The following is a 42,048-nucleotide window of genomic DNA, read 5'->3' on the forward strand; positions in this document are numbered from 1 at the left end:
AAGCCGGCATGAAGCTGCGCGTGTTCGACCTGTAAACGAGATAGGGGAATGGGATAGGGGACGGGCGTGTCAGGGGGACGGGTGATTTGACACGCCCTCCTGACGTAAAATGAGCCACTAGCCCCGTCCCCCTGTCTCATTCCTGTCCTTTTCCGCTTGGAGAATATACGGTTTCGCTTACCGTTCCCCCGCGCTTTATGCAGTTTTTTGGCCGGTTTATTCTTCCACTCACCCAAATTTTGTAAGTTTTTGTAACCCTGCCGTCAGCCGAACGTGAAGTTCCGTTATCATACGAGTCGGCTTGGTAGGATGCGTACTTGTGCGCTCGACGGTCAAGAAGAAAGTGGGACATGGCAGTAGCAATCGTTCTGGGGGCGCTCGCGGGCGCTGCGGGGTTCGCTCCGCTGTTCGCCGGCTTGCGTATGACGAGACGAGTGACCGACACCAGCAACCTGGGGCACGCCGGTGCCCTTCTTCTAGGTGTGCTGCTCTCGGTCGCTGTGCTCTTCGTAACCGCCATCGCCTGCGCGCTCCTCGCGCGCGAGTTCGTCCTGCCCTTCGTTCTTGCCGAGGTCGTGGCTCTTTCCGTCGCGGCTATCGGGTTCGGCGTCAGCAATCTAGTGCGGAAGTAAGATGGAAAGGTAAAGACACGTGAATCCTCTTGAATCCCTAGCGGAACAGGTACCTCACCTGCAGCATTCTTTCGATTCCGCCTTCGTGTTCGGGTCGGGATCGTTCGGCATGACGCAGTACGTGCTGTGGATGCTCATCTGCTTCCTCATCACGCTCGTCGTCGTGCTTGCGGCCAGCAAGCGCCTCACGATCATCCCCACGAACAAGTTCACCAACATGGTGGAGTACGGCTACGAGTTCGTGAAGAAGGACATGGGCGAAAGCGCCATCGGCCACGGCTACAAGAAGCACCTGCCGTTCTTGGCCACGCTGTTCTTCTTCATCCTGATCAGCAACTTCGTGGGCCTCATCCCCGGCTGCAAGACCCCCACGGGGTCCATCAGCATCACCTGGGCGCTCGCGGCCATCTCGTTCATCTACTTCATCTTCTGGGGCATCAAGGCCAAGGGCCTCGGCGGCTACCTCAAGTCGTTCGCGCCGTCGGGCCTGCCGCTGGTCATGGTTCCCATCGTGTGGTTCCTCGAGCTGTTCTCCACCGTGCTGCGCGTGCTCACGCTGGCCGTTCGACTCTACGGAAACATGTTCGCCGGCCATATGGTTCTCGGCATTTTCGCGCTGCTCACCAGCGTGTTCATCGGCTCCGCCATCCAGGGCGCGGGCGTCGGCGTGGGAAGCATCTCCATCGCGTGGATGCTGTTCCTGTTCGCCATGTACGCGCTCGAGGTGCTGGTTGCGTTCCTGCAGGCCTACGTGTTCACCATCCTCAGCGCGGTGTACATCGGCCTGGCCACGTCCGACCACTAGGTCGACCCCGCGCCCTTTCCGAAAGGGGAGGGCGCACGCGCCTGCGCGCGGCAACGTTTGGTGTTTGACCGGCTATTCCACGGCTGGTTGACATAGAAGGTGTCCATGGTTCTCGGGAGAAGCCCGAGAACGGTAAAAGGAGGAAACTGTGGAAATTACACTCGCTCTTGCGGCTCTGAAGCTCGTGGGCTACGGCCTGTCGACCATCGGCCCCGGCCTGGGCATCGGCATCGCCTGCTACGGCTGCTGCGTCGCCACCGCTCGCCAGCCCGAACTGCAGGGTCGTCTGTTCACGAACTTCATCATCGGTGCTGCTCTCGCCGAGGCTCTGGGCCTCATCGGCTTCGTGCTTACCTTCATCGTGTAACTAAGCCTCATTCGGATACCGTGCCGTATAAGGCTTACATAGGAGGTAACCGTATAAGGCTTACATAGGAGGTAACGTACGTGAAAGCTAAAGCGAAAGAAACATCGGCCCGCATCGGGCTTGCCGCGCTTGCCGGCGCCGGCATGACGTTTGCTTTCCCTGCGCTCGCGTTCGCGGCTGAAGGAGAGTCGTCGGGCGGCCTGAGCGCCATCTTGCCCGACATGGCGGAGTTCATCCCCATGCTCGTGATCTTCATCCTGCTCTGGATCGTTCTGGCCAAGTTCGGTTGGCCGAAGTTCGAGGCCATGCTGGAGAAGCGCGAGATGACCATCAAGGATTCCCTTGAGAAGTCCGAGCAGGCTCGCGTCGAAAGCGAGCGCGTGCTTGAGGAATACAAACGCCAGCTGGAGGATGCCAAAGCCCAGGCCGCCCAGATCGTCGCAGACGCGAAGAAGACGGGCGAGGCCGTGAAGGCCGACATCACCGATAAGGCGCAGTCCGAGGCCACCGCGATGATCGAGAAGGCGCACAACGCCATCGAAGCGGAGAAGAAGGCCGCCATCTCCGAGCTGCAGGGCTCGGTTGCCGACCTGTCCATCTCCGTTGCGTCTCGCCTGATCGGCGAGGATCTCAACGATGCCGAGCACCGCAAGATCATCGAGCGCTACGTGAACGAGGCGGGCAGTTTCAATGCCAACTAACCGCCAAATTCTCAAAGAGAAGGTCGCGACGTATGCGTCCGTGCTTCTGGACGGCGCATACGAAGCAGGCGGTCAAGACGCCGTGCTCGAGGTCCGCGACCAGGCCGAGCGCATCCTGCGCATCGCACGTTCGAACATGGATCTCTCCGACGCCTTGGAGGACAGCTCCTATACGCCCGAGCAGAGGGGTCAGCTGGTGCGCAACCTGTTCGCATCCAGCAATCCCGTCCTCGTCGACGTTCTGGCCGTCATGGCCGAGCGCGAGGACTTCGCGTTGCTGTCGCGCGTATGGGCCAGCTATGGAGAACAGCTCGAACGCAAGCTGAACGTCACTGTCGTCGACGTCACGACCGTCGTCGAACTGGACGATCATCTGCGCGAGGTCATTACGAAGAAAGCTGAGGCCGACCTGGGAACGAACGTCGTGTTGCGCGAGCATATCGACAAGTCCCTGCTCGGCGGCATATTGATGAGTGCCAACGGCAAGCGAATCGACGCCAGCGTCCTGTCGCAGTTGGAAAGCGCTCGCAACGTGCTCAAACTATCAACAGATGGAGGTGAATGCTAGTGACTGAAATCACCGCACAGTCTATTGACGAGGCACTGCGCAAGCAGCTCGATGCGCTCAATACGAGCGTCGAATCTCGCGAAGTCGGAACCGTCATCCAGATCGGCGACGGTATCGCGCGCGTCGACGGCCTCAAGGACGCCATGGCGGGCGAGCTCCTCGAGTTCGTGGGTTCCAACGGCCAGACCGTCTACGGTATGGCCCAGAACCTCGAAGAGGACGAAGTCGGCGCCGTGCTGCTTGGTGACGTCACCGCAATCAAGGAAAACGACCAGGTGAAGACCACCGGTCGTATCGTGGAGATCCCCTCGGGCAAAGAGATGCTCGGCCGCGTGGTGAACCCGCTCGGCATGCCGATCGACGGCAAGGGCCCCATCAAGGCCGAAGGCATGCGCCCGGTGGAGTTCAAGGCTCCCGGCGTCATCCAGCGCCAGCCCGTCGAGGAGCCGATGCAGACCGGCATCCTGGCCATCGACTCGATGATCCCCATCGGCCGCGGCCAGCGCGAGCTGATCATCGGCGACCGCCAGACCGGCAAGACGTCCATTGCGGTTGATGCCATCATCAACCAAAAGGGCAAGGACATGATCTGCATCTACGTCGCCATCGGCCAGAAGGCGTCCACGGTCGCCGGCCTGGTGGAGACGCTGGAGAAGCACGGCGCGATGGAGTACACGATCATCGTGAACGCCTCCGCGTCCGACTCCGCTCCGCTGCAGTACATCGCCCCCATGGCGGGCGCCGCCATCGGCGAGTACTTCATGTACAACGGCGAGAACGGCCAGCCGGCCACGGCCGACAACCCGGGCCGCCACGTGCTGTGCATCTACGACGACCTGTCCAAGCAGGCCGTGGCGTACCGCCAGATGTCGCTGACGCTGCGCCGCCCGCCGGGACGCGAAGCGTACCCGGGCGACATCTTCTACCTGCACTCCCGCTTGCTGGAGCGCGCGGTCAAGATGTCCGACGAGTACGGCGCGGGCTCGCTCACGGCGCTGCCCATGATCGAGACGCAGGCCGGCGACGTGTCCGCCTACATCCCGACCAACGTCATCTCCATCACGGACGGCCAGATCTTCCTGTCCACCGACCTGTTCTTCCAGGGCCAGCGCCCTGCGGTCAACGTCGGCATCTCGGTGTCGCGCGTCGGCGGCTCCGCGCAGGTCAAGGCCATGAAGCAGGTTGCCGGCACGCTGCGCCTCGATCTCGCGTCCTATCGCGAGCTGCAGGCGTTCACGCAGTTCGGCAGCGACTTGGACAAGTCGACCCAGGATCAGCTGAACCGCGGCGCCCACATGACCGAGCTGCTGAAGCAGGGTCGTTACGTGCCGATGCCCGTCATGGATCAGGCTATGTCCATCTACGCAGGTGCTCATGGCTACCTCGACGACATCCCGGTGTCCGACGTCGTCCGCTTCCGCGGCGAGTTCCTCGACTTCATCCACGCTTCCAAGCCGGAGATCGTCGAGGCCCTCGAGAAGGCGCAGAAGTTTACCGATGAAATCGAAACCGACCTGAACGCCGCTATTGAAGCTTTCAAGCTGCAGTTCTCGCCCTCGGCTTCCTAAGGCAGGTAGACTATGCCCAACCTTCACGACATAGAAAGGCGTATCGGCTCCGTCTCTTCGACGAAGCAGATCACGCGCACCATGGAGATGGTGGCGGCTGCGAAGATCCGTCGCGCTGGAGAGCGCGTGGCGGCTGCGACGCCGTACTCCGAATCCATGGTCGAAATGTTGGCCAACGTTGCCAAGCGTGTAGGTGGCTCCGATAACGCGCTGTTGCGCAAGCACGACGAAGTGAAGAACGTGCTGTTCGTCGTGGTTGTGTCGGACCGCGGCCTTGCCGGCGGTTTCAACAGCAACGTGCTGCGGCACGTCGAGCGTCTCATGAAGGAAAAGCAGGCCGCAGGCGCGTCCGTCCAGGTCGTCGCCTGCGGTAAGAAGGCCGTCGGGTACTTCACCTACCGCAAGGTGGAGCCGGTGCTCGGGTTCACGGACCTTTCTGCCGATCCGACGGTGGAGGAGGCCGCGTCCGTCGCGGCGTACGCCATCGACGGATACGAGAACGGCACGATCGACGAGGTGTTTGTCGTGTACAACCACTCGAAGAACGCTGCCGAGCAGGTGCTGCGCACGGAGCTCGTGCTGCCCGTGGACACGGCTGCGCTCGATGCCGAGCTGGCCGCCGAAGGCGTGCAGCAGGAAGCGGGCGAGGCGAAGCTCGAGGGCGATGTGATCTTCGAGCCCAGCGCCGAGGCCGTCCTCGACCGCTTGCTGCCGGCGTATGTGCGCACGACGCTGTACCATGCGCTCATCGACTCGGCTGCTGCCGAGCAGGGCGCGCGCCGCAACGCCATGATGTCGGCTACGGACAACGCTACCGAAGTGCTCGAAACGTTGACTAGATTGTATAACCGCGTACGCCAGGGCGCTATCACGACGGAGATTTCCGAGATCGTCGGTGGCGCAGCGGCTTTGGAGGATTAAATGGCTGAACAAATGCTTACGAAGGAGGAGCTCGAGGCCAGCAAGGGCGCTACCGGTCGCATCGTGCGTATCGTCGGCCCTGTCGTTGACGTCGAATTTCCCCCTGATCAGCTGCCGGCGATTTACAACGCGCTGACGGTTGATGCCAAGACCCTGGCGGGCGACTTGCACCTCGTGCTCGAGGTCGAGACGCACCTGCCGGGCAACCTTGTCCGCTCGGTGGCCATGAGCTCGACGGACGGTCTCGTCCGCGGCCTCGAGGTCGTCGACACGGGCAACCCGATCATGATGCCCGTGGGTCCCGAGACCCTGGGCCGCATCTGGAACGTCATGGGCGAGCCCGTCGACGAGAAGCCGATGCCCGAGGTGAAGGGCTACATGCCCATCCACCGTCCGGCTCCGGACTACGACGAGCTGTCCACCACCACCGAGATCTTCGAGACCGGCATCAAGGCCATCGACCTCGTCGAGCCCTTCGTCAAGGGCGGCAAGACGGGTCTGTTCGGCGGCGCCGGCGTGGGCAAGACGGTTATCATCCAGGAGCTCATCAACAACCTGGCCCAGGAGCACGGCGGCACGTCGGTGTTCACGGGCGTGGGCGAGCGTACCCGCGAGGGTACCGACCTCTACCTGGAGATGAGCGACTCGGGCGTCATCAACAAGACCTGCCTCGTGTACGGTCAGATGAACGAGCCTCCGGGAGCGCGTCTGCGCGTGGGTCTCGCGGGCCTCACCGAGGCGGAGTACTTCCGCGATCAGGGCCAGGACGTGCTTCTGTTCGTGGACAACATCTTCCGCTTCACGCAGGCCGGCTCCGAGGTGTCCGCTCTGCTGGGCCGCATGCCCTCTGCCGTGGGTTACCAGCCGACGCTGGCAACCGAGATGGGCGACTTGCAGGAGCGCATCACGTCGACGTCCACCGGCTCCATCACGTCCGTGCAGGCCGTGTACGTGCCCGCCGACGACCTGACCGACCCTGCGCCGGCCACGACGTTCACGCACCTCGACGCGAAGACGGTTCTGTCCCGTTCGATCTCCGAGCTGGGCATCTACCCGGCAGTCGACCCGCTGGAGTCCACCTCCCGCGCGCTCGACCCGCAGATCGTCGGCGAGGAGCACTATCGCGTGGCCGTGGGCATCCAGGAGCTTCTGCAGAACTACAAGGACCTGCAGGACATCATCGCCATCCTCGGCATGGACGAGCTGTCCGAGGATCAGAAGAAGATCGTGAACCGTGCCCGCAAGGCGCAGCAGTTCTTCGGCCAGTGCTTCCACGTGGCCGAGCAGTTCACGGGCTTGCCGGGCAAGTACGTGAAGCTTGAGGACACCATCCGTTCCTTCGCCGCCATCCTCGACGGCGAGTGCGACGAGATCCCCGAGCAGTGCTTCCGCATGAAGGGCTCCATCGAAGACGTGTACGCCGCGTACGAAGAGATGAAGAAGGCCTCGTAATGGCTGGGTTCATGTGCGACATCGTGACGCCGGTGGCGAAGCTGGTCTCTGATGAGGTCGAGCTCGTCGTCGTGCCCGGCGTCGAAGGCGAGATGGGCTTTCTGAAAGGCCATGCTCCGCTCGTGTCGGTGCTTGCTGACGGCGAGGCGCGCGTGAAGGCGGTCGGCGCCTCCGAGACCGTGCATTACGCTTTGCAGGGCGGTTACGTCGAGGTGACGGACGACAAGGTCATCATCTTGGCCGATCGTGCGCTGCCTGCGGCCGACATCGATGTCGAGCAGGTGCGCGAGCAGCTGGCCGGCATCGAGGAGCAGCTGTCCGGACTCTCCGAAGAGGAGGCTCGCAAGACGACGCTCGCAGCCGATAAGGCGTGGTGCGACGTTCAGCTGAGGGTCGCCAAAGCGGCTTAAGGCGGACGCGTTCGAAGACGCGCGGCTTCGGTCGCTTGGCAACGCAACGGCCGATGCGCTGCGGTTGACGAGCAAGATGTGGAAGAGCCCCCGCACGGGGCTCTTCCTTTTTTCCGGCTATGTTTTCGAGGCGTTGGCGTCCCGAAGAGGGATGGTCTCGGACAATGCGAGAGGTTCGGATTCGAGAGTGGTATGATAAGGGGGAAATCGTTGTGCGCCGACGGGCTGCGGCGCAAAGATGAAGGAGAACGCTCGTGAGTCGTCGGAAGTCCCTTGAATTCTCCGGATGCGTGCAGATCGAGGGCGAGGAAGACGGCTATGACGCGCTGACGGGGCTGCCGGATCGTACGACCTTGGAGCGACGCATCGAGCGGTGCCTTGCCCAGAAGGGTCGTCCGTTCAGCCTCATCGTCATCGATATCGACAATTTCAGGTCGTTCAACGACGCGTACGGCTATGCGGTGGGCGACGCGATCATAGCCCGGTTCGGACGCTATCTGCAGACGAGCCTCTCGACCGGCGTCGAGATGGTGGGACGCGTGGGCAGCGAGGAGTACCTCGCCATCGTCGACGGCGCCGACCGGGACGTCCTGGACGGCCTCACGAGCGATCTGCTCTCCGTGCGCCTGACCATCGACGGGGAAGGGCCTTCCGGGGAATCCACGTCCGTCAGCCTGACCGCCGGCGCGGGCGTCGTGTCGTGGGACGGGGAAGCTGCCTTGACGCCGGCGGCCCTCATCCATCAAGCCGAGGTGGCGCTGCGCAAGGCGAAGCAGCTCGGCCGGAGCCGCCGCTACGCGTTCGAGACCGACGATGCGGAATTCGCGCGTCTGCGGGAGGATATGCGGCTTTCGATGGAGCTGTCCGTCGAGATCGGCGATGCGCTCGAACGCGGGGAGTTCGAAGCCTTCTTCCAGCCCCTGTTCAGGCCCTCGAACGGCCGGATCGTGGGGGCCGAAGCGCTCGCGCGCTGGCGGCATCCGTCGCGCGGCCTGGTCAGCCCCGCCGTGTTCATCCCGCCGCTCGAGCGCAGCGGCGCCATCGTCGACCTCGATCTGGCCATATTCGAGCAGTGCTGCCGCTTCCTGCGCGACCGTCTCGACAAGGGCGCGGTCATCGTGCCGCTGAACTGCAACTTCTCGCGCTTGCATTTCTTGGACGACTCGTTCGCCGACGCGTTGAAAGGCATCGTCGACCGCTACGCCGTCCCTCCGTCGTATCTGTGCGCGGAAATCACGGAAAGCGCGTTCGTCGAGGATTTCGACACCGTGATCGGCCAAGTGAAGCGGCTGCACGAGCACGGTTTCAGCGTGGCCATGGATGATTTCGGCAGCGGGTACTCGTCGCTGGGCATGCTGCAGAACCTGCCCATCGACGAAGTGAAGATCGACCAGCTGTTCTTCCAGCGCGACCTTTCCGACTTCCGCAACGCGACCGTGGTGTACTCGATGGCGAACATCGCCAAGGTGCTGGGCCTGGTCGTGGTTTGCGAGGGCATCGAAACCGCCGAGCAGGTCGAGTTCGTGAAAGGCATCGGGTGCGACATTGCCCAAGGCTTCTTCTTCAGCCGCCCGGTCGACGAGGCTTCGTTCGGCGGCTTGCTGGAACGCGCCCTGGCGCACGAGCCCCAGAAGCGATCGCCGCTGCGCAAAGAGGACGCGCGGTCGTTCATCGTGCGCTTGTTCGATCATGCCTTCGTAAGGCAGGATCTCGATGCGTTCGCAGACTGTTGCTTCGACGACGTGCAGTGGCAGGATCGGTTCGAGGAGGGCTGCTTCTCGGGCATCGACGCGGTGCGCGCGCATCTCGAGCGCGCGATGAGCGGCCGGGAGCTCTCCATCGCGTACAAGGCCATCACGGTGAACGAGCTGTCCGGCGATCTCGTCGCGGTGAGCGGCGAAGCGGTATTCACCGGAGACGTGGACTACCAGGGCGTCTTCTACTTCGGTGCGTCGTGTTTGGCAACCGATGCCGGCGTCCTTCTGACCAAGATGAAGATCGACCGAGTCAACCGTTCGGGTCATTCGCATAGATCCTTGCAGATGGCGGCAATGGATATGGAGCGGTTGGACGAAGGCCCCGCGCTCGATCAATTCTACGGGGTCGTGCCCGTGGGCATCATTCGCTACGATTTGTCGGGCGACATGCTGATAACTTATATGAATCAAGCTATGTTCGACATCCTCGGCTACACGAAGGAGCAGTTTTACGGAGAGGTTGGAGCCAACCTTCGAATGATCGTGCATCCCGACGATCTCGACCATCTGTACAAGAAGAGCGTCGAGATGATAGAGACCGGCGAGTCGGAGCCGTTCTCCTATCGTTTCATCAGGCGCGACGGCTCCGTCGCACGCGTGCTGTATCGGCAATGCAATCTTCCGGGCATCGACGGGCGGCCCGTCACCCAGGGCATGTACATCGATCTGGACGAAGCCGAGCGCTATCTGACGGAGGGCGAAGGGGAATAGGGGAGTCCTGCGGAGCCGCGATGCGAGGGCGGCCGCGTCGATCTTCGCGCAATCGGGGATTTCTGTCGTCTGCTCGAGGCTAAGGGCTCGAACGACCCCAGCACCCGCCGACACCTGCTTGACGGCGAAATGCACGCGTCGAGGTAAAAATCGAACGGTTTGGTAATCCTGGCGGAGCCCGGCCGCGGCGCTTCGAGTCCGCCGAGTGCGATTGGGAACGTTTCCCCAGGTCGGATACTCCTCGAACCGTAAAACAAAGCGAATCAGTGTGATTACCAAACCGTTCGTTTTTTACCGCTCGACGCCGTTTCCGCCGTCAAGCCTCTACCGGCGCCCTGTGGGAGTCTGACGGGCTCCCGCAGTCTTTCGGTTTGGGCGCGAATCGATGCCTATGGCAATTCCTTTGAGTCCTACCGCCGCGAAGGCATGCAAAACCCCTGGTGGCTAAATCCCCCTGCGCCTTCCGGGGGTTCGATCCCGCCGGATATTGTCATGGGAGTCGATTTGCGCCCAAGGTGGGGAAGGATGCGCGAGCGCTCGGCGAGCCGTGCGAAATCGGGCAGGTTGTGCGCGATTTTGGCACGACTCGGTGCGCGCGAGCGAAGCGGTGCGTCCTACAATGGATCGAATCCTAAACGAAAGGGGTTCGTATGAACGCAAGAACGTGGAAGAAGCTGGGCGCGTGCCTGTGCGCCGGAGCGCTTGTCGCCGCGCTGTGCGCGGGTTGCGCTTCGAAGGTGTCCGACGATGCTGCGCAGCCGCTCGTCAACGGTGTGACCGATCGGCAGGAAGTGGTGTACTGCCTGTACTTCGGCCTCACCGACAAAGACACCGGCAAGCAGGAGCTCACCATGGAGGAGGCGAAGGATATCGCCATCCCGCTGTTCATCGAGGCGGGGTCGGGCTATACCGTGTACGAGGCCGAAGGAGGCTTCGCCAAAGAGGACGGGACCGTCGTGCAGAACGACACGCTCGTGTTCGACAGCACCCACGGCGACGAGCAGGCCATCCTCGACCTTATCGAGAAGGTCAGGCGGGCGCTCAACGTCGAAAGCGTGTACTGCGAGTCCAAGCTCGTCGGCTGCCAGATACGCGGCGGCGTCATATCGGGCGTCTCGTAAGCGGCGGATCGAGCGCTGCGAACGCCGCCTGCTGTTGCGGGCGGCGTTCGCGCAAAAACCATCGTTTGTTCGCTGTTTGAAGACGGCGCTTTACGACGAATGCTGTTAGAATGTCATCGATACCACGACGCGCATCCATGACTGACAAGAGGCACAAGATATGGCATTCGTCCACCTGCACAACCATACCGAATATTCCCTGCTCGACGGCCACACTCATATCTACGACATGGTGAAGAGAGCCGCCGACCTCGACATGCCCGCGGTGGCCATCTCCGATCACGGCGTGATGTCGGGCGTTCCGCAGCTGTGCGAGATGTGCGACAAGGTGGAAGCCGAGACGGGCAAGCGCGTGAAGCCCATCTACGGCTGCGAGGTGTACTTCACCACCGACGAAGAGCTGCGCAAGGACACGAAGCCGAAGCTGTACCACCTGCTGCTGCTGGCCAAGACGAACGAGGGCTACCACAACCTGGTGAAGCTGGTCAGCGAGTCGCACGTGGACAACTTCTACTACAAGCCGCGCACCACCTTCAGCATGCTGCAGAAGTACGGCAAGGGCATCATCGGCTCGTCGGCCTGCATCGCCGGCATCATTCCGAAGCTGCTCGACAACCGCCAGGTAGACGAGGCGGTCGAATGGGCCAAGAAGTTCGCCAGCTGCTTCGAACCGGGCGATTTCTACATCGAGCTGCAGAACCAGGGCATCCGCACCGATGCCGGGTTCACGCAGACCGAGCTCAACCACATGCTGACCGACGTGGCCAAGGCCGCCGGCCTCAAGACCATCGCCACGAACGACTTCCACTACCTCACGCGCGAGGACGCGCGCGCCCAGGACTACATGCTGTGCATCGGCACGGGCGCGGCGTTCAACGACGCCAACCGCATGCGCTTCGAGAACGACCAGTTCTACATGAAGACCGAGGAGGAGATGCGCGAGGCCCTCAAGGACTTCCCCGAGGCCTGCGACACCACGGTGGAAGTGGCCGAGAAGGTGAACGTGGTGCTGGAGCGCGACTCCATCCTTCCGCGTTTCCCGTTGCCCGAGGGCGAGACCGAGGAAAGCTACTTCCGCAAGCGCGTGCAGGAGGGCTTGGTCAAGCACTACGGCAATCCCGTTCCGCAGGAGGCGCAGGAGCGCGCCGACTACGAGATGGGCATCATCATCCAGCAGGGCTTCCCGGCGTACTTCCTCATCGTGCAGGAGTACATCGAATGGGCGCGCAGCCAGGGCATCGGCGTGGGTCCGGGCCGTGGTTCGGCCGCAGGCGCCATCGTGGCGTACGCCATGGACATCACTGCGCTCGACCCGCTGTCCAACGGCCTGCTGTTCGAGCGATTCCTGTCGCCCGAGCGCGTGGAGATGCCCGATATCGACGTCGACTTCGAGCAGGGCCGTCGCGAAGAAGTGATCAACCACATCAAGGACGTGTACGGCGAGGACCACGTGTCGCAGGTCATCACGTTCGGCACCCTGCAGGCCAAGAACGCCGTGCGCGACGCCGCGCGCGTGCTGGACTACCCGTATAGCACCGGCGACAAGATCACGAAGATGATCGGCGACGAGCTGGGCATCACCATCGACAAGGCGCTGGCCACGAACCCCGATCTCAAGAAGGCCTACGAGACCGAAGAGGACGTGAAGGCCGTCATCGACGCCGCGCTGTCCATCGAAGGCCACGTGCGCGGCGAGGGTGTGCACGCGTGCGCCACCATCATCTGCCGCGACCCCATGGCCGATCACGTGCCCATGAAGCGCGACACCAAGGGCGGCGGCATCATCACCCAGTACGACGGCCATTACACGCCCGAGCTGGGTCTGCTGAAAATGGACTTCCTCGGCCTGCGCACGCTCGACGTGCTCACCATCGCGTGCCGCAACATCGAGCAGCGCTTCGGCACGAAGGTGATTCCCGAGGACATCCCCATCGACGACGAGGGCGCCTTCAAGCTCATGCAGTCCGGCAACATGGACGGCCTGTTCCAGGTGGAGGGCGCGCTGTACGTCAGCTTGTTCGCGCGCCTGCCTCCCACGCGCTTCTCCGACATCGTCGCCTCGATCGCGCTCAACCGTCCGGGCCCGCTGGAATCCGGCATGGTCGAGGACTACATCAAGGTGGCCAGCGGCAAGACCTCCATCCACTACTACGACGAGCGCCTCCGCCCCATCCTGGAGGAGACGTACGGCACCATGGTCTACCAAGAGCAGATCATGCAGATATCCATGGCTATGAGCGGTTTCTCGGCGGGCAAGGCCGACAAGCTGCGCAAGGCTATGGGCAAGAAGAAGCTCGACGTTATGCGCGCGTTGCAGGAAGACTGGAACACCGGCGCGGTGGAGAACGGCTATCCGCTGGAAATTGCGAAGCAGATCTGGGAAGACGCGGAGAAATTCGCTAAGTACGCGTTCAACAAATCGCACTCGGCCGCCTACGCCATCCTGGTCATGCGCACGGCGTACCTGAAGGCGCACTACCCGAACGACTTCATGGCGGCCGTGCTGTCGTCCTACATGGGCAACACCGACCGTTTGATCCGCTACATCGCAAGCTGCAACCACTCGGGCATTCCCGTGTTGCCGCCGGACATCAATTCGTCCAACGCCGAGTTCACGCCCACCGACGAGGGCGTGCGCTTCGGCCTGGTGGGCGTGCGCGGCGTGGGCGCGAACGTGGCCGAGGCCATCATCGAGGAGCGCGAGGCGAACGGGCCGTTCACGTCGCTGCACGACTTCGTGAACCGCCTGGACGCGAAATGCTACAACCGCAAGACGCTGGAAGCGCTCATCAAGGGCGGGGCGTTCGACTCGACGGGCTACACGCGCAAGCAGCTCATGTACTTCGTTGACGAGACGCCGCTGCTGGAAAGCGCCTCGAAGCGCCAGAAGGATCGTGAGAGCGGCCAGGTGTCGATGTTCGACCTGTTCGGCGACGATCCCGATTCGGGCTTCGAGGAGGAGGTTCCGGAACCGGACGGCGTGGAGTGGCCGAAGCGCCAGCTGTTGACGTTCGAGAAGGAGATCATGAAGATCTACGTCTCGGACCACCCGCTGCGCCCGTACGAGGGCACCATCGCGCGTATGACCAAGTTCTCGCTGGGAGACCTGGCCGAGCGCACGAAGGAGATCAAGTCCGCGGTGTTCGTGGGCATGATCTCGAACGTGGTGACGAAGCTGACGAAGCGCGGCACGAAGATGGCCACGTTCACCTTGGAGGATACGACGGGCCACGTGGAGTGCATCTGCTTCAAGTACGACGACAACGCCGAGGCCATCCAGGAAGACGCCATCGTGAAGGTGAAGGGCAAGTTCGAGGCGAACGACCGCGGCAATCAGATCATGGCGTTCGAGGTGGAGGTCATCGAGCTGAACGAGGCCGATGCGCGTCCGTCGCACCTTGAGCTGAAAGTTGCGTCCTCGGACTTCGACCAGTCGAAGTCGCTGCGGCTCAACCGCATCTTGAAGTCGTATCCGGGTCGCGACGGCGTGGTTCTGCTCGTGCAGCAGAGCGATGGCCGCAAGTTCCGCGCCGAACTGCCCGTGTCGGTGGATTCCCGCAGCCCCGTCATGCGTTCCGAGATCCAGGATCTGTTCGGTTCGCAGGTGTGGAGGGCTTCTTGATGCTCCGTCGTTCTCGAACGACGGAGCTCCTCGACGCTGCGAAGCGCTGGGGCGCCCTATCTCGCGGCGATGCCGATGGCTCGCGTACGTAGCGTCGTATCGCGCATTGCCCAGTCGCTCAAACAGTCCTGCTCGCTCGAAGGCCCCGCTGGGGCCTTCGGCTCGTGCGGAACTCGCTTGGTGGGCAACGCGCGATACGACGTAGCTTCGCGGCGCTTTTAAACAATTTGGCAAGCGGATAGCGCCCCCTCTTCGCAGAGGGGGCGTGTTCGTTTATGATGTCGGCTATGAATACGCAAACCATCACCCCAAACACCGCGCGTAAGCGCGAAGCAGCGGCCGCTGCGGCAGCTGATAAACCCGTGCGCGACCATACTCTGGCGTTGACCTTGTCGTACAACGGCGCGCCGTTCAGCGGCTTCGCTCGTCAGCCGGGTCAGACCACCGTGCAGGGCGACCTCGAGGATGCCCTGCGCATGCTGTTCCGCCGCGACGTGGAAACCACGTGCGCGGGACGGACCGATGCGGGCGTGCATGCGCTCGGCCAGGTGGTCAGCTTCGACGTGGACGACCGCGACATCGCAGGACGCTCGCTGCCCAGCTTGCGCCGTTCTCTCAACGCGCTCACGCATGACGCCATCACCGTGCGCGAGGTCGAACCGAAGAAGCTGGGCTTCTCGGCGCGCTTCGACGCGCAGGCGCGCGAGTATCACTACCACCTGTGCGTGGACAGCACGTGCCCCATCTTCATGAAGGACTTCTCGTGGTTCGTCCCCGGCGGCCTCGATATCACGGCTATGGAAGCAGGTGCGCAGTATCTGCTGGGCGAGCACGATTTCAAGAGCTTCTGCATGGCCGCCTCGGCGGAAGGCAAGCCCACGCACCGCAACGTGCGCGAGATTTCCTTCCATCCCGAGACGGTGATGGGCGAGAACCTCATGTCCATCAAGGTGGTGGGCAACGCGTTTCTGCACTCCATGGTGCGCACCATCGTGGGCACGCTGGTGATGGTGGGGAAGGGCCAGCGTGACGCCGATTGGGTGGGCGAGGTGCTGGAGGCGTGCGATCGTCGGGTTGCGGGGGAGAACGCCCCAGCTCAAGGGCTTGTATTCTGGCGAGTCATCTACTGACGTGCTACAATAGGCCTCCGATAAACCGAAGGCGGCGTATCATGTTCAGCACATCAACGGCAAAGCGCGTGGCGCGCGAGGCGGAAAAGATCGTATCGCTCAAAGAGGATATGGACGCCGTCTCGTGGACGCGCGTGCTCGAAATAGGCAATCAGCTCCAAGAGGGCGTCGACGAGGCCGAGCGCGTCTCGCTGGCGTGCGAGCTCGTGTCCATCGCCCAATCCAACCGCTCGCTGTACACGCGCTTGGGCCTCGATCCGGAACCCTCGTCCTCGCGCGTGATGGCGTCGGGTATCGAAGTGATGGAGGGCGGGCTTGCCGAGGCCGCCATCGAAAAGCGGGGAGATCGAGGGGGACGGCGCCCTCCGATCGTCGAGGCTCCGTCGATCGAGCCGGAGGTTTTCGTGGAAGAGCCGAGCGAAGCCGATTTCCAGGTTGCCGGCGTGCAGGCGGAATGCGATCTCGTGGCGAAGAACGATCCCGACGAAAGCGACTTCATCGAGGCGGCCGAAGCCGTGGCGCGCGTCGATTCGCAGTCCGCTCCTTTGCCCGTCGATCCCGAGCCCGTCGATCCTGCGCCCGTTGCCGAGCCTGCCGCGCAGGTCGAGGCGACGAAGCCGGAAGAACCCTCCTCGACGCAGCCGCAGCAGGAGCCGCGACCAGAGCCGGAGCCGAAGCCGGAGTCCGTGGCTGCGCCCAAAGAGAAGCCGCCTCGGCAGCGCCGTTTCGCGCGTTTTCGCAACCTGTACGAAAGCCGCGACGGCGGTCTGTGCGTCTTCGAGGACGAGCACGGCCACCTCGTGGCCCTCGACTCGTCGAAGCTCGCCTAGCGAACGCGAAGGGCCCCGTAGGGCCCTTCGTTCGTTTACGCCGCCGGTTTCTTGGGGACGGTCTTGTCCACGAAGTAGATCTTGTACCACATGAGGAACATGTAGACGATCCAGATCTTGCGCGAGCGGTCGATCTTGTACCTGTGCTCGTCGAGCAGGCGCACCAGCTCGTCGGTGTTGAAGAACTGTTGCGCGATGTCGCCGGTGAACCATTCCTTGACCTGGTTGTAGTAGCGGTCCTGGCGCAGCCAGTCCACCATGGGCACGGGAAAGCCCAGCTTCTCCTTCTGCGCCCAGTCTTTCGGGATGGTGCGCTCGGCCGCCTCGCGCAGGGCGATCTTCGTCTGCTCGCCGTTCGCTTTGAACGGGGTGGGGATGGTGCGCGAGACGTTGAACACCTCCTTGTCGAGGAACGGCACGCGGCTTTCCAGCGAGTGGGCCATCGACATCTTGTCGGTTTTCAGCAAGATGTCGCCTACCAGCCAGAAGAAGAGGTCGACGTACTGCATGCGCGTCGTGTCGTCGAGGCCGGCCGCCTCGGCGTACGCGGGCGCGATCAGCTCTTGCGGCGAGCACGCCTGCACGGGGCGCTTCAGCAGGCGGGCGCGCTCCTCGGGGCTGAACGCCACGCCGTTGGCGTTGGTGTAGTACCAGTCCTCGGGGGTCTCGCTGGCGCGCTCCAGGTAGTTCGCGCCGCGCACGCCCAGCGCGTGAGCCGCCTTCGACGCGCCGCGCAGCAGGCCCTTCGGCACCCAGGACAGCTTCGCGTTGGCGAACGGCGTCTGGTAGATGCGGTAACCGCCGAAGAACTCGTCGGCGCCCTCGCCGGACAGCACGGCCTTCACCTTCTTCGCGGCCTCCTGGTCGACGAAGTACAGCGCCACGGCGCTCGGGTCGGCGGACGGCTCGTCCATGTGCCACTGCACGCGGGGCAGGCTTTCCCAGTACTCCTCTTCGCCGATGTGCTTGGAGTTGTTCTCGATATGCAGTTCGTCGGCCAGCTCGCGCGCCCAGGAGATCTCGTCGCGCTCGCCCTCGTACTCGGCGAAGCCCACGGTGAACGTCTTGATGTCGGGATTCTCCTTCGCCAGGCATGCGGCCATGTAGCTGGAATCGATGCCGGACGACAAGAACGAGCCCACCTCCACGTCGGCCACGTTGTGGTAGCGCACGCTTTCGCGCATAGCGGCGTCGATGGCCTTCACGGTGTCCTCGCGGCTGCGGTTCTGGTCGAAGTCGTACGTGGGGCGCCAGTAGCGCTCGGTTTCCGTCGTGCCGTCGGCGCGCACGGTCATGCAGTGCGCGGGCTCCAGCTTGTAGATGCCCTTGAAGAACGTCTCGGGCAGCGCCGAGAACTGGAAGCACAGGTACTGCTCCAGCGCCTCCTCGTTGAGCTCGCGCTCGTAGGCGGGGTGCTCCAGGATGCATTTGATCTCGGAGGCGAAGATGAACTGCGGGCCGGCCTCGCCGTTCTGCACGGTGTAGTAAAACGGTTTGATGCCGAAGAAGTCGCGCGCGCAGAACAGCTCGCCGCGCTGCTTGTCCCAGATGGCGAACGCGAACATGCCGCGCACCTTGTCCAGCAGCAGCTTGCCCCAGGCCAGGTACGACGCCAGCAGCGTCTCGGTGTCGGACTCGGTCTTGAACGTCCAGCCGTCCGCGGCCAGCTCGTCTCGCAGGTCGCGGTAGTTGTAGATCTCGCCGTTGAACACGATGGCGTAGTCGCCGATGGTGAACGATCCGGGGGCGGAGCCTTCCGTAGCCGGCGACGTCACGATGGAGTCATGCGCGCCCGTGGCGCGCACCATGGGCTGGCTGCCGTTCTCGAGGTCGATGAGCGACAGGCGCCGATGCCCCAGCGCCACGCCGTCGGCAAGGTACTGGCCCTCGCCGTCGGGGCCGCGGTGCGCCATGATGTCGCACATGGCCTTCAACGTGGGCGCGTCGGCTTCGGTCGCGCCGGTGAATCCGCAGATACCGCACATGAATGATTCTCCTTCTCGTTTGGTCTGCGCACCATGATAGCCCAAGCGCCCCGCAACCCCCAAGCGCCCTGCCCGCCCCCTCGCCAAAACCGCAGATTTGGAGGGAGCTGGCAGCGAGTAGTCACCGTAGGAACGCATCTTCGCCCGTAAAACACGCCACAGCGCGCGAGGCGTGTTTTACGGGCGAAGATGCAGCGCCGCGCACGTTCGCAGACCCGGGACGTTCTTTCGGTGCGGCAGCGGCGAGACCGGCGTCCGAATGCGAAGCGGTTCCCGCGCGGCGGTGCGCGCGTCGGAGGACGCTTCCGTAGCACCTCTTCGGGCGTCGGTTGCTGGCAAAACGGATCTTTCGGCAAAACGTTGTTGGCGACCAGGGTTTTCCCGGTATAATGATGCATCTGGATCGCGGCGCAGGTGCACGACGTGGATGGGCGCCCGTATCCGATCCTTTGCGGACGCGTTCCGCGAGCGGATTTTCCGGGGAATACCAACTGAACGTTAACGGAGGTTTTCGATGGCTTCAACGCATGCGCACGCGCGCTCGGCCTGGTCGGGCAAGTGGGCGTTCATTCTGGCTGCGGCGGCATCCGCCGTGGGCTTGGGGAACATGTGGCGCTTCCCCTATCTGGCGGCCAAGTACGGCGGCGGCACGTTCCTGCTCACCTACCTGGTGCTGGTGTTCACGTTCGGCGTGTCGCTGCTGTTGCTAGAGACGGCGCTCGGCCGCAAGACGGGCCAGTCGGCCATCGGCGCGTTCAAGCAGTTCGGCAAGAAGTACGCCTTCATCGGCGTCCTGGCGTCCACCGTGCCCTTCATCATCACGCCGTACTACTGCATCATCGGCGGCTGGGTGACGAAGTACGCGGCGGCCTACCTGATCAACGGCCCGGAGGCGCTGGCCGACGGCGGAGACTTCTTCACAGGCTTTATTTCCAGCAACACCGAGAGCTTCCTGTGGATGCTCCTGTTCATGGCCATCGTGTTCATCGTGGTGTCGCTGGGCGTGAAGGGCGGCATCGAGAAGGCGAACCTCGTCATGATGCCGGCGCTCATCATCATGGCCGTAGGCATCGCGCTGTACACGCTGACCATGCCCGGCGCCGTCGACGGTGCCCTGTACTACCTCACGCCCGACTTCAGCAAGTTCTCACCGGAGCTGGTCATCGGCGCGCTCGGGCAGATGTTCTACAGCCTGTCGCTGGCCATGGGCATCATGATCACGTACGGCTCCTACCTGGACAAGAAGTCCAGCCTCACGCAGAGCGTCGCCCGCATCGGCGGCTTCGACATCGGCGTGTCGTTCCTCGCCGGCCTCATGATCGTGCCGGCCGCGTTCGTGGCCATGGGTTCGGGCGAGGCCGTGGCGGCCAACTCCGGTCCGTCGCTCATGTTCGTCATCCTGCCCACCGTGTTCGCCGATATGGGCGGCGCGGCCACCGTCGTGGGCTTCCTGTTCTTCCTGCTGGTACTGTTCGCAGCTTTGACCAGCGCCATTTCGCTGACCGAAACCTGCACCTCCATCGTGCAGGACGGTGCGGGCTGGTCGCGCAAAAAGGCGCTGTGCGCCGTCATCGGCGTGGTCACGGTGGCCGGCATCTTCGTGAACCTGGGCTACAACGGCTTGTCGTTCATCGAGCCGATGGGCGAGGGCACCACGCTGCTGGACTTCTTCGACTTCATCTCCAACTCGGTGATCATGCCTATCGTCGCGCTGCTCACCTGCATCTTCGTCGGTTGGATCATCAAGCCGAAGGCCATTGTCGACGAAGTGAAGATCTCCAGCGAGTTCAAGGTGGAGAAAGCCTGGACCGTCATCATCAAGTACGTGGCGCCGGTGCTCGTGGTGGTCATCCTCGTTGCGTTCGTCGCGCAGACGTTCGGGCTCATCAGCTTCTAGCGTTCAGGCGCATACGAGGCATTCGCGCGGAGCGCCCTTCGGGGCGCTCCGTTTCGTTTCGGGCGCGAGCGGCGCGGATGGGGCTCGTGCTTCGTGTGCGTTCCGGTTGCGTCCCGGTCGTGCCCCGGCCGCCGGCCCGGTCGCCTGGCCGCGTCCGCGCCCGGCTTCGCTGCCTGGTCCGCTGCCCCGGTCGCGTCGCCCCGCTCAGCCGCGTCCCTCGCCTGGTCGCGCCTGGTCGTCCCGCCCGTGCCATCATCGCCCGCCTGTGTCGTCCTGCCCAGCCGTGCCCTGGCCGCGCCGCTTCGGCCGGATGCGTGTTTTCGCAAGGCCATGTGCAGCAAAAACGTCGTTTTGGCACGGCCGGCTCGCTCAGGCGCGGCATTCCGAGGCGATGGCGGAACGCGACCTGGGGTTTCGCTTCGGCATCCTTCGGGAAGATGCGTCGAGGGATGCCGAGTAGTGCCAAACCGTTGATTTTGCCGCATACCGGATCCGGTTTTCGTTCGGGCGCGATCCCGCTGCAAGCGGCGTTACGGCGGCAGCGATCGGTTTTCGCAGGGATGTTGCGTTCGGTTCGGACCGTCCGGCTCCCAACCTCGCGCGACCTGGCGTAACGTCGCGGGTTGCGCGTCTTGGGGCGCGGAGGCATCCAAGTGCGCTCGAAGTGCAACATCGCGGGCAAAACCGTGCAACGGACGCGCTGAACGGTTTTGCGCCGATAGATGGTATGACGGCGGAAGCGAAGTCGAACGGCGGAAATCGAACGGTTTGGTAATCTCGACGAGGGCTCGGTCGCGGCATCTCGGACCCGCAGAGCGCGATCGAAGGGGTTTTCCCAGGTCGGATGTTCGAAGCGTAAATAAAAGCGAATCGATAGGATTACCAAACCGCCCGATTGCTGCCACGGAGCGGGGATTTCGCCGTCAAATCGGCATCGACGGGTGTTGACGCATGCCGCCGTGCACGTAGGGCGGCATGCTGTCGGTCAAGACGGGGCACCTCGAGTGCTCCGCATGAAAAAGATACCGAAGCGTCGGAGAATGCGAGGGGAGGCCGCGCAGGGCGCGGGTAGTTTGCTATCATGGGACGACACATCTGCATCGTATGAGAAGGAAGTTCCATGTCGCTATCCATCGGTATCGTCGGTCTGCCGAACGTCGGCAAGTCCACGCTGTTCACGGCCCTCACGAACAAGGGCGGCCTCGCGGCCAACTACCCGTTCGCCACCATCGAGCCCAACGTGGGCGTGGTGCCCGTGCCCGACGCGCGCCTGGACGCGCTGGCGAACATCGACCATCCCACGCGCATCGTGCCCGCCACCATCGAGTTCGTGGACATCGCGGGCCTCGTGGCCGGCGCCAGCCAGGGCGAGGGCCTGGGCAACCAGTTCCTCGCGAACATCCGCGAGACGGACGCCATCTGCGAAGTCGTGCGTTTCTTCGGTGACCCCGACGTGGTGCACGTGGCGGGCCGGGTGGACCCGAGCAGCGACGTGGACACCATCAAGACCGAGCTCATGCTGGCCGACATGGCCACCATCGAGAAGGCCCTGCCGCGCTTGGAAAAAGAGGCGAAGCGCGACAAGGACGGCGCCAAGAAGGTCGAGGTGGCGAAGAAGGTGCTCGCGGGCCTGGACGAGGGGCACCGCGCCCGCACGTTGGGGCTGGACGAGGACGAGCAGGCTGCCATTTACGATCTGCACCTGCTGACGATGAAGCCCATGCTGTACATCGCCAACGTGGACGAGGACCAACTGGACGCCGATCTGCCCGAGATCGACGGCTGCCGCCCCGTGCCCATCAGCGCGAAGGTGGAGGCCGACCTGGCCGAGCTCGATCCTGCCGAGGCGAAGGAGTACCTGGAGGCCATGGGTCTCGAAGAGAGCGGCCTGGCGCGCCTGGTGCGCGAGGCGTATAAACTTCTGGGGCTGCAGTCGTACTTCACCACCGGCGAACAGGAAACGCGCGCTTGGACCATCCCCGTCGGTGCGAAGGCTCCGCAGGCGGCGGGCGTCATCCATACCGATTTCGAGCGCGGCTTCATCAAGGCGGAGACGGCCTCGTACGAAGACTACGTGGGGCTGGGCGGCGAGAAGGGCTGCCGCGATGCCGGCAAGCTTCGTCAGGAAGGCAAGGAGTACGTCGTCCAGGACGGCGACGTCATGCACTTCAAGTTCAACGTGTAAGGAATTCGTCCCGAACCCCCTTTGAACAGGGGGTTCGGTTTTTAACGGAAACGTCTAATGCATGCCGGGGTATACGGCTCCGGTGGCGGGCGCGGGCGCGTCGCCGCGATCGGGCGGAATCACGCCGAACTCGACCAGCAGACCGTAGAGGTCGGTCCCCTTGATCTTCTCGATTCCCTCGTGCAGGGCGAGCTTTTCGAGGGGATTCATCTCCATGTCGGTGATGGGCTTGCCGTCCCTGATCAACGTGGTGGCGTTCAGCAAATCGCGGATGTCGAACGCGCTGCCCCATACTTCGGGCACGCCGCGGTCGACGTTGCACAGCGTGTAGACGGCTTCCATGCCGGTGCGCATGGAATACTCGGTGGTGAAAATGGTGTCGCGCGGCGTTTCCGCGAATTGGCCGATGAACGCGAAGTTCACCGCGCCTTCGGGCACGACGTCGGGTCGGTCGCCTGCGGCGCGCGGCATGAAGAATGCCGTGATGTAGGGCATCATGCACGGAACCGTGTTGGCGCTGTTCTCGGCGAGCTCCTCGATCTGCGATTCGGGAACGCCCAGGTGGTACAGCCACTCCATGCATATTTCCTTGCCGGTGCATTCGCGCAGGGTTTTCTTCACGTAGTTGCCGGGCACATCGGTGAACAGGCCGTATATCCAGCCGCACAGCTGATCGTCGGGCTGGGCTCTGAACTGGGGTTGCCTGTTGAACGTCCAGCTTAAAAGCCAGTTCGAATCTTTTACGGTAACGATGCCGCCGGTTACGACGCCGCCCGAGAACGGATCGCGACGGCAAATGCTCTCGATATAGGGAACGATCTTCTCATCGAGCGTCGTGACGGTGGCGCTCATCCAGTTGGACTTCTCCGGATCGCCGATGAATTTTTCCGGATTCCCGAATGCGGAATCCTGCCGTGCGATACGTCGCCACAGGTCGAACCCGGTTCCTTTTTCCAGCACGGCGTTGAACTGGGCCGGCTCGTCTTGCGATCCGAAGGACGAATTGGCGACGCAGCTGCCGTTGGTGATGAACAGCAGGTCGTCGTCGGTGAGGTGAAACGTCTTGTCGGCCCCTTCGCATATCGTCTGCACCTCGGTGGCTACTTTGCGCTCCGGGGTGCTGGAGAACGTGATGTCGACGACCTCGGTGTTCAGATGGATCTGCACGCCCTGGCCTTTCAGGTAGTTCACCATGGGCAGGATGAGGGATTCGAACTGGTTGTACCGGGTGAAGCGCAGTGCGCTGAAGTCGGGGAGCCCGCCGACGTGGTGGACGAAACGCTGGATGTAGCGCTTCATCTCGAGCGCGCTGTGCCAGTTCTCGAAGGCGAACATGGTGCGCCAGTACAGCCAGAAGTTGGAATCGAGCACATCGTCGGAAAAATAGTCGGTTATGGGCTTGTCGTCGAGTTGCTCTTCGGGGGTGAAGAACAGGTTCATGATCTCCATGCACGCCTTGTCGGACAGGTTGAATGTATTGTCGAGGCCGGCGTCTTCACCCCGGTTGACCGTTGCGCGGCACAGGGAATAATTGGGATCGCGCTTGTTCAACTGATAGTAGTAATCGAGGATGCTCATGTTCTCGTCCTCGATGGAGGGGATGGATCGGAACAGGTCCCACATCACTTCGAAGTGGTTGTCCATCTCGCGACCGCCGCGCATAGTGAAGCCGAGCTGGGGATACTCCCACCCGTCGCAGGCGCCGCCCGGTTCGGCGTCGCGTTCGAACAGGTGCACGCGCGAGCCGTCCATCTGAGCATCCCTGATCAGGTAGCACGCGGCCGACAAGCCCGCCAGCCCGGTGCCGACGATGTAGGCCGATTTGTCCTCGATGCCCTCCGGCTTTGCCGGGCGGGCGAATGCTTCGTAGTTTCCGCTGGAATAGTACACAGGCTCTCCAATCTCTCGACGTGGGGGTACGGCCCCCATTGTGATGCGGGGCGTCCGAGGGCGAAGAGGGCGTACCGACCTGATGCGGTTTCGTTTGGAAGGGGTAACGTGGGGGTTCAGGTTGGCGCATGCCGCGGTGTCGAAGAACCCTGAACGGCTTGCATTGCGTTCGGCGTCGGCTTCGTAGCTTTGTTGCCGCTCGAACGATTGCGGCCGGCTTGTTTTCCATTTGTGTATACTGATCACGAACAATGCGCTGAAGCGTGTCGGATGGTTCGAGCGGCCGCGCGTGTCGAGCGCGATCGGGTGAGCATGGTCGGGGAGCGAGGATTATCTATGGACGAGATCGGGAAGCTGGGCTTCGGGTTCATGAGGCTGCCCGTCGTCGAGGGCGACGGCGGCAAGGAGATCGACATCGAGCAGGTCAAGCATATGGTAGACCTGTTCATGGACGCGGGCTTCACCTATTTCGACACGGCGCGCGGCTACCATAACGGCCGGTCGGAGGCGGCGCTGCGCGAGGCCGTCGTCGAGCGCTATCCGCGCGAATCGTTCCAGGTTGCCACGAAGCTGCCGGCGTGGCTGGCGAAAAACGCCGACCATGCGCGCGCTATGTTCGACAAGTCGCTGCGCGAGACGGGGGCGGGTTATTTTGACTTCTTCTTGCTGCATAACCTGGGCGAGGAGCGCACGCGCCTGTTCGACGACTTCGGCCTGTGGGACTTCCTGCACGAGAAGAAGGAGGCGGGTCTGATCCGCAACCTGGGCTTCTCCATCCACGACAAGGCTGCCGTGTTGGAAGAGGTGCTGGAGGCGCATCCCGAGGTGGACTTCGTGCAGCTGCAGATCAATTACGCCGACTGGGAGAGCGAAACCGTCGAATCGCGCAAGTGCTACGAGGCTGCGCGCGCCCACGGGCTGCCTGTCGTGGTGATGGAGCCCGTTAAGGGCGGCTCGCTCGTGCATCTGCCCGAGGAGGCGGCGGACGTGCTGCGCGCCGTGAACCAGGACGAGTCGCTGCCCTCGTGGGCGCTGCGGTTCGCCGCGTCGCTGCCGGGCGTGCTCACCGTGCTGTCCGGCATGTCCACGCCCGATCAGGTGAGCGAGAACACGCAGATCATGCGCTCGTTCCATCCGCTGACGCACGAGGAGGACGAGGCGCTGGCGCGCGTGCGGGCCATCCTCGACGGCGTGCCCACCGTGCCGTGCACCGACTGCCGCTACTGTTTGAAGAACTGCCCGAAGGGCGTGCGCATCCCGGCGGCCCTCGCGTCGCTCAACATCCTAGAGCTGTTCCACGACATGCATCGGGCGCAGGAGAACTACGATTGGAACGCGTCGAGCGGCCCCGCGTCCACGTGCGTCGGGTGCGGCGCGTGCGAAAGCGTGTGCCCGCAGCATATCGAGATCGTGAAGGAGCTGGGTCGCGCCGCCGAGCTGTTCGAGGAGAAGCCGGCATGACGGCGACGGGCCCCGGCCAGGACGTGGGCGTCGAGGCGCTCGACGCGTTTTTCGCGCGCACGCCGCGCTTGGCCGTGGCGTTCTCGGGCGGGTGCGACTCTTCGTTCCTGCTGGCCGCCGCGTTGCGCGCCGGATGCGACGTGAAAGCGTACGGCGTGCGTACGGCGTTCCAGCCCGCTTTCGAGATCGACGACGCGAAGCGCCTCGCCGCCGAGCTGGGGGCGGACTTCGAGCTGGTCGACGCCGACGTGCTGGCGCAGGGCGAGATCTGCGCGAACGGGCCCGATAGGTGCTACCGCTGCAAGACGTTCATCTTCTCCACCATCCTCGCGCGCATGGCCGAGGACGGCTTCGAGGTGCTGGCCGACGGCACGAACGTCACGGACGATCCGGCGAACCGCCCCGGCTTCCAGGCGCTCGCCGAGCTGGGCGTGGTGTCGCCGCTGCGCCGCGCGGGCATGACGAAAGACGACGTGCGCGCCGCGTCGCGCGAGCTGGGCCTGTTCACGGCCGACAAGCCCAGCTTCTCGTGCATCGCCGTGCACGTGGGCGCGGGACGCCCCGTCACCGCCCAGGCGCTTGCCGAGACGGCCGAACGCCTGGGCGTGACGGGTGGGAAGCGCCCGTAAGCGCGACGCGCCGGTTGACGATTCGTCGTAGGCTGCAGCCGCGCTGGTCGAGCGTGCTACGATGATTCGACATCAATCGTCGGCGAAGGAGAGCCTGCAGAATGAAGATCGTGGATTTGCGAGATTGTCCCGCCAGCGGCCTTTTCTACGGTGGGCGCGCCGGACAGAAAGAGGGCATTCTCGTGGACGGCGTCCCGTGGATAGCGAAGTATCCGCGTACGACGCGCGACCTCCAGGGCAAAAATCTTCCGCCGTACACGTCGAGCCCTGTATCCGAGCATCTCGGCGCGCGAATCTACGCGTCGCTCGGCATTCCCGTTCATGAGACGATGCTAGGCTACCGAAACGGCAAGATCGTCTGCGCGTGCAAGGACTTCACGTTTCCCGGAAAGCGCCTATTCGAGTTCAAGGATATCAAGAACGCCCTTTCCGACGATGACGGGGGATTCGATTCGGCTCCCTCGGACGGCGAGAGCGTCTTCCTTGGCGACGTGCTCGCCACGATAGAGACATCCGACCTCCTGCGCAGCGTGCCCGGGGTGCTCGAGCGTTTCTGGGATATGTTCGTGGTGGACGCGTTCATCAAGAACCCCGGCCGGAGCAACGGTAACTGGGGCGTGTTGATGGACGCGTCGTTCTCCTACGAGCTCGCGCCGGTGTACGATCTGGGCAGTTCGCTGTTCGGCAAGCGCGGCGATTCGCTTGCACGGCGGAGGATGCTCGACGAGTCGGATATAGATCAGGATGCGTTCGGGACGAACGTGTCATGCTATCGCCTGCCTTCGGGCGATGGGAGGGGAGCGTCCATTCACCCCTTCTCCTACATGGCGCAAACAGTCAATCCCGATCTCGATGCGGCGATCAAGCGGTTCATGGGCTCCGTCGACATGGACCGGATAGACGCGCTCATCGACTCCGTTCCGGCGGAGGCATACGGACGGCCTATCATGTCCGAGGCCGTTCGAGCCTCCCACAAGCTTCTGCTTCGTCGAAGGATCGACGAAGGCTTCGCCCCTTTGCTCGCGCGCATCGTGGAGCGCGAGGGCTAGCCGTCGCTCGTTCCGGGGCACGCGGCGGGTGCGTGCCGGGCTTCGCGCGCGGCTTGCGACGGCGTATACTGACGCTAAGCGCGACGCGCCGCTTCGGCGAGCGCGGCGGCGCCTTTGCCTCAACCGAAAGGATCGCCATGACCTCCTACGTGTTCACCCATGCAACCGTGCTCGACGGCACCGAGGGCATGGAGCCGCAGCCCAACATGACCGTCGTGGTGAACGAGGGCATCATCGAGAAGGTGGGTCCGGCGGCCACCACCGTGGGGCCGTTCGACGCTCGCGAGATCGACCTTGCCGGAGCGTATCTGGCTCCCGGCCTGGTGAACCTGCACGTGCACCTGTGCGGCTCGGGCAAGCCCACGAGCGCCGGCGCCGCAGGCGACCTCATCGACAAGGTGGTGGGCAACCCGCTGGGCAGGTGGTACCTGCGCCGCACGCTCAAGGCGCATGTGCGGCAGCAGCTGGCCAGCGGCGTGACCACCGTGCGCTCGGTGGGCGATCCTGGGTTCGCCGACGTGGACGTGCGCGATGCCATCAACGCGGGGAAGCATCCGGGTCCGCGGCTGGTCACGTCCGGCGTGGGGGTCACGGTGCCCGGCGGCCACGGCGCGGGCCTGTTCGCGCACGTCGCGTCCACGCCGGAAGAGGCGCGCGCCATCGTGCGCGACTGCTTCTCGCACAAGTGCGACTTGGTGAAGCTGTTCGTCACGGGAGGCGTGTTCGACGCCGAGGTGGAGGGCGAGCCGGGTGTGCTGCGCATGTCGCCCGAGGTTGCGCAGGCGGCTTGCGACGAGGCACGCAAGCTGGGCCTGCCCACCGCCGCGCACATCGAGAGCGCCGAGGGCGTGCGCGTGGGCCTCGAGGCCGGCGTGGACACCATCGAGCACGGCGCCCCGCTGGACGACGAGCTGATCGCGCTGTTCAAGCGCAACGGAGCCGGGCGCGCCTCGTCGCTGACCTGCACCGTCTCGCCTGCGCTTCCGTTCGTGGAGCTCGATCCCGCCAAAACGCATTCCACCGAGGTGCAGAAGGTGAACGGCCGCATCGTGTTCGAGGGCATCGTGCAGGCGGCGAAGCAGGCGCTGGCGGCGGGGATCCCCGTAGGTTTGGGAACCGATTCGTCGTGCCCCTACATCACCCAGTACGACATGTGGCGTGAGGTGGTGTACTTCGAGCGCATCGTGGGCGCGTCGCGTCAGATGGCGCTGCATACGGCCACGCTGGGCAACGCGCGCATCCTGGGGCTGGGCGACGAGACGGGCTCCGTCGAGGCGGGCAAGGCGGCCGACCTCATCGTGCTCGACCGCAACCCCCTGGAGAACCTGGAGGCGCTTCGCGACGTGCGCATGGTTATGGCTCGCGGCGTGCTGGACGAGCATCCTCGCGTGAAGCGCCTTGCCGAACTGGACGTCGAGCTCGACGGCTTCCTGCCGAAGCCCGTCTAGCGGCGCTGCCGGCGGGCGAGGTCGGCGAGGAGGGTTTCGAAGCCTTGCTGCTGGTCGGTGAGCTCGCAGCTTGCCAGCAGGTCGCGGGCGCTTTCGAGGGTGGCGGTACCGGCATGGGGCGAGCGGTGCAGCGCCATGCCGCACTCGATGACAGCGGCGGCGAACGTCCAATCTCCGTTCGGGCAGTCGGTGCAGCTTTCGTCGTCGACGACCAGCGCCTGCTCGACCGCTTCGACGGTTCCCGCAGGGCGGTAGCGCATCGTGCACGTCAGCCATTCCCCGTCGTTCGCTTCGGAGCGGCGACCGTCCTGCCGGTCGTCGGCATCGCTTCCGTATTTCAATGCGGACGCGCCCGCCTCGAACGCCGATCTTGCGGGGACGATCTCGTACGCTACGGTGAACGCATGGCCCGCGCCCACCTCGCCCGCGTCGGCCGCATCGTCGCGGAACTCCTCGTCGGCGAGCGCGCGGTTCTCGTAACCGATCAGCCGATAGCCCTTCACCCGGTCGGGATTGAATTCCACCTGGATCTTCACATCGTCGGCAAGCGGCACGAGGTTCGCACGGAGGTTCCGGCCGAGCACCCGCCGGGCTTCTTCGGCGCAGTCGACGTAGTGGTAGGCGCCGTTGCCGTGGTCGGCCAGCGTCTCCATCTTGTTGTCCTTGTAGTTGCCCGAGCCGAATCCCAGCACCGAGAGGTACACGCCGGTCTCGCGCTTCCGCTCGACGAAGTCGTGCAGCTCGCTCTCGGACGAGATGCCCACGTTGAGGTCGCCGTCCGACGCCATGACGACGCGGTTCACACCGCCTTCGATGAACGACGATTCCGCCAGACGGTACGCCTGCTCCAAACCGGCTTCCCCGTTCGTCGACCCTTCGGCGACGAGGCCGTCGACGGCGCGCATGATACGCCGCTTGTCGTCGCCCGGCACGCCTTCGAGCAGCACGCGCTCGCCGCTGGCGTAGGTTACGACGGACACGCGGTCGCGCTCCGTCAGCCCTTCGACGAGCGTGGCGAACGAGTCTTTGACCAGGGGGAGCTTGTCAGGGTCGTCCATCGACCCCGAGACGTCGATGAGGAACACGAGGTTGGCGCCCGCGGACGAAGCGTCGCCGTCCTTCTCGGTGGCGAATCCCATGACCAGCAGCTTCGTCTGGTCGTTCCAAGGACAGTCGCTCATCTGGGTCGATACGCCGAACAAGTCGGAGCCAACGGGCGCCGGGTAGGCGTAGTCGAAGTAGTTGAGCAGCTCTTCGGTGCGCACGGCGCCGGCAGGTACGACGGCCGGCGCGTATTCCTGCGCCACCATGCGGCGCAGGTTGCAGTACGAGGCCGTGTCGACGTCGGCCGACAGCGTGGACAGCGGGCTGGTCGCAGGGGAGAGGAACCCCGGCTCGTCGAGCGCACGGTATTCCTCGGTGCCGCCGGGAGAGGGCGAGGGGTTGTACGGATAGGGAGGAGGGCATGAGGAGGCTGTCTCGGGCAGCGCGGAACCGATGGCCATGATCTCCAATTCGCTTGCAGCCGATCCCAGCTGGCCGCCCGCCTGACCGTCGGGGCTGCATCCGGCAAGCGATGCGCCGGCGATCAGGGCGGCGAAGGCGATGGAGCCCGCGGCGAGCCTGCCGCGGCTGCGGTTGGAAGCGTGCATGATGTTCTCCGTTCGTCGGGCTTACGCGGGGTCGGCCAGGTACGTGACGCCGTTTTCGTCGTATCGGATGGCATAAGGGTGGGCCGGGTCGCTCGTCGCGAACACCGTGCACGGCGAGGATGCCGTTACGCCGGGGCCGGTGGCGACGGTGCGCTCCAATTCTTCTCCGACGATTTCGGGGCTGGCAGGTAGGGGGCCGTCGTCGCCGAGGGCGACGCGCAGACGCTCGCCCGAGGAGAGCGTGACGAACGGGTGACGTGCGTCTCCGTCGGACGGAGCCGCGCCCGATTCGCTTTGCGCTTCGTCGGCCGAGGAGGGGGCGGCTGATTTCAATTCGTCGTTGATGCTGGCGATCGTCGCCGCACCGCCGGAACTCGGGGGCTGCGTGAGGGAGGAGGCGTAGGTGAGCGCGCCGATGCCCGCAGCAAGCACGAGGCAGGCGGCGAGGGGGATCAGCGCGCGCCGCGCCGACCGGCGCTTCGGCGCGCGCCGCTCGCTTGCGGCCAGCAGCTCCGCCAGCATGCGCCGCCGGGCCTCTTCGTCGGGACTCATGCTCTCGTAGGCATCCGCCAGACACTTCTCGAGCGATTCTTCCGCGTGGAAACGGCTATCGTCCATGTCTCTCACCTCCCAACATCGTCTTCAGAAGCGCCCGCGCCTCGCTCAGATGGCTGCGCACGGTCGAGGATGGCACTCCGGTCAGGGCCGCTATCTCTGCCGTGCGATACCCCTCGTAATAGAACAGGTACACGCAGGTCTTGTACTTCTCCGGCAGGGCCAGCACCGCATCCAGCGTCTCGTCCTGCCGCGCGCGCCTCTCGTCCGCGATGTCTTCGGGAAGGGCGGTCTGCCGCGTTCGGTGCGCGCTTTTCAGCACGTCGCGGCAGTGGTTCTGGGCGCATACTATGAGCCATGCCTTCTCGTGCTCGGGGTCGTTGAATCGGCGCGGGCGGTCGATCAGCTTCATGAACACGCTCTGCGTCGCGTCCTCCGCGTCGGCCGCGCTGCCCAGAAACGAGTAGCACAGCCTATACACCGTCGCGGCGTGGCGGTTGAACAGTGCGGCTATGTCGACGTTGTTCTGCAGCGGTTTTCCCTTTCTGACTGCAACACGATCGAGCGGCGGGTTTTGTCGGATGAATTTGGAGGATATTGTAGCGGAAGGCGATGCTTCGCTCCGCAAGCCTGCGAAACCTTGCGCGCAGCCCACGCGGTTCTTGCGTGCAGTCCATGCGGATCTTGCGCGATTCTAGCGCGGATCGTACGCGGATACCACGCGCAGCACGCGTCGATCCAGTGCGGATCCAACGCGGATCACGCGTGGATCCAACGCGGATCTAACGTCAAAAATATTGTTTGATCTGGGAAAACTTTTACTTCACAGACAGCGTGCGAGGCACTAGAATCATGGCTGTCAGCAGTGTCCGTTTCCGGCGGGTGGCGCCTTCGAGAGGAGGTGATTACCCGATGGATAGTTTCAATCTGATCGCAGGACTATGTTCCATCTTGTCATTCTTCATGGCAGCCTACGACTGGGCGCGACGAAAGCGGAAGGCATCGAGGAAACAGAAAGGACGGCGGGAGTCCTAGTCCCTAACCGTCCCCGAAACGTACCGGCGTCACCCGTCCGGAGCTTCAATCCCACGGGCACCGCTGACACCCTGCATTATACATGCTTCCTGCCGTCGCGCAAGACGTGTTCGAGGAACAATGCAGTATCATGGGAATACGAGAGCAAGCCGGAAACGGGCGGGGAGGAAGCAGCAGTGACGGATCTATCGCAGGCGCACCAGGCGCTCAAGCAGCACTTCGGCTACGAGGCCTTTCGACCGGGGCAGGAGGGTGTCGTCGAGGCGATCCTCGGCCGCCGCGACGCGCTCGCGGTCATGCCCACGGGCGCGGGCAAGTCGGTGTGCTACCAGGTGCCCGGCGTGGTGATGGACGGCTTGGCGCTGGTGGTGAGCCCGCTCGTGTCGCTGATGGGCGACCAGGTTCGCGCGCTTCTGGACGCCGGCATCCGCGGTGCCTACCTCAACTCCACGCTCACGCCCGGGCAGCAGTCCACCGTCCTGCGCCGCGCGCTGGACGGCGCCTACCAGATCATGTACGTGGCGCCGGAGCGACTTGCCGATCCGAGGTTCCTCGAATTCGCGCAGAGGGCGGCCATCCCGCTCGTTGCCGTGGACGAGGCGCACTGCGTGTCCCAGTGGGGCCAGGATTTCCGCCCGTCGTACCTGACCATCGGCGATTTCATCGCACAGCTGCCGAACCGTCCCGTCGTGGCGGCGTTCACGGCCACGGCCACCGCGCGCGTGCGCGCCGACATCGTGCGCCTGCTCGACCTGCGCGACCCCTACGAGGTGGTTACGGGCTTCGACCGCCCGAACCTGTACTTCGGCGTTGAGCGGCTCGATCCGAAGCGCAAGATCGCGCGCATCGCCGGCTACGCGCTGGAGCATGCGGGCGACAGCGGCATCGTGTACTGCTCCACCCGCAAGGACACCGACAAGGTGCACGCCGCGCTGCTGGAGGAGGGCGTCCGCGCCGCGCGTTACCATGCGGGCATGTCGGCGGCCGACCGCGCTGAGAGCCAGAGCGCGTTCATCGCCGACGACGCGCCGGTGATGGTGGCCACCAACGCGTTCGGCATGGGCATCGACAAGTCGAACGTGCGTTACGTGATCCACCACAACATGCCCGGCAGCATCGAGGCGTACTACCAGGAGGCCGGTCGGGCCGGCCGCGACGGCGAGCCTTCCACGTGCCTTCTGTACTGGAGCGACGGCGACGTGTCCACCTGCCGCTTCTTCATAGAGCAGGAATCGGGCAACGAGGAGCTTTCGCCCGAAGAGGCCGAAGCCGTGCGCGCCTCGCGCCGCCGCCTGCTGGCGGCGATGACCGGCTACTGCCACACCACCGGCTGCCTGCGCCGCTACATCCTCGATTACTTCGGGGAGCAGAAGGTTCCGTCGGCTTGCCGGCCGACGGAACGAGCCGACGCTGCGGAGGCTTCTGGCGCCGAACCTTGCGGCTCCAAGTCCTCCTCACGGCCCGAAGGCCGCCACGTCGGACTTTCACCGCAATCTTCGGCGCCAGAAGCCTCCTCGCTGACGTTACGAACGACCGGCGACAGAGGTTTTTCCTGCGGCAACTGCTCGAACTGCGCGGGGGAGTTCGAGTCGATGGACGTCACCGACACCGCGCTCGCCGCCATGCGCTGCGTGCAGGAGCTGCGGGGTCGCTTCGGCAAGGGCATGGTGGTGGATGTGCTGCGCGGCTCGCAGAACGCGAAGCTGCTGGACATGCATCTGGACGAGGCCGCGTGCTACGATACGGTGAACGCTCCGGCTGCGCAGGTGAAAGAAGTGATCGAGCTGCTGGCTGCAGGCGGCTACCTGCTGATTACCGAGGGGACGTACCCGGTGGTGGGTCTGGGGCCGCGTGCCCGCGAGGCTGCCGAAGAGGGTTTCAGCTTGTCGATGAAGCGCGTTCTGCGAAAGCCCGAGCGCACGCGTTCGGCTGCAGGCGGTTCGCACGTGTTCGGCTCGTCGGGAGCGCCCGCGAACGATGCCGACCCCGAGCTGTTCGAGCGTCTGCGCACGCTGCGCAAGCGCCTGGCCGACGAAGCGGGCAAGCCTCCCTACATCGTGTTCTCCGATGCGGCTCTGCGCGATATGTGCGCGAAAAGGCCTGCAACCGACGAGGAGTTCCTTGAGGTCAGCGGCGTGGGCGCTACGAAGCTCGCCCGTTACGGCGAAGCCTTCCTGTCCGAGATAGCCGCGTTCGAGCAGGGGCTTGCAAACGGGCGATGATCCGCCTCGCCGCTTCCGACCCGTGCGAAAAATCCGCCCCGCTCTCGCTTGCCCTCTAAGCTTGCTCCTCATCATCTCGTTACGCGAGCGACATGCAACCGCCACGCGTGGCGCGCAGGGGCACGCTATCATCGCTTCATCAAACAACAAGAAGGAGCGATGGGCCATGATCAAGGTCATCAAGCACGAGAACATGGGCAGAAGCGACCGGGGATGGCTGCACAGCCTGTTCCATTTCTCGTTCGCCGAGTACTACAAACCCGATAACATCAAGTTCGGCGCGCTGCGCGTGGTCAACGACGACCGGTTCGACCCGCACGGCGGGTTCGGCATGCATCCCCACGACAACATGGAGATCATCAGCTACGTCGTGGACGGCCAGCTCACGCACCGTGACAGCCTGGGCAACGGGAGCCGCCTCGAGCGGGGCGACGTGCAGTACATGAGCGCAGGAAGCGGCATCATGCACAGCGAGTACAACGATACGAACGAGCCGCTGCGTTTCCTGCAGATATGGATCTTGCCTGACGAGAAGAACGCGGAGCCGAACTATGGCGACCACCGCTTCGACTGGGAGGACCGCGTGGGGAAGTGGATGCCCGTCGCCTCGGGCGAGGAGGGCTTCGCGCCTATCCGGATCCACCAGGATATGAAGGTGCTCGTAGGCGTCATCGGCTCGGACGAGACGCTGTACTACGACCTCGACCCGGCGCGGCAAGCCTACCTCATCCAGATCGAGGGCGAAGGCATGGTGAACGGCAACGAGCTGGACGCGGGCGACGCGGCCGAGATCACCGCCACGCGCGAGGTGTCCGTTCGCGCGAAGACGCCGTCGCACTACATTATGTTCGACATGGCTGCTGACGAGGCGTAACGGCTTTGGCATGCAGAAGGCCCGCGGCAACACCGCGGGCCTTCGTTGCGCGTTTGCGCAGGAAGAAGGGTGATTTAGAGCTTCGGGGCCTCGGGCGCTTCGGGGGCTTCCGGTGCGGTCGGCGCGCCGGAGTCGCTGCGGACGCCATTGCCGTTGCTGACGCTCGCGCTGCCGCCGGAAAACGTGAGCGTCACGTCTCCGCTCATGGTGCGAGCGCTCACATGCCTCGACGCTGTGGCGCTGCCGGCCGGCGAGTGCACGTCTCCGCTGACCGAGGAGGCCTCGATGGCGTATTCGCCGTCCGAACCGGAGAACGAGGCGTTCACGCTGCCGCTCACGGCATCGAACTTCGCGTCGGTGGCTGCCACGCCCGCCGCCAGGATGTCGCCGCTACCCATGCGGGCGTCGAGGGTCGCCGTGTTCACGCCTCGAAGCAGCTGTCCGCCGCTCGCCGTGTCCAGCTTCACGATCTCGGTCGCCTCGACGTCGGAGAATTCGATGTTGCCGCTCATCGTGGTTGCGCTCAGGTATGCGCACTGGACGCGCTGCACCTGCACGTTGCCGCTGGCGGCGTTCGTCACGATATCGTCCGCGGCGAGGCGGGAGAGCGAGATGTTGCCGCTCGCGGTTTTCGCCGTCACTGAGCCCAACCTGTCCAGATCTGCGGCATCCACATTGCCGCCCATGAGGTCGATGTCGAGCGTGCCCGTGTAGCTGCGCGGCACCTTCAGAACGGTAGAGTGGTCCTCGAACGATCCGATCATCATGATGTCGATGGCCGGCTCGCGCGAGCCTTCGACGGTGACGGTGCCGCCGTTGTCGTCCACGTCGAAGCTCTTGCGCTCGTTCGTCCAGTACGTCACCTCGATGGCGTCGCCGTCGGTCGGCTCGATGCGCACGTCCTCGCCCATGTCGCGCAGGACGATGGCGGTGTGGGGGTTTTCCGTCTCGGGTGCGAACGTCTTCGTGGAGGACGTCCAATTGCGGGATTCGGTCGAGAGGTTCTCGAAGTTGAACCCGGCCGCCGCGAACGCGCCGAACGATATGGCGCCTCCGCCGATGACGAGGATGGTTGCTATGACGAGCAACGTCTTTTTGCCGCTAGACATGAGCTGCTCCTTCCGGCGCGATCGGGCTGGCATCGTTGCGCTTCAGCTTGATGAACAGCCCCTTCACCCAGCGGGCGAACGAATGCGTGAGGTTGACGAGCCCCTTGCTGGCGGCCAGCACGCCGAACCAAGAGAACAATCCCAGGCCTGCACCGGCCAGGCCGCAGCCGAAGACCCAGATGCCCGAGAGCGGAAACCCCGTGGCCGCGCACCAGGCCAGGCCGAACACGCCGATGGGCGCGCATAGGAGCAGCGTGAGCACGACGGCCCACAGCGCCACGACGACCGACCAAATGGCCAGGTAGATGGCCAACACCATGCAGGCGAACGCCAGCGCCAGCGTCACCCAGATGGGGGAGAGGATGGCAAGCAGCACGATGTTGAGCGTGCGGCTGCCGGTGTTCGCCTTCGCGATGGCCTTGGGAATGGGCGGCGTTTCGGCGACGATCTGAGCTGCGATGGCGTGCACCGATCCCAGCGCGGCCACGGCTTCCTGCTCGCTCATCCCGTCTTCGATGCGGTCGTCGATCATCTCGGCGTAGAACGCGATCGATTGTTCCACCTCGTAGGAGGGCAGCTTGCCGAGCGCATGCCTGAGCGCATCCAGAAACTCGGTCTTGTTCATCGGTTGGCACCTCGTTTCACATATTCGTAGACGTCCAATACGTCGTCCCAATCCTTCAAGAACTCGTCGAGGTACGTGACCCCGGCCGGCGTGATGCGATAGTACTTGCGCAGGCGCCCGTTGTGCTCGATGGCGTAAACCGTCAGCAGCCCCGCCGATTCCAAGCGTTTGAGCAGGGGGTACAGCGTCGATTCGGTCAAATGCAAACTCGACGGCACGTCTTTGACGATCTGGTACCCGTACGAGTCCTGGCGGTTGATCGATGCGAGCACGCAAACATCGAGGAAACCTCGTTTCAATTGTGCATCCATCGCATACCTCCTTTCGCCTTATACTATATGACACATAGTATAAGGCGTCAACGGGTATTTGGAGATTCCGCGGGAAGGATGGCGGGGAAGGGGCTGCGCGGCTGCGACGGCTGCCGATGAGCTGCCGGGGCTGTGCGGTTGCGACGGCTGCCGATGAGCTGCCGGGGCTGTGCGGTTGCGACGGCTGCGACGGCTGCCGATGAGCTGCTGGGGCTGCGGGGACGCTCCGAGATGGGGAAGGGCCTGGTCGCGGAGCCTTCCCGCTCAGCCGAAGTGCGCGAGTGTCTCACGTGAAACATTTGTGCGGTTCTCCATCGAAGCGAGGCGCGACGGTATCGGTCGCGAGAACCCGGGCGGGAGACGCCGATCGCGCGCTCGGCGCCGTTACGGTAGTGCGCGGCACGTCGACCGGCGCGGCATGTTTCCGTGGTTCCATGTGCAGCAAAAACGAGCTTTTGGCACCCCTCGGTGCTCTTCGGCATTTTGCTCGTTGAAACTTTGCAGCAAAACCCCAGGTCGCGTTTCATCGAGCCTTGGGAATGCGGCATTCGGCCTCGGTTCGGCGGTTTCCGGACGGGTCCGGCGTGCCAAAACCTCGTTTTTGCTGCACATCGCCTTGAGGAGACGCGCGAACCCGCCCGACGGCACGAAGCGACGACCCGGCGCGGCGCGATCCGAGCCGCGTTCCTCAAGGCGCGCGGGCGTTGAGAAAAATCATGCGGGGCGGGAGCGCGGTGGGTTGGCAACGCCGAGGTTTGCTATTATAGACGGGTTATGTTTTCACCGGTGCCACCTTCGGTTTTCGAGCGATACGCGCGGAGCCGATGCGTGAAAACGAGAGAAGGAAAGCAGGCTCTATGACCCAACACCTCACCGAGCGCGACGTCCGCAGCATCGCGGAGTACGCGCGCATCGGGCTGGACGCCGACGAAGTCGTGCAGATGACGGTCGATCTCAACGCCATCATCGACAGCCTGAAGCCCATCACCGAATACGACCTCGACGGCGTGGAGCCTACGTTCCACCCCATCGGCGGCCTTTCAAACGTCATGCGCGAGGACGAAGAATCCCCCTCCTTCACGCAGGGGGAGGCGCTGGAGAACGCGCCGAAGCAGCAGGACGGCTGCTTTTTGATCCCCTCGATTCTGGGCGAAGGGGGCGATCGCTGATGGCTGCAACCGCACCCGTGTTCGCCGCAATGGGCGTGCGCGAGATCCGCGCGGGCCTCGCCTCCAAGGACTTCTCGGCGCGCGAGATCGCCGAGAGCTCGCTTGCCCGCGTGCGCGCGCTCGACGGCGCGACGCATGCGTTCCTCGAAACCACCGAGCAGCTGGCGCTTCGGCAGGCGGCTGCGCTCGACGCCGCCGTCGCGGCCGGTACGCTGGACGCGTGCGGCCCGCTGGCCGGCGTGCCCGTGGCGTTCAAAGACAACATGAACCTGGAGGGTACGCACACCACGTGCTCGTCCGCGATGCTGGCGAACTACGTGTCGCCCTTCACGGCTACGTGCGTTCAGCGCACCATCGAAGCCGGCGGTATTCCGCTGGGCAAACTCAACATGGACGAGTTCGCGTTCGGCTCTTCCACGGAGACGAGCGCGTTCGGCTCCACTAGGAATCCGTGGGATCTCTCGCGCGTGCCCGGCGGCTCGTCGGGCGGCAGCGCCGCTGCCGTGGGCGCGGGGTTGGCCGCCATCACGCTGGGCAGCGACACGGGCGGCTCCATCCGCCAGCCGGGCAGCTTCTGCGGCGCTGTGGCCGTCAAGCCCACGTACGGCGTGGTCAGCCGCTACGGCGTGGTGGCCTTCGGCAGCTCGCTGGACCAGGTGGGCCCGTTCACGCGCTCGGTGGAGGATGCGGCTTTCGCGCTCAACGCCATCGCCGGCCGCGACGTGCTGGACTGCACGAGCCAGGACTTGGACGTCGACTTCACGGCGAACCTCGCCGAGGGGGTCAAGGGCATGCGCATCGGCGTGGTGCCCGCGTTCATGGAAGCCCAGGGTCTCACCGACGAGGTGAAGGCCAAGGTGGAGGAGGCCGTGGAGCATCTGCGCGCGCTCGGCGCCGACATCGTGGAGGTGGAGCTGCCCAACGCCCAGGCCGCTATGAGCGCCTACTACGTGCTGGGCCCCTGCGAGGCGTTCAGCAACCTCGCACGCTTCGACTCGGTGCGCTACGGCTACTGCGACCCGGGCCACAAGGACCTCGGCGGCCAGTACGAGGCCAGCCGCGCGAAGGGCTTCGGCCCCGAGGCGCGCCGCCGCATCATGCTGGGCAGCTACCTTCTGTCCGCAGGTGTGTACGACACCTACTACTACCCGGCGCAGCAGGTGCGCACGCTCATCACGCAGGACTATGCGCGCGCCTACGAGCAGGTGGATTGCATCGTCGCGCCCGTGTCGCCGCGCACGGCGTTCACGTTCGGCGAAGTGAGCGACCCCACCGACATGTACCTGTCGGACATGTTCACCATCTCCATCAATATCGCTGGCAACGGCGGCATGAGCCTGCCGGTGGGCCTCGGCGCCCAGACGCAGCTGCCCGTGGGCGTACAGCTCATCTCGCCCCAGTTCAAGGACCAGAACATGCTGCGCGTGGCCGCCGCGCTGGAAACGGTGTACGGCCCCGCCCCCGTGGCCCCGGCCTTCGCCCCGGGTCAACCCTACCCCGAAGGATCGATGGCGGACATCCCCGACGCCGCCGACGCGACCCCAGGCGTCGACCTGCCGGGACTATGCATGGACAGGGAGCCCTCCGGGGGCGTCCACCAAGCGAGTTCCGCAGCGAAGCGAGGACTGTCTGAGCGACTGGATGCCCCCGGAGGGCTCCCGTTCCAGGTAGAAAAGGCAGGTGAGTAGCCATGCGGAAGCTCGAAGAGGTGCTCGAGGATTGGGAGGCCGTCATCGGCCTGGAGATCCATGCCGAGCTCACCACGCTCGACACCAAGATGTTCTGCGGCTGCAAGCTGGAGTTCGGCGCCGAGCCGAACACGCACACGTGCCCCGTGTGCCTGGGGATGCCGGGCGCGCTGCCCGTGCCGAACCGCGCGGCCATCGAGTCCATCGTGCTGGCGGGCCTGGCCACGAACTGCGACATCGAGAAGCACTCGATGTTCTACCGTAAAACGTACATGTACCCCGACATGTCGAAGAACTACCAGACCACGCAGGGCCCCGTGGCGTTCTGCATGCGCGGCCACCTCGACCTCGACGTGGACGGCGCGGCCGCCAAGGAGCGCATCGACCTGGACGGCCTCGACGTGGGCGAGAGCCGCGGCAACGTGACGCGCACCGAGACCGGCTACACCGCGCACGTGGGCATCACGCGCATACATATGGAGGAGGACGCGGGCAAGATGGTGCACATCGGCGGCGGCGAAGGCCGCATCGCCGGCGCCACGCACTCGCTGGTGGACTACAACCGCGCAGGCACCCCGCTCACCGAGCTGGTCACCGAGCCCGACCTGCGCACGCCCGAGGAGGCGCGCCTGTTCATGCAGAAGCTGCGCCAGATCTACCTGGCGCTGGGCATCTCCGACTGCTCGATGGAAGAGGGCTCCATGCGCTGCGACGGCAACGTGAGCCTGCGCCGCCGCGGGGCAAAGGAGTTCGGCGTGAAGACCGAGCTCAAGAACATGAACAGCTTCAAGAACCTCCACGACGGCCTGGCCTACGAGATCTGCCGCCAGGCGGAAGTGCTCGAGGAGGGCGGCCAGATCTTCCAGGAAACGCGGCATTGGGACCCGTCGGCCAAGCGCACCATCGTGATGCGCGTGAAAGAGACGGCCGACGACTACCGCCTGTTCCCCGATCCGGATCTCGCGCCCTACGACCTTACGGACGAGTGGATCGATTCCGTGCGCGCGAAGCTGCCCGAGCTGCCCGACCAGAAGGCGGCCCGCTTCGAGGACGCGTTCGGCCTGAGCGCCTACGATGCGCGCCACTTGGTGGAGCATCGCGCCACGGCCGACTTCTTCGAGGCGTGCATGGAGCTGGCCGGCGCCGATGCGGCCAAGCTGGCGAAGCCGGTGGCGAACCTCGTCATCAACGACGTGACCGCCTACCTGAACGCGCACGAAGGCGTTCAGCTGGCCGACACGCCGCTTACCCCGGCGCGCGCGCTTGCGCTCGTGCGTCTCACCGCCGAGGACGCCATCTCGTCCAAGCAGGCCAAAGAGGTGTTCGCGGCCGTGCTCGACGAGGACAAGGATCCGGCCGCCATCGTGGAGGAGCGCGGCATGAAGCAGGTGTCCGACACGGGCGCCATCGAAGCCGTCGTCGACGCGGTGCTGGCCGCCAACCCCGACAAGGTGGCGCAGTACCAGGGCGGCAAGACCGGTCTCATCGGGTTCTTCGTGGGCCAGTGCATGAAGGAGATGCGCGGCCAGGGCAACCCGAAGCTCATCAACGAGCTTCTGGCGAAGAAGCTCGGGTAAGCATGCGCGCCGCCGCCTCGGGATAGGCGGCGGCGGGCTCGATGCCCGTGTCGGCCTTCTTGAGGGCCTTCACGTCGCCGCCCGCCTGGTCG

At 64.3% G+C, this 42,048-nt stretch carries 34 protein-coding genes (1 of these 34 running past the window's edge); 26 read left to right on the forward strand and 8 right to left on the reverse strand.

Annotation, left to right across the window (positions count from 1 at the left end; translation table 11 throughout):
• The 15 genes from GT613_RS06195 to GT613_RS06265 all read left to right on the forward strand — a co-directional run.
• On the forward strand, nt 1–35 hold the final stretch of the coding sequence (locus GT613_RS06195) for a cytidine/deoxycytidylate deaminase family protein (protein ID WP_009304828.1). The gene continues 424 nt to the left of window position 1, outside the view; the window shows 35 of its 459 coding nt (coding positions 425–459); its start codon lies off the left edge, out of view; the stop codon is at nt 33–35.
• Nucleotides 36–350: 315 nt separating this feature from the next.
• A complete protein-coding gene (locus GT613_RS06200; protein WP_009304827.1) occupies nt 351–632 on the forward strand; it encodes a hypothetical protein in 282 nt (93 codons plus the stop codon).
• Between the two features lie 19 nt (nt 633–651).
• Complete coding sequence (gene atpB / locus GT613_RS06205) at nt 652–1,437, forward strand: F0F1 ATP synthase subunit A (protein ID WP_009304826.1); 786 nt, start codon at nt 652–654, stop codon at nt 1,435–1,437.
• 148 nt (nt 1,438–1,585) lie between these two features.
• Complete coding sequence (gene atpE / locus GT613_RS06210) at nt 1,586–1,804, forward strand: ATP synthase F0 subunit C (protein WP_009304825.1); 219 nt, start codon at nt 1,586–1,588, stop codon at nt 1,802–1,804.
• Between the two features lie 80 nt (nt 1,805–1,884).
• Nucleotides 1,885–2,505 (forward strand): F0F1 ATP synthase subunit B, encoded by a 621-nt coding sequence (atpF, locus tag GT613_RS06215; protein WP_009608905.1) that lies wholly within the window; start codon nt 1,885–1,887, stop codon nt 2,503–2,505.
• The gene (gene atpH, locus GT613_RS06220) at nt 2,495–3,073 is read left to right on the forward strand and encodes an ATP synthase F1 subunit delta (RefSeq protein ID WP_009608836.1); all 579 of its coding nucleotides are present in this window, start codon (nt 2,495–2,497) and stop codon (nt 3,071–3,073) included. The genes atpF and atpH overlap by 11 nt, the downstream gene beginning before the upstream one ends.
• Entirely contained in the window at nt 3,067–4,641 is a 1,575-nt protein-coding gene (gene atpA, locus GT613_RS06225) for a F0F1 ATP synthase subunit alpha (RefSeq protein ID WP_156996442.1), read from the forward strand. The genes atpH and atpA overlap by 7 nt, the downstream gene beginning before the upstream one ends.
• Nucleotides 4,642–4,653: 12 nt before the next feature.
• Nucleotides 4,654–5,562 carry an ATP synthase F1 subunit gamma gene (gene atpG, locus GT613_RS06230; RefSeq protein WP_009304821.1) on the forward strand — a complete coding sequence of 303 codons (909 nt, stop codon included), beginning with the start codon at nt 4,654–4,656 and terminating at the stop codon, nt 5,560–5,562.
• 12 nt (nt 5,563–5,574) lie between these two features.
• Entirely contained in the window at nt 5,575–7,014 is a 1,440-nt protein-coding gene (gene atpD / locus GT613_RS06235) for a F0F1 ATP synthase subunit beta (RefSeq protein ID WP_343085337.1), read from the forward strand.
• Nucleotides 7,014–7,424, forward strand: coding sequence for an ATP synthase F1 subunit epsilon (atpC, locus tag GT613_RS06240; RefSeq protein ID WP_009608826.1), 411 nt, complete (start codon nt 7,014–7,016; stop codon nt 7,422–7,424). The genes atpD and atpC overlap by 1 nt, the downstream gene beginning before the upstream one ends.
• Nucleotides 7,425–7,678: 254 nt before the next feature.
• A complete protein-coding gene (locus GT613_RS06245; RefSeq protein ID WP_009608876.1) occupies nt 7,679–9,892 on the forward strand; it encodes an EAL domain-containing protein in 2,214 nt (737 codons plus the stop codon).
• 650 nt (nt 9,893–10,542) lie between these two features.
• Nucleotides 10,543–11,013: a hypothetical protein gene (locus tag GT613_RS06250; RefSeq protein WP_009608814.1), complete on the forward strand. Its 471-nt coding sequence runs from the start codon at nt 10,543–10,545 to the stop codon at nt 11,011–11,013.
• Between the two features lie 160 nt (nt 11,014–11,173).
• Nucleotides 11,174–14,635: a DNA polymerase III subunit alpha gene (gene dnaE, locus GT613_RS06255; protein WP_009304816.1), complete on the forward strand. Its 3,462-nt coding sequence runs from the start codon at nt 11,174–11,176 to the stop codon at nt 14,633–14,635.
• A 362-nt stretch (nt 14,636–14,997) separates the two neighbouring features.
• Entirely contained in the window at nt 14,998–15,765 is a 768-nt protein-coding gene (gene truA, locus GT613_RS06260; RefSeq protein ID WP_015760370.1) for a tRNA pseudouridine(38-40) synthase TruA, read from the forward strand.
• A gap of 41 nt (nt 15,766–15,806) precedes the next feature.
• Entirely contained in the window at nt 15,807–16,595 is a 789-nt protein-coding gene (locus GT613_RS06265; RefSeq protein ID WP_161172561.1) for a hypothetical protein, read from the forward strand.
• 35 nt (nt 16,596–16,630) lie between these two features.
• Here the strand turns inward: GT613_RS06265 and asnB are convergent, their stop codons facing one another.
• Nucleotides 16,631–18,580 carry an asparagine synthase (glutamine-hydrolyzing) gene (gene asnB / locus GT613_RS06270; RefSeq protein WP_009608861.1) on the reverse strand — a complete coding sequence of 650 codons (1,950 nt, stop codon included), beginning with the start codon at nt 18,578–18,580 and terminating at the stop codon, nt 16,631–16,633.
• Nucleotides 18,581–19,094: 514 nt separating this feature from the next.
• On the opposite strand from asnB, the gene GT613_RS06275 reads away from it, so the two are divergent.
• Both GT613_RS06275 and ychF read left to right on the forward strand, forming a co-directional pair.
• A complete protein-coding gene (locus GT613_RS06275) occupies nt 19,095–20,477 on the forward strand; it encodes a sodium-dependent transporter (RefSeq protein WP_009608892.1) in 1,383 nt (460 codons plus the stop codon).
• 1,120 nt (nt 20,478–21,597) lie between these two features.
• Nucleotides 21,598–22,662, forward strand: a complete 1,065-nt coding sequence (gene ychF, locus GT613_RS06280) for a redox-regulated ATPase YchF (protein ID WP_009608824.1) — start codon at nt 21,598–21,600, stop codon at nt 22,660–22,662.
• A gap of 54 nt (nt 22,663–22,716) precedes the next feature.
• Here ychF and GT613_RS06285 read toward each other — a convergent pair whose 3' ends face one another.
• Nucleotides 22,717–24,552, reverse strand: coding sequence for an oleate hydratase (locus GT613_RS06285; protein ID WP_009608885.1), 1,836 nt, complete (start codon nt 24,550–24,552; stop codon nt 22,717–22,719).
• A 336-nt stretch (nt 24,553–24,888) separates the two neighbouring features.
• On the opposite strand from GT613_RS06285, the gene GT613_RS06290 reads away from it, so the two are divergent.
• The 4 genes from GT613_RS06290 (at nt 24,889) to GT613_RS06305 (ending at nt 29,139) form a co-directional block, all read left to right on the forward strand.
• Nucleotides 24,889–26,013 carry an aldo/keto reductase gene (locus tag GT613_RS06290; RefSeq protein ID WP_009608803.1) on the forward strand — a complete coding sequence of 375 codons (1,125 nt, stop codon included), beginning with the start codon at nt 24,889–24,891 and terminating at the stop codon, nt 26,011–26,013.
• The gene (locus GT613_RS06295; RefSeq protein ID WP_009608887.1) at nt 26,010–26,642 is read left to right on the forward strand and encodes a 7-cyano-7-deazaguanine synthase; all 633 of its coding nucleotides are present in this window, start codon (nt 26,010–26,012) and stop codon (nt 26,640–26,642) included. The genes GT613_RS06290 and GT613_RS06295 overlap by 4 nt, the downstream gene beginning before the upstream one ends.
• Before the next feature lie 101 nt (nt 26,643–26,743).
• Nucleotides 26,744–27,691: a CtkA family protein gene (locus tag GT613_RS06300; RefSeq protein ID WP_009608794.1), complete on the forward strand. Its 948-nt coding sequence runs from the start codon at nt 26,744–26,746 to the stop codon at nt 27,689–27,691.
• Nucleotides 27,692–27,828: 137 nt separating this feature from the next.
• Nucleotides 27,829–29,139, forward strand: a complete 1,311-nt coding sequence (locus GT613_RS06305; protein ID WP_161172562.1) for an amidohydrolase family protein — start codon at nt 27,829–27,831, stop codon at nt 29,137–29,139.
• Here the strand turns inward: GT613_RS06305 and GT613_RS06310 are convergent.
• From GT613_RS06310 to GT613_RS06320, 3 genes are read right to left on the reverse strand one after another with little or no spacing between them, the layout of a single operon-like run.
• Nucleotides 29,136–30,791, reverse strand: a complete 1,656-nt coding sequence (locus GT613_RS06310; RefSeq protein ID WP_114516431.1) for a VWA domain-containing protein — start codon at nt 30,789–30,791, stop codon at nt 29,136–29,138. The two genes, GT613_RS06305 and GT613_RS06310, sit on opposite strands and share 4 nt — an antisense overlap.
• A 21-nt stretch (nt 30,792–30,812) precedes the next feature.
• Complete coding sequence (locus GT613_RS06315; RefSeq protein ID WP_035578351.1) at nt 30,813–31,409, reverse strand: hypothetical protein; 597 nt, start codon at nt 31,407–31,409, stop codon at nt 30,813–30,815.
• Nucleotides 31,399–31,929, reverse strand: coding sequence for an RNA polymerase sigma factor (locus GT613_RS06320; RefSeq protein WP_370516104.1), 531 nt, complete (start codon nt 31,927–31,929; stop codon nt 31,399–31,401). Before GT613_RS06320 ends, GT613_RS06315 begins: the two co-directional genes overlap by 11 nt.
• 628 nt (nt 31,930–32,557) lie before the next feature.
• Between GT613_RS06320 and GT613_RS06325 the strand changes: the two genes are divergently transcribed.
• Nucleotides 32,558–34,603, forward strand: coding sequence for an ATP-dependent DNA helicase RecQ (locus tag GT613_RS06325; protein ID WP_009304802.1), 2,046 nt, complete (start codon nt 32,558–32,560; stop codon nt 34,601–34,603).
• A gap of 166 nt (nt 34,604–34,769) precedes the next feature.
• Nucleotides 34,770–35,477: a pirin family protein gene (locus tag GT613_RS06330; RefSeq protein WP_009304801.1), complete on the forward strand. Its 708-nt coding sequence runs from the start codon at nt 34,770–34,772 to the stop codon at nt 35,475–35,477.
• A gap of 74 nt (nt 35,478–35,551) precedes the next feature.
• Here GT613_RS06330 and GT613_RS06335 read toward each other — a convergent pair whose 3' ends face one another.
• The 3 genes from GT613_RS06335 to GT613_RS06345 are packed head-to-tail and all read right to left on the reverse strand — an operon-like array spanning nt 35,552 to nt 37,522.
• Nucleotides 35,552–36,586: a DUF4097 domain-containing protein gene (locus GT613_RS06335; RefSeq protein ID WP_009608847.1), complete on the reverse strand. Its 1,035-nt coding sequence runs from the start codon at nt 36,584–36,586 to the stop codon at nt 35,552–35,554.
• On the reverse strand, nt 36,579–37,211 hold the full coding sequence (locus GT613_RS06340) for a DUF1700 domain-containing protein (RefSeq protein ID WP_009304799.1): 633 nt from the start codon (nt 37,209–37,211) through the stop codon (nt 36,579–36,581). Before GT613_RS06340 ends, GT613_RS06335 begins: the two co-directional genes overlap by 8 nt.
• Entirely contained in the window at nt 37,208–37,522 is a 315-nt protein-coding gene (locus GT613_RS06345; RefSeq protein ID WP_009304798.1) for a PadR family transcriptional regulator, read from the reverse strand. The genes GT613_RS06340 and GT613_RS06345 overlap by 4 nt, the downstream gene beginning before the upstream one ends.
• An 857-nt stretch (nt 37,523–38,379) precedes the next feature.
• Here GT613_RS06345 and gatC point away from each other — a divergent pair.
• From gatC to gatB, 3 genes are read left to right on the forward strand one after another with little or no spacing between them, the layout of a single operon-like run.
• Nucleotides 38,380–38,691, forward strand: a complete 312-nt coding sequence (gene gatC / locus GT613_RS06350) for an Asp-tRNA(Asn)/Glu-tRNA(Gln) amidotransferase subunit GatC (RefSeq protein WP_009304797.1) — start codon at nt 38,380–38,382, stop codon at nt 38,689–38,691.
• Nucleotides 38,691–40,379 (forward strand): Asp-tRNA(Asn)/Glu-tRNA(Gln) amidotransferase subunit GatA, encoded by a 1,689-nt coding sequence (gene gatA / locus GT613_RS06355; RefSeq protein ID WP_009304796.1) that lies wholly within the window; start codon nt 38,691–38,693, stop codon nt 40,377–40,379. The genes gatC and gatA overlap by 1 nt, the downstream gene beginning before the upstream one ends.
• Nucleotides 40,380–40,381: 2 nt before the next feature.
• On the forward strand, nt 40,382–41,956 hold the full coding sequence (gene gatB, locus GT613_RS06360) for an Asp-tRNA(Asn)/Glu-tRNA(Gln) amidotransferase subunit GatB (RefSeq protein ID WP_009304795.1): 1,575 nt from the start codon (nt 40,382–40,384) through the stop codon (nt 41,954–41,956).
• Nucleotides 41,957–42,048 lie beyond the last annotated feature (92 nt).

Source organism: Eggerthella sp. BIOML-A4 (assembly GCF_009875575.1).
Taxonomy (GTDB): domain Bacteria; phylum Actinomycetota; class Coriobacteriia; order Coriobacteriales; family Eggerthellaceae; genus Eggerthella; species Eggerthella lenta.

Coding starts and splice junctions, on each gene's coding strand:
- gatB (WP_009304795.1), top strand. CDS start 40,382: ATGCGGAAGCTCGAAGAGGTGCTCGAGGATTGGGAGGCCGTCATCGGC.
- atpH (WP_009608836.1), top strand. CDS start 2,495: ATGCCAACTAACCGCCAAATTCTCAAAGAGAAGGTCGCGACGTATGCG.
- GT613_RS06310 (WP_114516431.1), bottom strand. CDS start 30,791: ATGCACGCTTCCAACCGCAGCCGCGGCAGGCTCGCCGCGGGCTCCATC.
- GT613_RS06330 (WP_009304801.1), top strand. CDS start 34,770: ATGATCAAGGTCATCAAGCACGAGAACATGGGCAGAAGCGACCGGGGA.
- atpC (WP_009608826.1), top strand. CDS start 7,014: ATGGCTGGGTTCATGTGCGACATCGTGACGCCGGTGGCGAAGCTGGTC.
- gatC (WP_009304797.1), top strand. CDS start 38,380: ATGACCCAACACCTCACCGAGCGCGACGTCCGCAGCATCGCGGAGTAC.
- GT613_RS06335 (WP_009608847.1), bottom strand. CDS start 36,586: ATGTCTAGCGGCAAAAAGACGTTGCTCGTCATAGCAACCATCCTCGTC.
- ychF (WP_009608824.1), top strand. CDS start 21,598: ATGTCGCTATCCATCGGTATCGTCGGTCTGCCGAACGTCGGCAAGTCC.
- gatA (WP_009304796.1), top strand. CDS start 38,691: ATGGCTGCAACCGCACCCGTGTTCGCCGCAATGGGCGTGCGCGAGATC.
- asnB (WP_009608861.1), bottom strand. CDS start 18,580: ATGTGCGGTATCTGCGGATTCACCGGCGCGACCGAAGCCGACGCGCCC.
- atpG (WP_009304821.1), top strand. CDS start 4,654: ATGCCCAACCTTCACGACATAGAAAGGCGTATCGGCTCCGTCTCTTCG.
- GT613_RS06345 (WP_009304798.1), bottom strand. CDS start 37,522: ATGGATGCACAATTGAAACGAGGTTTCCTCGATGTTTGCGTGCTCGCA.
- GT613_RS06305 (WP_161172562.1), top strand. CDS start 27,829: ATGACCTCCTACGTGTTCACCCATGCAACCGTGCTCGACGGCACCGAG.
- atpD (WP_343085337.1), top strand. CDS start 5,575: ATGCTTACGAAGGAGGAGCTCGAGGCCAGCAAGGGCGCTACCGGTCGC.
- GT613_RS06315 (WP_035578351.1), bottom strand. CDS start 31,409: ATGGACGATAGCCGTTTCCACGCGGAAGAATCGCTCGAGAAGTGTCTG.
- GT613_RS06300 (WP_009608794.1), top strand. CDS start 26,744: ATGAAGATCGTGGATTTGCGAGATTGTCCCGCCAGCGGCCTTTTCTAC.
- GT613_RS06295 (WP_009608887.1), top strand. CDS start 26,010: ATGACGGCGACGGGCCCCGGCCAGGACGTGGGCGTCGAGGCGCTCGAC.
- GT613_RS06200 (WP_009304827.1), top strand. CDS start 351: ATGGCAGTAGCAATCGTTCTGGGGGCGCTCGCGGGCGCTGCGGGGTTC.
- dnaE (WP_009304816.1), top strand. CDS start 11,174: ATGGCATTCGTCCACCTGCACAACCATACCGAATATTCCCTGCTCGAC.
- GT613_RS06290 (WP_009608803.1), top strand. CDS start 24,889: ATGGACGAGATCGGGAAGCTGGGCTTCGGGTTCATGAGGCTGCCCGTC.
- GT613_RS06340 (WP_009304799.1), bottom strand. CDS start 37,211: ATGAACAAGACCGAGTTTCTGGATGCGCTCAGGCATGCGCTCGGCAAG.
- GT613_RS06250 (WP_009608814.1), top strand. CDS start 10,543: ATGAACGCAAGAACGTGGAAGAAGCTGGGCGCGTGCCTGTGCGCCGGA.
- GT613_RS06275 (WP_009608892.1), top strand. CDS start 19,095: ATGGCTTCAACGCATGCGCACGCGCGCTCGGCCTGGTCGGGCAAGTGG.
- GT613_RS06265 (WP_161172561.1), top strand. CDS start 15,807: ATGTTCAGCACATCAACGGCAAAGCGCGTGGCGCGCGAGGCGGAAAAG.
- atpA (WP_156996442.1), top strand. CDS start 3,067: ATGCTAGTGACTGAAATCACCGCACAGTCTATTGACGAGGCACTGCGC.